Here is a 44,224-nt window from a genome sequence, read left to right as displayed (position 1 = left end):
GCCTCCACCAGCCCCGAGGCGACGTCCATCCCGAGGGCGCCGGCGATCCGGCCGGCGGTGGCGCTGTGCACCATCGTGGCTGCCAGCACGTCGCGGGCTTGCGGCAAGAGAGGTGCATTCGACAGCTCCTCCATGCCGAAGTCTTCGGCGCAGAGCTCCTCGTTCCAGCCGGACAGCGCCCAGCGGCGCAGCGGCGCGCCGCCAGAAAAGATCGAGCAGTACACCGAGCCCCCGTGCAACAGGGGAGTTCCCGTGCGCGCCAGCTCCTCTTCGAGATGGCGGGCGTCGTAGCCGCGGTCCATCCGGACCTCGCGGCCGCGCCGTTTGTCGAACCAGGTGTAGCCGGGAATGTCGTGATCGACGCCGTAGAGCAGCCCGGCCTGGAACGCGGGTGTGCTGGTCGGCGCACCCGACCGGCACGGCGACACGCGGTAAGGACCGCGCTCGACCAGGGTGCGCAGGGTGGGCGCGTAGCCGCGCTCCATCGCGTGCTCGAGCTGCCGGCGACCGACGCCGTCGAGATGGAGCAGCAACATGCGCCGTCCCGATGGCAGCGGCGGGCGCGCTTGGCGGCCGCGGCCAGCCACGGGACGGAGAAGGTGACGGACGAGTCCCTCGACGAGACGGGAGCGCGCCGTTTCCAACACTACGCCTCCCGTTGCCGGAGGGCGCGCAGGATCCCGAACGGCAGCAGGACCAGCTCGCGGGCGAGCCAGAGCCCCGCGCGCACGGGGATGAGCAGCACGGTCGCTGCCGCTTCCGCCACATGCAAGGCTTTCTGCGCGGGCTCGGGCAGCTTGTCCAGCCGCTCGCGCGCTTTCTCCCGCAGCAAGTCGGGGGCGTCGCGCACGATCTCCCGCGCTTCGCCGATGGAACGCGGGACCCGGAAGGGGAACTCGGGCCCGATCGCACCGTCGGCGCGCGTGACGCCGGCCGCGGCTTCCAGCTCCGACGCCATTTCACGCACGACCTCGCGCGTCTCCGCTGTCTCCACGCGCTCGTTCTTGCGGAACTCGGCCTCCGCGCGTTCCGCGTCCGCGTCGCCGATGAATTCGTGGTGCTGGGTGGCCTTGCGCTCGATCGCGGACGCGCGTCGCTGATGGCGGCTTCCCTTGCCTGTCTGCTTGGACACCGCTCCCTCCTCCTCTCAGGGAAAAGGTTAGGAACTGCCGACCTTTGGCGCAATGCGGCAGGGACGAGGAAAGCGTCTGGCGAGGGCCCCGGGGGGATCGGCTAGACTCGCGCCATGGCGCTCGAGTTCGCCGGCGCGACCGACGTCGGTCGCAAACGCGACCACAACGAGGACGCGCTATTGGTCCTGCCCGACCAGAACGTCGCCGTCGTCTGCGACGGAATGGGCGGGCACGAGGCGGGCGAAGTCGCCTCCGGCATCGGCGTGGAGACGATGAAGAGGTTCTTCGAGATCGCCGGCGACCCCGACGCGACCTGGCCCTTCCGATACGACCGCAGCAAGGACGAGGGCACCAATTTGTTGGTCGTCGCCGCGCAGTGGGCGAATCAGCGCATCCGCGAGGCCGGGAATCCGCCGAACAACGCGGCGGGCAAGCGGGGAATGGGAACGACGTTCGTCGGCTGCCTCGTCCGCGACAAGAAGGCCTGGTTCGGCTGGGTCGGCGACTCGCGCGGCTACATCTACCGGCGGGGCGAGCTGCATCCGACGACGAGCGACCATTCGCTCCTCAACGAGCTGATCAAGACGGGCCGACTCTCCGAAGAGGAGGTCGAGAACTTCCAGCACAAGAACGTGATTACCCGCGCGCTGGGGATGGCCGACCAGACCGAGGTGGACGTCTCGAGCTGGGAGCTGGAGCCAGGCGACGTCTGCCTCGTCTGCTGCGATGGCCTGACCGGCATGGTCGCCGACGAGAGAATCGCCGAGATCCTCGCCAGCGAGCCCGAGCTGGGCAAGGCGTGCCAGCGCCTCGTCGACGAAGCCAACGAGAACGGCGGCGTCGACAACATCACCGTCGCGCTCGTCCGGTACACGCCTCAGTAGGCTGCCCAGTCGCGCAGGATCTGCTCGTCGAGGTCCTGCACCGCGGTCGCCTGCGCGTCGACTACCTTGCCGCCGCTGTCGAGCACGGGCTCGAGGCGGGGCGGCAGTACCGCCACTCGCCGCGGCACGTCCGCGAGCCGTGCTCCGGCCTCGGTGCGCCAGCGAGGGTCGACCTGGCTGCCGTGCCGGTCGATGAGCTCCCGCCAGCGCGCGGCGTCGTTCGACGTCCGCACTTCGTTCAGCAGGGTGACCAGCTCCTGCGCCGCCGCGCGGAATCGGGCAATGTCCGGAACCGATAGGGAGCGACGGCCTCCGGCGTGCCGCTCGATCACCGCACCCTTTCCCGTGAACCACCAGAGTTGAAGCTGCACGGCGCGCTGCCGGTCGTCCTCGAGGCGCTCCGTTTCCGGCGCGGCCGCCGTCGACGCGAGCCATCCGGTCGCGACGAACTGCGGCCAGAGAACGCGGCAGGCCGGATCGGGAAGGATCTCGGGCGCCGGCTCCCGGGACAATTCGCGCAGGGCGAGCTGCGCGAAGCGGAGCGCTGGAGCGCAGCGAAGCAGCTCCGGGACGAGCTGCGGATCGGCCAGCGCGGCGATCGCAGGATCCGCGCGCACTTGCGCCGCGGCTTCGAGAGCGGAAGCGAACAGCGCGCTCTTGCCGTCGAGGGTCAGCGCGTACGTCTGCAGCGGGCGCAAGGCCCCGTTCGCGGAAAGCAGGAAGAGCGCCTCTCCGGAGTTGCGCAGTTGCAAGCGCTCCAGCGCCTCCGTCCGTTCGGGATCCGCAATGCCGACCATCGCGCCGAACAGCGCCTTTCGACCGCGGGGATCGGCGGTCCGGTCGAAGAAACCTGCCAGCGCATCCACCAGCCCGAATGCGTCTGTCCAGGCGCGCGCAGCGGCGTCGAACTGCGCCGGGTCGCCTGAGCGGAAGAAGGCGGAGAGCGGCTCGAATACCGCGCGCTGTGGAGGCGCAGACGAGGGCAGGACGCGCTCCAGCGCGTCCGCGGCGGCGGGCAGCCGATAGATCTGCTCGACCACCGTGGTGCCCTGCTTCACCAGCCGCGAATGCAGCGGCGCCTGTTCCGTGAACCCCTGGAGATCCCGGAGCGTGACCCCTTCGTAGAAGTTCACCGCGCTCGCGGTCAGGTCGGCGCCATGCACGGTCCGCTGCGCATCGACGCGCGAATCGAAGAGCGGACCCTCCAGGGCGCGCAACGCGTACTCGAGGCGGGCACCCCCCAGGCCCAGATCCGCTCCGGAGGCGGTGGCGGCGAGAGCGGCGATGCGCAGCTCCGCCGCGCTGAATCCCGGAACTTGCTTGCGCCCGGTCTCCGCGTCGTGAAGTCCGTGGTTCAGGTACACCACTCGGGCAAAGCCGCGGATGCGGGCGAGGAGCGGCGCGGGCACGACCTGCGGCCGCGAGAGGATGCCGCGCAGCAGGCGGATGACGGGCAGGTTGCGGCGGTAGCCCTGCTCGGCGGCAACCGCGTCCCCGACAGCGCCGGCCTGTGAGGCGTACCAGGCTACCAGCCGCTGATCGCGCGGCAGCGCCGAGAATTGCGGAGCGCCAAGCGCCACGACGGCGATTCCGCTCGTCTCGCCGAGACGCGTCGCAGGCTGTGCGGCGAAAGCGGGCAGGGGTGCGGCCGGCGCCGCCGGCGCGCTGGATTGCCGAGGCTGCGCCACCGGAGAACTGGTCCGTGCCGGCGCGGACTTGCAGGCGACTGCGGCCATCGCGAGACCGGCGCCCATGCCCGCCCACCCCGACCGAGCGCCGCGGCCCATGCGCGTTGCGTACCACATCCGGCAGCGGTGGACATCCGGACCGGCGCTTGGGAAACTGCGTGGAGGCGAGGATGCAATGACGGAACACATCCATTTCGGCGACTCCACCCGGCAGGCGGCCCTCTTCGAGACCATGATCCTCGCCGCGGCCGCCGATGGCTCCGTCGACAAGGTGGAGCTGCAGGAGATCTATCGGCGCGTCTTCGAGCGCCCGGAGTTCCACGGCATCCAGGCGGACGACCTGAGGGCCGCCATCGAGCACGCCGCCCGGCGGGTGGCGGAGGCGCACAGCCTCGAGCACATCCTGCCCTCGATCGTCGACCGCCTGCCGGACAAGGCTTCCCGCGAGCTGGCCTTCGGGTTGGCGGCGTCGGTCATCGTCGTCGACGGCCGGACCCCGATGCGGGAGCTGAACATCCTCAAGGCGCTCCAGGACATGTTCGACCTCTCGGAAGAGGAGGTCGCGCGGCTCTTCGAGACCGCGCAGTCCCACGGCGAGTTCCCTCCGACCAAGGGAAAGTAGTTGGCGCTGGAGATCCGGTTCTTCATGTCCGAAGAGGACGAGCGCGAGCTCTTGCGCAGGCTGGAGCCGCTGCGCCTCGAGCTCTGGCCCGTGTTCAGCGATGCCGGATTTTCCGCGCCCCTCGTCTCCGCCGAGACCGAGCTCGCCGACGCCGCCTACTACCTCGCCGCCGGCGACGTCACCGGATATCCGATCAAGAAGGGCAAGGAGCGGGGCAAGTGGAAGATCGACGAGGTGATCTCGCCGGTGATCTACTTCTTGCGCTCGGTTCGCGACGAGGACGGGGACCTGCGCTCCGGTTGCTTCTGGGCGGAGACGGAGGCGGCGGGGGACAACCCGCGCACCGGCGGCAAACCCGTCGCGTTCCTGCGCGCCGTGCGCGAGCTGCAGGAGCTGATCAAGTCGAGGTACCGCAGGAGCTCGCCGGTGCACGGGCTGACCTACTTCGTCGGACCCGCTTGCGCGCGCACGCGCACGCCTTTGCGTGAAGAGGGCCGCAAGGGCGAACCGGTGGTGGTCTATCGCTGAAGGTGCACGCGGAACACGGTCCTGCCGTCGCGCGTCTCCACTTGGACGTCGCCCCCGTGCGCGCGGGCGATCTGCTGGACGATGAAGAGGCCGAGCCCCAGCCCGCGCGAATCCTTCGACAAGGAACCACGCCGGAACGGATCGAACACCCGCGCGCGATCTTCCTCGGCGATGGGATTGCCGCCGTTGTCGACCTCGATCTCCACGCCGGTAACGGTGCGCACGACGCGAACGCCGACCTGATCGTCCGGCGAGGCGTAGGTCACCGCGTTCGCCACCAGGTTGGAGAGAAGCTGCGCTGCGCGGTCGGGATCGAAGGAGCCCGTCACGTCGCCTTCGATCCGCAGAGCGATGGGCCGCACGGGATTGGCGGCGGAGATCTCCTCGACCACGCCGCGAGCCACCTCTCCCATGTCGGTCTGCTTGCGATGGATGGCGATGCCGCCGCCGAGGCGCGCCTGGGTGAAGTCGAGCAGGTCCGAGATCATCCGCGCCATCCGCTCCCCGCTGGAGCTGATGCGGGTAGCGGCCGCAAGCAGGCGGTCCGGAGCTTCACGCTGGCGAAGGATCATCCCGGCGCCCGCCATGATCGCGCTGAGTGGGGAGCGGAGATCGTGGCCGAGGATGCCGATGAACCGCTCGCGAAAGTGCGCCGCCTGCTCCTGCTCGACGTCGTGGTGGACGCGCTCGGTTTCATCGCGGAAGGTGACGACGGCGCCGCGGAGCGAGCCGTCCGACCGGCGCAGCGGCACCGCCGCCGCGGTGAGCGCGCGCAACGACCCGTCGGGCGCGCGATGTTGCACGACCGCGCGCGCCGTCTCGCCCCGCAGCGCCCGCGATAGCGGCATCTCCTCGGCAGGGATCTTCCGGCCCTGCGCATCGCGCATCCCCGCTCGGGCCCAGGTTTCCATCGGGGTCCCGGCACGCACGCCCATCTGCTGGGCGGCGCGGTTGACGAGGCGCAGGGTTCCGTCCGCGTCGGTCATGATGATCCCTTCGCTGACCTGCTCGACGATGGCGGCGAGCAGCTCGCGCTCCTGTTCGAGCTGCTCCCGATGCACCATCCCCGCGGTCATGTCCCGGAAGACGATGACCACGTGCGTGACTTTCTCGTCGGCGTCCAGCAGCGGGAAGAAGGTGGCGCTGATCGCCGCGCGGTTGCCTTTCTCCACTTTCACCTGCGTGAGCTCGCGCGGATCGTACCAGATGGCCGGCATGTGAATGGTCTCACCCTGGAACGCGCGGCGGATGAGCTCGAGGACGCCTTGCTTCGCGGCGATCTCGTCGCGCAGGACGTTGTACTCGGGCGGCGGCTCGCTGCCGAAGAGGTCGATGAACGCCTGGTTCACCAGGATGGACCTGCCGCTCGCCTCGTAGATCTGGAACCCGACGGGGGCGAAGGCGAAGAGCCTTTCCAGGACCGCGAGGGGGTTCGGAATCCGCGCAAGTATCGCGCGGATATGATCCAGATCCGGCATGGGATTCCCGAGTAACCCACACCAGGAGTAGACCTGTCCAGCAAGCCGCGCCTTCGTGCGGCAGCGGCTATCCCGCGCGCACGAGCTCCGCGTAGAACCGAATCGCGGCGTGCGTAGCCTTGCTGAAATCTCCCAGGTGCAGGCTTTCATTCTCGGAATGCGCGTTGGTGTAGGGGTCTTCGACGCCGATGAGCAGCGCCGGGGCGCCGCCGAGCTCGCGGGAGAAGGGCTCGACGAACGGAATCGAACCGCCGCAGCCGATGCTCACCGGCTCTTTCCCGTAGCCATCCCGCAGCGCCTTGCGTGCCGCTTTGAATGCCGGCGCGTCTCCTTTCGTGTACCACCAGCCGCCGTCGGCCTCCGGCGTCACCTCCACGGTGACGCCCCAGGGCGGATCCCGCTTCACCGCCGCGATCAGCTTCTCGCGCACTTCCTTCACATCCATGTCGGGGACGGTGCGGATACCCACCCGAGCCCAGGCGCTGTCACAGATGATGTTGCGGGCGTCCTTCCGCGAGCTGGCCTGGATGGCGTTGACGGCCAGCGAGGGTTGTCGCCAGTTCATCTCCCACGGCGGTCTGCCGCCCAGGAGCTTCGTTCCGGGGAGCATGCCGGCCTGCCTGCGGAACAGATCGTCGCTGGTGGGCAGCGCCGCGAGCGACTTCTTCTCCTCGGCGGTGAGCGGGCGCACCTTCTCATAGATCCCCGGAAGGTTGATGCTGCCATCCTCGTTCACGAGGCGCGCGAGAATCTTGCACAGCGCCATGGTCGGATCGGGTACCGGCCCACCCCACATGCCGCTGTGCACCGGCTGCTTCAGCGCTTTCACCTCGACCTGCACGGTGACGATGCCGCGCAGCGCCGTCGTGATCGACGGCAGGCCCGTATCGAAGTTGGCGGTATCGGTCAGCACGATCGCGTCCGCCTGCAGCAGATCGCGGTGCTTCTTCAGGAACGCGGGCAAAGAGCCGGAACCGGCTTCCTCCTCACCCTCCACGATCATCTTCACGTTGACGGGCAGCGATCCGTGCGCCTGCAGCCAGGAATCGATCGCGGCGATGTGGACGAGGATGCCTGCCTTGTCGTCGGCGGCGCCGCGCGCGAAAAGGCGCCCGTCGCGCTCGACGGGCTCGAAGGGATCCGGCTGGTTCCACTTCTCCTTCTCGCCGGTGGGCTGTACGTCGTGATGCGCGTAGAGCAGCAGCGTCGGCCGGCCCTTCGCCTGCGTCCATTCGCCGTACGCGTATGGATGCGCGCCCGGCATCTCCAGCATCTGCACGTTCTGCAGGCCTTTGCGGCGCATCAGATCGCACGTGGCCTCGGCGCTCCGGCGCACCTCCTGGCGGTCGAACCCTTCGAAGCTCACGCTGGGAATCCGCACGAGCTTCTTGAGCTCCGCGAGATATTCGGCCTGGTGGGAGGCATGGTGGGCGAGGGCCTTCTCGATCGCCTTGTCGTCGACGGGAGCGGGCGTGGTCATGGCGGCGGACCCTAGATCACTCTGACGGACCGCGCTACCGTAGGCGGGTGTCGAAGGCGTTTACGAAAGAAGACGATCTGACGCCCGACGTCGTCGTGCCGCAGCGGCAGAGAGCCCCCCCTCCGGAGACTCCGCCCGTGGAAAGGCTGCGCGACGAAGGAAAGGTCCGGCTCGGCGCGCGCGTCAAGCTCGAGGACGAGGACCGCAACGAGACCGAGTACCGCCTGGTCACGCCGGACGGCGCAGATCCGGCGCGCGGCGCGGTCAGCGTCGAGTCGCCGCTCGGCCGGGCCCTGCTGGGCAAGTCCGCCGGCGACGAGGTCACGGTGGAGCGCCCCCGCGGTGCGGCGCAGTACACCATCGTCTCCGTCTATTTCTGAGTGTCCGCGCGAGCGAGGAAGTGCTCGCGCAGCGCGCGGACCGTCTCCTCCTCGCGCTCGAGCGGGAACACGTGGCCGGCTCCCTCGAGCACCCGCAGCCGCGCGCCGGGGATGCTGCGCGCGAGAATGACCGAATTGGCGGGCGGCACGAGTTTGTCCGCGCTGCCGGTGAGCACCAGCGTCGGAGCGCGGATTCCCGACAGCCGGTCGAGCGCATGGTGGCGCGCGACGGCCAGCACCTGCGCCGTAGCGAAGCGCAGCGCGGTCCGCTCCGCCCGACGGAGCCATTGCACGGTTCCGTCGGGGTGCGCGGCGTGCCATTCCGCGGAGACGAGCACGCGGGCAATCCGCGCCGGAGTGGCGAAGCCGAGGTTGAGGAGCAAGAGATCGAGTTTCGTCGACAGCGAGGGCGCGGTGCCCTTGCGCCAGGATGCGAACGTGCAGCCGAGGGCGAGGGACTGAACGCGCTCGCCATGCCGGATGGCAAGCTCCTGCGCGATCATCCCGCCCATCGAGATGCCGAAGACGTGCGCAGCCGCGACGCCGGCATGGTCGAGCACCGCCGCGGCGTCGTCGGCCAGATCGCGCATGCGGTAGGCGAACCCCCGCCGCGCCGACTTGCCAGTGCCGACGTTGTCGAATACCAGCACGCGGAAGTCGCGCGCGAGGAGGTCCGGCAGGCGGTCCCATGCGCGCGACGAGAGCGCGAGGCCCATGATCAGGAGCACCGGCGGCTTGGCGGCGTCGCCGATCGACTCGTAATGGAGCGCGTGCCGCCCGCGGTCAAACAGCGGCATGCAGCTCGTCCAGCGCCGTGTGCATCGCCTGCGCCAGCGCGGGAAGATCGCGGGCGGCATCCGCATCGCCGAGAAGGCCGGCCCCGACCTCTCCGTGATAGCTGAGCAGCGCGATGCCGACGGCCTGCTGCGCGGCCAGCGGCACCTGCGGGTAGCAGCGCAGCATCTGCCGCCCGAGCAGATAGAGGGGGAACTGCGGCCCGGGAACGTTCGTGACCACCAGGTTGAACATCCGCGTGACGGCCTGCAGCCGCGCCGCCTGCGCGATCAGCTGCGGAGGAGCGAAGTCGCCCAACCGCGAAAGCGCGTGGGCGCCGACGGCCGAGCCGCTCTTCTTCACGTTCATCATCGCCTCGTGCACCTTCCTCAGACGCTCGGTCGGGCTCGCCTCGGTCAGTGGCAACGGGCAAAAGACTGCGGATACCTGGTTGCCGTAGGTTCCGCGCTCCTTGCGGGAGCGCATGCTGACCGGGACCAGCACGCGCAGATCGGCCGCCGCCGCGGCGCCGCGCGCCGTCAGCCAGATGCGCAGCGCGCCGGCGACGGTGGCGAGGATGACGTCATTGACCGTTCCACCGCGCGCCGCGCGCACGGCTTTCACTTTGGCGAGCGGAATGTCCACCATCTCGAAGCGACGGTGGGGGCCGATGGCCACGTTCAGCGGCGACTCCGGCGCCCGGCCCATCGACACCACGTCGACGAAGGGCTTGAACCCACTGAAGAGCCGGGCGACCAGCTTCGCGGCCTCGCTGTTCGGTTCCAGCGCTTCTCTCGCCATGCGCAGCGGACTGGAGAGCTGCTCTTTCACCGAGCTGAAGAGCAGCGCCGCCGGCCTGGGAGCCTTTCTGGGTTGCCAGGACGGAGGCTTCGGAGGTGGAGCGCTTTCCGGCTTTCGATCCATCAGCACCGTGGCGAGGTCGACGCCGGAGATCCCGTCGAGCATGCAATGGTGCGTCTTGCTGACGATGGCGAAGCGCGATTCGCCCAGGCCCTCCACCAGCCACATCTCCCAGAGCGGCTTGTCCCGATCGAGCGCCTGCGAGAACAAGCGGCCGACCAGCTTCTTCAACTCGGCTTCTCCGCCCGGCGCCGGCAGAGCGGTGTGGCGCACGTGGTACTCGAGGTCGAACTGAGTCTCGTCGATCCAGACCGGCCGGCCCTGCTTGAGCGGAACGAACATCACGCGCTGCCGGTAGCGCGGGACCTTCTCCAGCCGCGCCTCGATCAGCGCGAGGAAGTCCCGATACGGCGGCGGTGGGCCCTCGAAAATGGCCACGGCGCCGACGTGCATATGGGCGCTGCGATCCTCGATTTCCAGGAACAGCGAATCGAGGGTGCTGAGGCGCTCGTACCAGGTATCCATGCCCTCGCTAGACTAATTGGTGAACGCACCTGTTGCAGAAGACCGCTGCCCGATGCATGTAGCAGCCCCTGATGATTTCCGCACCCGCGCCCCGTCCCATGACGCTCACGCAGAAGATCCTCGCGGCGCACGCGCGGAACCTGCCGCGGCCGTGGGTGCAGGCGGGCGACGTCCTCCAGGTATCGGTCGACTGGACCATTGCCAGCGAGCTCGCCTGGAACGGGATGGAGCGGACGTACTCCATGCTCGGGCGCCCGAAGCTGCACGACCGCGACCGGTTCTTCCTCGCCGTCGATCACACCGTCGACCCGGTGACGCTGGCGACCGACAAGCGGGCGCAGAAGCTCGTGCAACTGTCCCGCGACTTCGCCAGGGAGAGCGGAATTCGCCACTTCTACGACGCGAACCAGACCATCCTGCACACGCGGTTCTACCGGGACCTGGTGCGTCCGGGAGACGTCGTCCTGGGAGCGGACAGCCACACATCGTCGCACGGCGGACTCGGCGCGGTCGCCGTCGGGCTCGGCGGCGCCGACATCGTGGTGGCCATGGTGCTGGGAAGCTCGTGGATCCAGGTGCCGGAAGCAATCGCGGTCGAGTACTCGGGAGCGCTTCCCTTCGGCATCGCCGGCAAGGACGTCATCCTCCGCACGCTCGGGCTCCTCGGTCGGAACACCGTGGCCATGGAGCGGTCCGTCGAGTACCGCGGCGAGGGAGTGCGCCAGCTCTCGACGGACTCGCGGTTCGCCATCGCCAACATGACCGCCGAGTTCGGCGGCCTGAACGGAATCTTCGAGGCGGACGAAGTCACGGCGGCATGGCTAGCTGGCCGGGCCGACGCGGACGATCCCCAGGCGGCGCAGCCGATGCGGACGTTCCGGGCCGATGCCGGAGCGCCCTACGCGCAGACGTTCGAAGTGGACCTCGCGAACCTCGAGCCGCAGGTCGCGGTGCCGTTTTCGCCGGACAACGTCAAGGGCGTGACCGCGCTCGCGGGAACGGAGCTGCAGGGCCTGTTCATCGGCGCCTGCACGACCACTGAAGAGGAGCTGGTGCTCGCCGCGCTGGTGTTGGAGGCGGCGGGAGTTTCCCGGCCCGGCAACGACAAGCAGATCGTGGTGCCCGGCGATCTGACCATCCAGGAAAACCTGCGCCGTGCCGGCCTGTGGTCGATCTACGAGCGCGCGGGTTTCCGCGTCGATCCTCCGGGCTGCTCGATGTGCCTGGGCGTCGCATCCCGAAAGGCGGGGCGGGGCGAGAAATGGCTCTCCTCGCAGAACCGAAACTTCGAGAACCGGATGGGAGACGGTTCGCTCGCGCACCTGGGCAGCGCCGCGACGGTGGCGGCGAGCGCGCAGCAGATGAAGATCGCGGATCCCCGGCCGCTGCTCGCGCGGATCGACCAGGAGAGGTTCCGCCGCATCCTCGCCGAGCGCAAGCCGCGGCGGCAGCCGGAGATCCAGGTGGTGGACCCGCAGATCCACCTCGCCAAGCGGGGCGCGACCGCCGTGTCGGCCAGGCAGGGGCGGGCCGCGGACCGGCAGCGCGCCGGAACGGTGCGCTCTCGCGTCCAGCGCTTCGGCGACAATGTCGACACCGACGCGATCATTCCCGGCCAGTTCTGCCATCTCACCGCGCTTTCCGAGCTGGGCGCCAAGGCGTTCCACTTCGTGCGGCCCGACTTCGTGCAGAAGGCCCGCGACGGGGCGCGCGTGATCGTGGCGGGCGAAGGCTGGGGCTCGGGCTCGTCGCGGGAGCAAGCCGTGCTGGCCCTCAAAGGCGCGGGGATCGAGGCCATCGTGGCGAAGAGCTATGCCTTCATCCACAAGCGCAACCTGGTGAACGAGGCGCTGCCGTTCCTCGTCGTGCAGGATGCGCGCTTCCACGAGCTGGCCAGGGAAGGCGAGGAGATCGAGCTCGACCTCGCCCGCGGCGCGGTGCGGATCGGCGGCGAAGAGTTCGCTGCCGAGGAGCCCTCGCGCATCGTCCAGGCCCTGGTCGGGGAGGGCGGAATCGTTCCCGCCATCCAGCACCACGGCACGGCGGTCTTCGAAAAGCTCACTGCGTAGATTCGATCTCCACGCCGGTGGCGAGCAGGAAGCGCGAGACCATGTTGTAGCCGGCGATGGTGCCGACCAGTTCGATCACCTGTTGGTCGGGAAGCAGGGAGCGCACCTTGTCGATGGTGGCCTGCTTCACCTGCACGTCCCGGGTCATCTCTACCGTGAGCTGCAGCGCGGCCAGCTCGGCGGGATCGAAGAGCTTCGGGTCGGCTTTCATCGCCCTCAGCGCGGCGAGCTGCTCCTTCGTGCCGCCGGCCTTGAGGAACTCGGGCTCGTGCTGCGCCCACTCGTACTCCGCCTTGTTGAGCACGGCGATGGCCATGATGGGGATCTCGCGGAGCTTGCCCGGAAGCGCGAGCTGCCCGCGGATGGCGGCGAACATCGTGTTCCAGCCCTTGGTGAAATTCGGGCTGTGCAGGAGCATCCGGTCGAGGTTGAGCAGTTTGCCGCCGGGGCGCCGCGATTTGATCGCCTCGAGCAGGTCCGGCGGACCTGCCTTCGCTTCATCGATGTAGGGGATCCCGGTCTTCGACACGGTCTTTGCCTGGGAGGGAGAGGAGAGCAACGCCGCGAGCAGCAGGAGGGTCGTCATGTGCGCTACTGTCGCACAATCCGCACGATGCGATCCTTCTCGGGCCCGCATTCGCCGCGCCCGTCGCAGTTGCTGGTCGAGACCCACAGCTCGCCCGACGGAGTCATCGCGATCTCGCGGAGCCTCCCCAACTTCTGGCGGAAGTAGACCTCGTGCAGCTTGACGCTTCCGGCCTCCAGCACCACGCGGTGGAGGTGCTCAGCCGCGAGCGAGGCGACCAGCACGTTCCCGCGAAGCTCCGGGATGGCGGTGCCGCGGTAGACGGCGACGCCGCCGGGTGGCAAAGCGTGCGACGACCAGGCGATGACCGGCGTGACCATCCCCTGGCGCGTCTGGCATCCGTAGATGTCGGGCCAGCCGAGATTGTCGGCCTTGTGCGCGAGATTCACTTCGTCGTGCGCGTAGTGGCCGAGAATCTCGCCGCTCGGTCCGTGGTCGACGATCACCAGTGTGCCGTCATCCAGCCAGTCGAATCCTTCAGTGTTGCGGATTCCGAGAACCCAAGGCACTGCCTTGCCGTCCGCATCGACGCGCAGGAGTTTCCCGTTCGGGCTGTTCGGATCTTGCGAGCGCGAAGGATGGCGAGCATCTCCGGTGCCGACGTAGAGCGCGCCGTCGGGTCCAAAGCGGATCCGCCCGCCGTCGTGATAGCGCGCGGCGGCGATTCCGCCGATCACGACCGTCTCGAGGACCGCGCTGCGGTGATCCTTGGCGAGCTTCCACCGCTGCAGCTGGTTCTCGGGCCCTGGCGCGGTGAGGTACAGGAACAGCTGCGAGTCGTCCCGCGGGTTGACGGCGATGCCTAGCAGTCCTCCCTCGCTGCTCTCGGCCGTCTTCACCGTGAGCACCGGATCCGGCGCCAGCTTGCCGCCGTGAAGCAGGCGCACGCGCCCCGGTCGCTCGGAGACGAGGACGTCCCCTCCCGGCAGGAATGCGAAGCTCCACGGGACCTCCAGGCCGCTCACCACCGTTTCCGCGCGCAGCGGCAGCTTGCCGTCCGGCCCCCAGGTGTCGCTCTTCTCCAGGACGCAGGCGGCGATCACCGCAAGCAGGATCATCGGCGGAGCTTATGCCGCGCGCGCCGCTACCGGCGCCAGCGGTTCGGATGCAGCTTGTGGCATGGCCACTACAAGGCGACAGAAGGCGGCGGCGAGGCGCAACATCAAGAAGGCGGCTGGCGCCGCGCGCAGGAAGAGGACGATCAGCAGGCTGCCGAAGAGGACCCGCACCGCTCTCGGGAAGCAGGCGAACAAGGTGAAGCGGCAGAAGCGGCGTTAGGAGGCGCGCCGGATGGCTTCGCCGTCGAGAGCGGCGTCCACCACGTGATCGTTCTGCTCGAGCGCGAGGGGCGGCTCCGGCTGGAGCTCCCGCGGCTCGTCCACCAGGACCTCCCGCGCGACCCACGGCGTGGACTCGAACGAAGGACCATGCGCGGGCTGGGTCTGGGGTTGCCGCTCGCTCTGCCTCATAGGGGTGCGAATCACACCCGCAACCACCGCGGGAGTCAAGGCTTGCCGCGTCGCCCGCGCGCCCCTACTCTGCGCGCCCCATGACCCAGCGCATCGCCGTGATTCCAGGCGACGGAATCGGGCCGGAGGTCGCCCGCATCGGCGTGCGCGTCCTGGAGAGCCTCGGGCTGCCGCTGCAATTCGAGTGGTTCGACTTCGGCGCCGAGCGATATCTGCGCGACGGCACCACGCTGCCGCCGGGCTTCCTGGAGACCCTGCGCCGGGACTACGCGGCAGTGTACTTCGGCGCGGTGGGCGATCCGCGCGTGCCCGGCAATGAGCACGCCAAGGGGATCCTGCTCGCAATGCGCTTCGAGCTCGACCTGTACATCAACCTGCGCCCCTGCATCCTCATCGACGACCGCTTGAGCCCCCTGAAAGGCAAGGGGCGCGATCAGCTCAAGTTCGTCGTCTTCCGCGAGAACACCGAGGGCCTCTACACCGGCAGTGGCGGGGTGCTGAAACAGGGGACGCCGGACGAGGTGGCGCAGGAGATCGAGATCAACACGCGCAAGGGCGTCGAGCGCATCGTCGAGGCGGCGTTCGCCTACGCGAAGCAGCGCGGCCTGCGGCGCGTCTGCATGGCCGACAAGGCGAACGTCCTGCTCTTCGGGCACGGACTCTGGCGCCGGACGTTCGCGGAAGTGTCCCGGCGGTACCCGGGGATCGAGGCGAAGGCGATGTACGTGGACGCGCTGGCGATGGATCTCGTCCGGCAGCCGGAAGCGTACGACGTGATCGTGACCAACAACCTGTTCGGCGACATCCTCACCGATCTGGGCGCTGCGCTCACCGGCGGTCTCGGAATCGCCGCGAGCGGCAACATCCATCCCGGCCGCGTCTCGCTCTTCGAGCCGGTGCACGGCAGCGCCCCCGACATCGCCGGACAGGGCAAGGCGAACCCGCTGGCGATGGCGCTCTCGGGCGCGCTGATGCTGGAGCACCTCGGGCATCGCCGCGAGGCCGAGCGCGTCACGCGGGCGGTCGAGGATCAGATCCGCAATGGAGCGCGGACGCCGGACCTGGTGCCGTTCCTGGGCGGGCCGGCGTCGACGACCGATCAGGTCGGCAGCGAGCTCCTGGCGAGACTCAACGCAGCGCCTTGAAGAAGATCGACGTGGCAGCGGGCGCCCCATCCGCGATGCAATCGAGCAGGACATCCGCCAGCTTCCCCGCGCTCACGACCGTTTCGTCCGCTGAGAGCGCCCGGATCACTGCGGCGTCGGGAGCCCCTGACCGGTCTCCAGCAGCGACTTGAGGCTGGAGATCACCCACTGCCATCCGTTGGTGCTGACGTGGCTGGCCGTCTTCGGCGCATCGCTGACGTCGTGGGTGACCGACAGCTTGCACATCTCGCCGCGCTGATCGATCAGGTATGTCACGCGCGAGAGCTCCTTCGAGAGGTCGGGATTGTAGAGGACGCGCCAGGTGATCACCAGGCGCCGCAGCGGATCGCATTCCAGCACCTTGCCGTCGACGTCGCGCCTCCCCTCCGGGCTGCTGGAATACCACTCCGATCCCGGCTTCCAGTCGGAATGGATCTCCTCGCCGAAGAAGTACTTCTTCGTCACCTCGCCGTCGGTGAGAGCCTGCCAGAGCTTCTCCGGCGTGGTGCGGATGAACAGCTCGTACACCTGGATCTCCGCCATCTTGACCTCCAGTCGCGACTTCAGGTCGCTGAGCGCGGCCGCGAACGGCGCGCGGTACTTGCTCACCCAGCGGTCGTGGACCAGCCGGATGGGCATCGGGTTGAGGTAGTGCAGCTTCTCGCGCCCCTGCCGGCGCGAACTGATCAATCCCGCTTCCTCGAGGACGCGCAGGTGCTTCATCACCCCGAAGCGGGTCATGTCGACGCGCTCGCACAGCTCGCCCAGCGTCTGCCCGTCCCGCCGGAACAGTCGATCCAGCAGCTTGCGCCGGTTGGGGTCGGCGAGGGCCTTGAACACGTCGTCCATTGCCCCATTATGTGACTAAATAGTCACATGTCAACCCGCTGCGAAATGGTTATGCTCCGGCACCCGTCCTACGGAGCCAAACGATGAAGCCCATTCCCACCGAGCTCGTCTTCCTGTCCGCGCGGCGCACCCCCTTCGGCACCTACGGCGGTTCGTTGAAGGACATCTCCGCCACGGAGCTCGGCGTCCACGCGGCGAAGGCGGCCCTCGCGCAGTCCGGGGTGAAGCCGGAGGACATCGACAACGTGGTCTTCGGCAACGTGGTGCAGACCAGCCCGGACGCCATCTATCTCGCGCGCCACGTCGGGTTGCGCAGCGGCATCCCGCAGCTGGTGCCCGCCCTGACCGTCAACCGCCTCTGCGGATCGGGATTCCAGGCCGTCGTGGACGCGGCGTTGGAAATGCTCGCCGGTCACAGCGAGTGCGCGCTGGTCGGGGGAACGGAGAGCATGTCGCAGGCGCCGCACATCGCCCGCGGGATCCGTTTCGGGGTGGCCCTCGGGAAGTCGCCGAAGCTCGAGGACTCGCTGTGGGAGGCGCTGACCGACAGTTACACCGGGCTGCCGATGGCGATGACCGCGGAGAACCTGGCGACGAAGTACTCCATCTCCCAGAAGGACGTCGACGAGTACAGCGTGCAGAGCCAGAAGCGGTTCGCGGCGGCGCAGGAGGCGGGGCGGTTCGCGGACGAGATCGCGCCGATGGACCTGCCGGGAAAGAAGGGGACGACGATCCAGTTCGCCCGCGACGAGCACAATCGTCCGGACACGACCGTCGAGAGCCTCTCCCAAGGTGTTCAAGAAGGACGGCGTCATCCACGCCGGCGCGGCCAGCGGCATCTGCGACGGCGCCGCCGCGCTGGTTCTGGCGACCCGCCAGTTCGCCGAGCGCAAGGGGCTCAAGCCGCTGGGCCGGCTCACCGGCTGGGGCATCTCGGGATGCGACCCTTCGATCATGGGGATCGGTCCGGCCCCCGCCATCCGCCGCGCCCTGCAGCGGCACGAAGCGAAGCTCTCCGACTTCGACCTGTTCGAGGTGAACGAGGCGTTCGCTCCGCAGTACCTGGCGGTGGAGAAGGATCTGGGCTTGCCGCGCGACCGCACCAACGTCGACGGCGGCGCCATCGCCGTCGGGCACCCGCTCGCCGCCTCCGGTGCACGCATCACCGCCCACCTGCTCTACGAGATGCGGCGAAGGGGCGTGCGCCGCGGCATCGGCTCCGCCTGCATCGGAGGCGGGCAGGGGATCGCGCTGCTGCTCGAGACCGCATAGGATCGATCCGCATGCGCGAGCAGGACCTCTTCCACGACTGGAACGGCGCGGCGGAGCTGGGGCAACTCGCGCACGTGGAGGTGCTGGACGAGACCCTTCGCGACGGCATCCAGAGCCCTTCCGCCGTGGATCCGCCTCTCGAGGCGAAGATCGAGATTCTTCACCTGCTCGACGAGCTCGGAGTCGCGCAGCTCGACATCGGCCTTCCCGGCGCAGGCGCGCACCAGCGCTCGGCGGTGAAGCGGCTCGCGGAAGAGAAGCGCGATGCGCGGCTGAAGATCCGCGTCAACGTCGCTTGCAGGACGGTGGTCTCCGACATCGCGCCGGCCGCCGAGCTGCAGCAGGAGACCGGCGTTCCGCTCGAGGTCTACGCGTTCATCGGCAGCTCGCCGATCCGCCAGTACGCGGAGGAGTGGGACGTCTCGTTCATCGAGAAGCAGTCGGTGGAGGCGATCTCGTTCGCCGTGAAAGAGGGTCTCGCGGTCACCTACGTGACCGAGGACACGACCCGCAGCAAGCCGGACGATCTGCGGCGGCTGTTCCTCAGCGCCATCGAAGCTGGAGCGAAGCGGCTCTGCCTCTGCGATACGGTCGGCCACGCCACGCCGGAGGGTGCCCAGGCGCTGGTACGCTTCGCCCGCGAGGTGGCCGGGCCGCAGATCGGCCTCGACTGGCATGGGCACAACGATCGCGGGCTGGCGCTGGCCAACGCGCTGGCCGCGGGGGCCGCCGGCGCGACGCGGTTGCACGGTTGCGCGGCGGGCATCGGCGAGCGCGTGGGCAACACCGCCTGCGATCAGCTGCTGGTGAACCTCAAGCTGATGGGCCATCCCGTCTACGGGGCCCGCGACATGTCGAAGCTCGTGCGGTTCGTCCAGCTCGCGGCGCAGGCGACAGGGCACAAGCTTCCCGTCAACTACCCGGTCTCTGGAGCGGATGCGTTCCGCACCGCCACCGGCGTCCATGCCGCCGCCATCATCAAGGCGCAGCGCAAGGGCGATCGCTGGCTCGCCGACCGGGTCTACAGCGGGGTCCCGGCGGAGCAGTTCGGCAAGGAGCAGGAGATCGAGATCGGCCCCATGAGCGGCCTCTCCAACGTCAAGCACTGGCTGGCGCGGCACGAGATTCCCGCCGACGAGCCGCTGGCAAAGGCGGTGCTGGCCCGCGCCAAGGCGAGCAACCGCACCCTCACCGAATCCGAAGTGGCGCAGATCGTGCGCGAGGTCCGCTCATGAGCGTCGTGCCGTTCACGGGAATGAAGATCTTCTCCACCACGCTGGCCCGCGATCGCGAGCAGATGAGCGACAACATCACCCGCTGGCTGCACGACAACCCGCAGTTGGAGATCGTGGACAAGATCGTCACGCAGTCCTCGGACAAGGAATTCCATTGCCTGACGATCACGCTCTTCTACCGCGAGCGCGCGCGAACCTGAGCGCTTACACTCCCAAGGCAGATGAGCCCGCGCGGCCAGCAGGCGATGGGGTTCGGGGTCCCTCCACTCACGCGCGGCGTGAAGTGGCTCGGCGGCGCAACGCTGGCCATCTCCGTGCTCGCCGCGGTGCTCGGCGATACTGGCGAGAGATTGAAGATCATCGTCGCGTTCACTCCAGCCCGTTTCTGGCACGGCTGGGTGTGGCAGCCGCTGACGTACACTTTCCTCAACCTCGATCCGATCAGCCTGCTGTTCGCGCTGCTCGGCCTGTGGCTGCTCGGCGCGTCGCTCGAGCAGATGTGGGGGACGCGGCGGTTCATTACGTTCTACATGGTCACCGGCGCGACTGGAGCGCTGGTGACCGGATTGATCGGTTTCCTCCTCGGTCCCGTCTGGCTGAACCCGTACTTCGGCAATTGGTCTTCGCTGGAAGGCCTGATCGCCGCGTTCGCGGTGCTGATGCCGACCGCGCGGATCTTCCTCTACTTCATTCCTGTGCAGGCGCGCTGGATGTTGCCGATCTCTGCGGGGATCACGCTGCTCTTCATGCTGATGGGAAGCTGGGTTGCTTACCTGCCCCAGCTTTTCGGCCTCGGCGCCGGGGTGCTGTTCGCCGGCGGGGTGAGGCCGCAAAACCTGCTGCTGCGCACGAAGGTGTGGTGGATCGATCGCAAGCTCCGGCGGAGCAAGCTGCGCGTCGTGCGCGGGAAGGACGACGAGGGCGGCCCGTTCACCGGGACCGGTAGCGGCTCGGACAAGTATTTGCACTAGCCGCGGCCGCCCGAAGGCGGCTTAGCGGCTACGCTTTAGAATGTACACTACCCATCTTTGATGTCCGAGGTCGCCTCGCGGGCCACGTAGATCCGGTGCGTGTTCTTTCGCGCCGCGTCCAGGGGCACCAGGAAGAAGCCGTGCTTGGCGTCGGCGCCGTCGCGGATGCCCTCGATCACGCGCCCGTCCGCGAACGTCACCCGGACCTTGCCGCCGTCGCCCGCGTGCGCCGGCTCGCCCGGCGCGAGCATGAAGAAGATCGCCTTCACCTCGGCGCGGTAGATCGCTTCCGGCTCGCCTCCGCCTTGCGGCACGAGCGGGAACTGCGACTTGGAGAGATCGACGTCGCGCATGGTGCCGCGCAAGGTGCGGCCTCCGCGGGTGTGGACCGCAACGCGATGCTCGCCGTCGACTGCCATGGCGTTCACGGCGGCGGGGCGCCAGGCGGCGAGCGGCTGAGCACGAGTCTTGGCTGGCTCGCCTGTCGCTTGCGGAAGATCCGGATCGTCATCATCGATGGCCACGGGTCGCAGTACCTCCTCGGGCGCCGCCAGCTCTTCGGGCGGGCCCAGATCGTCGTCGTTGCTTCCGAGCGAGCCTCCGGCGGGAACGCTGCCGAACAGATCGTTCGCAGCGCCCGGCACGGCGGCCATCGGTTCCGAATCGAGCTGCTCGAGCGCGCTGGCCCCGACGGCGGGAGCGTTCCACGCCGCCCCGGTCCGGGGCGGCGGGGCAGCCGTCTGTGGCTGCGACGCCGGCTCGGCCTCGAAGATCGGGACTTCCCACTCCCCGGTCGTCGCTGGCGCGGGAGCTGCCCACTGTGCATCGGAGGGAGGCGGGGTCCACTCTGTTTCCGCGGCGCTGGAGGCTGGCGCGGACCAATGCGAGCTCTCTGGCGCAGGAGGAACAGCACCCCACCCGTCATTTGCGGCCTCCGCGGAAGGCACGGGCGCCGACCAGTCCGGTCCGCTGCGCAAGGAGCTCCAGTCGGTCAGGGGCGCTTCAGGCATCGCCGCAGGCTCGGGCTTGCGCACTTCTTCCCAACCCTCGGGCGCCGTTTCCGCCTGCCATTCCTGCGCAGGTTCCGCAGGCGCGGTGGTCCAGGTGTCGTCCGGCGCGGGAGCCTGGTTTTCTGGCGCGGCCGGCGCGCGCATGTCCCAGGCATTCGTCGCGCCCGAGGCACTGACAGGGGCCGCGAATGTCGCCGTGGTCTCCGGTACGGGCTCGCTCCACGGCGTCGGGGCAGATTCCGGAAGCGGTTCAGGAGGCGGGGACGACGCCGGCGCCGGCGGCGTCTCGTCTGGTTCGTGTGCCTTTGCGTCCGCCGAAATCCGCCGCGGCTGGGAAATGCGGTGCGCGCGCAGCGGACCGCGCATGCCTTCGGACCAGTCACCGGCCAGCGGATCCACCGCCGCGCGCGCGGGCAGAGCGTCGTCCGAGAACGACGGCGGAGCGGGCGCACGGGGCTCGGACATGTCCGCGGCAGGATACCAGACGCGTTCCAATGCCGCGCCAAAACGCTGCAAATTCCGGATCGGTGGAATTTACCTACACGGGCGGCGACGTTATAAACGACCGATGCAACGCCTCGTCCAGATCGCCACACGCGCAGAACGGCCCGCGCGGCCCGGCGCCGGGGCGTATCTGCCGGTGTCCCTCGACGACGCCCGGCGGCGCGGATGGGATCAGCTCGACATCGTCCTGGTCAACGGCGACGCGCACGTCGATCACCCTACCTTCGGGGTTCCGCTGATCGGCCGCCTGCTCGCCTCGCGCGGGTTCCGGGTCGGCATCGTGAGCCAGCCGCGCTGGGACGAAGCGAGCGGCCTCGCCGACTTCGCCGCCTGCGGCCGGCCACGTCTCTTCTTCGGCGTCTCCAGCGGCAACATGGACTCGATGGTGAACCACTACACCGCCGGGAGGAAGCGGCGGAGCTCGGACGCGTACACGCCCGACGCGGCGCCGGGCAAGCGTCCCGACTACGCGGCGGCCGTCTACACCAGGAAGCTGAAGAAGCTGTTCCCTGGCGTCCCCGTCGTGCTCGGAGGCGTGGAGGCTTCGCTGCGGCGGCTCGCGCACTACGACTACTGGAGCGATCGCGTCCGCCATTCCATCCTCGTCGACTGCCCGGCGGACATCGTCGTTTACGGGATGGCGGAGCGGCCCATTCTGGAGATCGCCGCGCGGCTCGCGGCCGGCGAGGACATCTGCGGGCTCACCGACGTGCGCGGCACCGCGGTGCGCTTCCGCGACGAGCCGGAGCAGGCCTGGAGGCATCTGGCCGGCGCGCGGGATCGCGAGGAAGTGTGGCTCCCTTCCTACGAGGAGATCGTCGCCGACAAGCGCGTCTACGCCGAGTTTTCGCGCCTCTACCATCTCGAGCACAATCCGGACAACGCGCGCATCCTCGTCCAGAAGCACGGCCGCGAGCTCGTCTACGTGAACCCGCCAGCGCCCCCGCCCTCGACGGAGTCGATCGATGCGGAGTACGAGCTGCCGTTCACGCGGTTGCCGCACCCGATGTACGGCGAGGCGAAGATTCCGGCGTGGGAGCAGATCCGGTTCAGCGTGACGATCATGCGCGGCTGCGCCGCGGGATGCAGCTTCTGCTGCATCACCGAGCACCAGGGCCGCGACGTGGTCTCGCGCAGCGAAGCGTCGGTGCTGCGCGAGATCGAGGGCTTGAAAAACGTGCCCGGCTGGACCGGTGTCGTCAGCGACATCGGCGGGGCGACCGCGAACATGTGGCACATGGTCTGTACCGACGAGGACTGGCATCTGCGTTGCCGGCGCGCTTCCTGCGTCTATCCCACGGTGTGCGAAAAATTCGGCACCGACCACGGCCCGCTCATCCAGCTGATGCGCAAGGCGCGAGCCCTCCCCGGCGTGAAGCGCGCGTTCGTCGCGAGCGGGGTGCGTTACGACGTCGCCTTCGCGGATTCAAGGAACGGTGACGAGTACATCCGCGAGCTGGTGGCGAACCATGTCGGCGGGCATCTCAAGATCGCGCCGGAGCACATCTCGCCTGGCGTCGTGAAGGTGATGAAGAAGCCTGGCAAGGAGATGTTCGTTCGCTTCAAGGAGCTGTTCGAGAGGTACTCGGGCGAAGCCGGAAAGGAGCAGTACCTCATCCCCTATTTCATCTCCGGGCATCCCGGCTGCGACGTGAAGGACATGGTGGAGCTCTCCGACTACCTCGCGGAGAACGGCTGGCGCCCGCAGCAAGTGCAGGACTTCACGCCGACGCCGATGACGCTGGCGACGGACATGTACTACTCGGGGTTCCATCCCAACACGGGCAAGCCGCTGCATATCCCGAAGGACGTGGACGAAAAGGCGATGCAGCGCGCGCTGCTCCAGCCGCATCTGCCTGCCTACCGCGAGCTTGCGCGGACGGCGCGCCGGATGGCCGGCGCGCCGCCGCAACCGAAGCGCAAGGCCCCGCGGTCAGGGCCGGCGCCGGCGCCCAGCGACAGCTTCGAGGGTTAGCGGCGCTTTCCGCCGCGGCGCGACATCTTGCGCCCGCCCTTGCCCCGTTTCGCTTTCGCTTTGCCCCGCCCACGCGAGCGGGCCGCGCCTCGGGCAGCGCCGCGCGCCTTTCCCTTGCGCTTCGCACCGCCTTTTGCGCGCGCCGTTCGTCCGGCGGCCTTCTTTCGCGTGCCGCCGGCCTTCTTCGCGCCGCCCTTCCGCCTCGCGGCGCTCTTCCGTCGCGGCCTGGGTTCCGCGGGCTCCTCTGCCTCGCGCCGCTCTCCGCCTTGCCCTTCCATGGGCCCCGGGATCGGTTCACCTGGCGCGACGGTCTCGTCGAGCTGCTCGCCTGCACCAGGTGTGGTGAACTGCGGTTCGCCGCTCTCCGCGCCGCCGTTGCCGCCGTTCTTGCGCTCCTCTTGCATTGCCCGTCCTCCGTGCCCGCGCACCTTCCCGCGCCGTGCCATCATCCACCGCGGACGCAACGGGTTCAACCCAGCGTCCAGGCGACTTGACGCACGCCGGCTTGCCGGCGCAGGCTGTCGCGCTACCGTTCGCGCCCGCTCAGGGGAAAAACATGCGCGCCTTCATGGCTCTTGGCCTGCTGCTCGCGGGAGTGCCGGCTTCCGCACGCACGCTCGTCGTACATCCTGGACAATCGATTCGTGCTGCTTTGACGCGTGCGTCGGCCGGCGACCGCATCGAAGTGCTGCCCGGTACGTACCGCGAAGGCGGGCGGCAGGAAGCCAGCGCGGTGACGATCACGCGCAACGGAATCGAGCTCGTCGGTCTGTCGAGGCCCGGGCATCCTGTCGTTCTCGAAAACGCAGGTGCGCAGTCCTATGGCGTGTGGGTCAGCCCGGCGAACTCACTGCCGGGGACCGATGACGAGCACCCGCCCTGCGGCGGGCCGCAGCCCGCTGTGCTGAAGGGCTTCGCGATCCGCGGCTTCACCATCCGCGGGTTCGCCGTCCACGGTGTGCATCTCGCTTGCGTGGAGGGGTTCTCCATTGCCGACAACCGATCGGAGAACAATTCCGTCTACGGCCTGTTTCCCGTTCGCTCCCGCCACGGACTGATGACCGGCAACGTCGTGACCGGGACTACCGACGACGCCGCGGTGTACGTAGGGCAGAGCGAGGACGTGCTCATCGCCGGCAACCGCGTATTCGGCAACCTGCTCGGGATCGAGATCGAGAACAGCGGGAACTGCGCCGCCGTCGCCAACGAAGTCCACGGCAACACCGCGGGCATCCTGGTGGACCTGCTCCCGGGGCTGCAGCGCAGCACGCAGGAGAATACGCTCCTGGCATTCAACTCCGTTCATGACAACAACCTGCCGAACAAGGCGGACGAAGGGATCCTCAGCGTGGTTCCCGCCGGAGTGGGGATCTTGGCCGTGGCAGGCAAGAACACCGTCGTCATCGGCAACGACGTGCGCCACAACGCGTTCACGGGCATCGCGGTCGCGAGTTTCTGCCTCGCGCTCGCCCTGCAGGAAAGCGACCTCGACTGCAACGCGCTCGGGATCGATCCGGACCCGAAGGACGATAGGGTCATCGGGAACCGCCTGAAGGACAATGGCCTGGGGGACTTCAGCTCCAATCCCTTCTTCGAATCCATCAAGGGAGACCTCATCTGGGACGGCAGCGGCAGCGGAAATTGCTGGAGCGGCAATACGTTCACGCCGACGGCCGCGTCCGCGCAATTGCCCGCCTGCAAATGATCCGCTTCAGGAAGCCCGCCCTCGTGGGTGGGAACCGATAAGCGGACGGTGATCGGGGATCGTCTGGCCTCGCCTCGAGGACGACGTCGGCCGGGCGGCCAAAGAAGGCAGCGTACTTTTCCCTGGACGTCATGCCCGGTTCCCTTTCAGGATGCCCTTCTCCTCCAGCTCCTCGATGGTGCGCGGCCAATCGGCGTGCAGGAGCCGCGCCAGCGAACGGTCGGAGAGCAGTCTCCCGGCTGTCTGACAGCGGGGGCAGTAGTTCGTCTCGTTGTCCGCATAGGCGATCCGCTGGATCGCCGTCCCGCACACGGGGCATGGCTGCCGGTATCTCCCGTGCACCGCGAAGTCGTGGCGGAACGCCGTCACCTTCTCGGGAAACTTCTGCCGCGCTTCCTCGCGGAGGCGCTCGGTCCATTGGGTCAGCACCGCCCGCGTCGATTCGAACAGCGCATGGACGTCCGCGGGCGACATCTTCTGCGTGAGCAGGGCGGGCGAGAGCTTCGCCCGGTGGAGGATCTCGTCGGAGTACGCGTTCCCGATTCCCGAGAAGAGCCGCGGATCGGTCAGCGCGCGCTTCAACGTATGGTTCTCGCGGCGAAGCGCCTGGCTGAACTGCTCTTCGCTGCACTCCAGCGGCTCGATGCCGCCGCGCTGGAACTCGTCGAGAGAGCGCGCCAGGTGGATCGACGCTCGCTTCCTGGTCGCAACCTCGGTGAGCAGCAGCGTCCCGGAGGAAAAATCGAGCGCCGCGAGGCCCACCTTGCCGGGGATCTTCGCGCCGTGCTCCAGCCACTTGAAGCGCCCGGCGATCATCAGGTGGATCACCAGGAACAGGCCGCCCTCCAGGACGAAGACGATCCGTTTCCCGAGGCGCCGCAGCTCGAGCACGCGCTTTCCGCTGGCGGCGCTGAGCGGTGGCTCGAAGGTTCGCACGACGAAGGGGCTCGCGACGCGGATTCCCTCGATGGGCTGCCCCGCGACGCGCGACGCGATCGATTCGACGTAGACGGTGACGTCCGGCAGCTCCGGCACGCCGCGTCAGCTCCGCAGCTCGACGAGCTCGAAGACGTAGCCGTCGGGATCCTCGAAATCGCGGGAGACGCCGCCGGGGATCTCCTGCGATCCGCCGAGCGCGCGCGCGCCGTGCCGAAGGACCAGGGCCGCCATCTCCTCGAGATTCACCACGCGGATGGCGAGCACCGGTCCGCCGCGATCGTAGCCCCGCTTGATCATCGCGTTCGGGTAGAAGACGGGATGGAGCGCAAGCAGAAGGCCTGGCCGCAACTCCATCTCCACCCATGAGGACGTATACGACTTCTCCGGCAGGCCGATGACGTCGCGCCAGAAAGCCCGCGACGCCTCCAAATTCGGGACCTGGAGGCTGATCCAGCAGAGCTCGTTCACGGCGCGGACAATAACGCAGGAATCGCCCGGATCGCTCGCGCATCGATCCGCACATGCGTGTGGTGGTGGCGGGAGCGAGCGGACTGATCGGCAGTGCGCTGACCCGGGCGCTCAGGGAGCGGGGTGACGCGGCCGCGGCGCTTCCGCGCTTCGCAAGCGCGCCGTGGACCGTGGAAGGCGCGGACGCGGTCGTCAACCTCGCCGGGGCGAGCGTCGCCGGCAAGCGGTGGTCGCCCGCGTACAAGAAGGAGATCGAGCAGAGCCGCGTGCTCACCACGCGCGCTGTGGTGGATGCGATCCGCGCCGCGCAGCGCAAGCCGCGGGTGCTGATCAACGCCAGCGCCGTCGGCTACTACGGCGGTCGAGGAGATGAGGTCCTCGATGAGAGCGCGGCGCCGGGGGCGGACTTTCTCGCCAATGTCGGCCGGCAGTGGGAGGCGGAGGCCCAGCGCGCTCCGGTGCGCTCGGTCCAGCTCCGGACGGGCATCGTTCTCAGCGCCCGCGGCGGCGCGCTGGAGAAGATGCTGCCGCCCTTCAAGGCCTTCGTTGGCGGTCCCGTGGGGAGCGGAAGGCAGTGGTTCCCGTGGATCCACCTCGCCGACGAGGTGGCTGCGATTCTCTGGTGCATCGACCGGGAGGTGACCGGACCGGTGAACCTCGCCGCGCCGGGGATCGTGACCATGAAGGAGTTCGCAAAGGCTCTGGGCCGGGCGCTGCACCGCCCGTCGTGGGCGCCGGTGCCCGCGGCGCCGCTCAGGATCCTGCTCGGCGAGTTCGCCTCGGCGCTGCTGGAAGGGCAGCGCGCGGTGCCGAAGAAGTTGCTTGACTCGGGCTTCCGCTTCCGCTTCGACAACGTGGACGCGGCGCTGCGCGATCTCTTCCCGGAGCGGTGACCTTTTTCCTGGCCGTCGTGTCAGGGAGGCGCGCTACACTCCGCGCCAATGCCCGCCGACTTCGCTCACCTGCACCTGCATACCCTCTACAGCCTCCTCGATGGCGCCATCCGTCTGCCGGATCTGATGCAATCCTGCTCCCAGAGCGGGATGAAGGCGGTGGCGGTCACCGACCACGGGAACATGTTCGGCGTGGTCAACTTCTACCAGGAGGCGAAAAAGCACGGCATCAAGCCCGTCATCGGCTTCGAGGCGTACGTCGCCGGCGAGAAGGGCATGGCAGACAAGACCCAGCGCATCGGAAACCACCTGGTGCTGCTGGCGCAGAACGACGTCGGCTACCGCAACCTGCGCTACCTGAGCAGCAAGGCGTTCACCGACGGGTTCTATTACGACCCACGCGTCGACAAGCCGCTCTTGAAAGCGCACGGCGAGGGACTGATCGCGCTCACCGCCTGCATGGCCGGCGCGGTGCCGCGGGCGGTTCGCCGCGGCGACATGGACGAGGCCCGGCGCGAGGTGCGCGATCTCAAGTCCATCTTCGGGGACAGGTTGTACCTGGAGATCCAGAGCAACGCTCTGAAGGAGCAGCTCCCGGTCAACCACGGCATCTGCGAGCTGGCGCGCGAAGAAGGCGTGCCGCTCGTCGCCACCGCTGACAGCCACTACGTGCGGCGCGAGGACGCCAAGGCGCACGAAGTCTTGATGGCCATCGCCTCGGGGCGGACGTTCGACGATCCCAAGCGGATGCGGCACGACACCGAAGAGCTGTACATCAAGTCGCCCCAGGAGATGTACGCGGCCCTGGAGGCGGTCACGGGCGTCGGCGACGAGTGGAAGGAGGCGGTGAACAACTCCTGGCTCATCGCCGAGCGCTGCAACGTCGATCTCAACCTGAAGGACAAGCACCTGCCGAAGTTCCAGGTGCCGGACGGCGAGACGCTCGACAGCTATCTGCAGAAGCGCGCGCGAGAGGGGCTCGACCAGCGGTTCGAGGAGATCGCGCGCACGGGCCGGCGCATCGATACGGACGCGTATCGCGAGAGGGTGGAGCGGGAGCTCGGCGTCATCATCACGATGGGATTCTCCGGGTACTTCCTCATCGTCCAGGACTTCATCAACTGGGCGAAGCGGAACGGCATCCCGGTGGGTCCGGGCCGCGGGTCGGGCGCGGGCTCGCTGGTCGCCTACTCGCTCCGGATCACCGACATCGATCCGCTTCCGTACAACCTCCTCTTCGAACGGTTCCTCAATCCCGAGCGCGTGTCGATGCCGGACTTCGACATCGACTTCTGCCAGGACAGGCGCGGCGAGGTGATCAGCTACGTCACCGAGAAGTACGGAAAGGAGAACGTCGCGCAGATCATCACCTACGGGGCCCTCTCGGCGAAGAGCGCCATCAAGGATGTCGCGCGGGTGATGGGCGTCCCCTTCGCCGAGGTGAACGAGCTGACGCGCAACATCCCCAACTTGATCGAAGGGCATCCCGCGACCATCGAGAAGGCGCTGGAGGTCGAGCCCAAGCTGACGCAGATCCAGGAGCAGAAGCCCGTCTTCAAGGCGATCATGGAGTACGCGCGCGCCCTGGAAGGGCTGACGCGTTCGACCGGCATGCACGCCGCCGGGGTCGTCATCGGCGAAAAGCCGCTCTGGGAGTACGTGCCGCTCTGCCGCGGCCAGAACGGCGAGCTGGTCACGCAGTTCGCGAAGGACGAGGTGGAGCTCGCGGGGCTGGTCAAGTTCGACTTCCTCGGGCTGACGACGCTCACCGTGATCAGCAACGCGGTCAAGCTGATCAACCGCGGCAAGAAGGCGGAGGAACACCTCGACATCGCGCTGTTGCCGCTCGACGACAGGAAGACCTACCAGCTGATCTCCAGCGGCGACACGGCCGGGATCTTCCAGATGGAGTCCTCGGGCTTCACCGAGATGGTGAAGAAGCTCAAGCCGTCGGTATTCGAGGACATCATCGCCGCGGGCGCGTTGTACCGGCCGGGACCGCTCGATTCCGGCATGGTGGACATCTTCATCAATCGCAAGCATGGCCGCGAGCGCGTCGCGTATCCGCACCCGAAGCTCGAAGCCATCCTGCGGGACACATACGGCGTCATCGTCTACCAGGAGCAGGTGATGCAGATCGCGCAGGTGCTGGGCGGCTATTCGCTCGGCCGCGCCGACCTGCTCCGCCGGGCGATGGGGAAGAAGAAGGCCGACCTCATGGCGAAGGAGCGCAGTGGCTTCGTCGAAGGCTGCGAAAAGAACGGCGTCGAGGTCAAGCTCGCGACCGACCTCTTCGATACGATGGAGCAATTCGCGGCCTATTCCTTCAACAAGAGCCATTCCACCGCTTATGGATTGATCACGTATCAAACGGCGTGGCTGAAAGCGCACTACCCGCTCGAGTTCATGGCTGCGCTTCTGTCGTCCGAGAAGGACAACACGGACAAGGTCGTGGCGCATATCGCAGAAGCGCGTACGCGCGGCATCACGGTTCTGCAGCCCGACGTGAACGAGTCGGACCTGGAATTCGGCGTCAGCCCCGATCCAAAGAAACCTGGCCAGCAGCTCATTCGATTCGGGCTCGGCGCGATCAAAGGCGTGGGCGAGAATGCCATCGAGGCCACCCTCGCGGCGCGCACCAAGCCCTTCGCCGGTCTCTTCGACTTCTGCGCCCGCATCGACACGCGCAAGATCAACAAGAAGGTGGTCGAAGCGCTGGTGACCGCCGGGGCGTTCGATTTCACCGGCAAGCCGCGCCGGGCGCTCTTCGACTGCATCGAGGCGGCGCTGCAGCAAGGGACGTCCGCGCAGAAGGATCGCGAGTCAGGACAGTTCGGCTTGTTCGGCGGCGGACCGAAGGCAGCGGACGAGGCGCCCGAGGAACGGGTTTTCGGCAAGGAAGAGTGGGGCGAGCGCGAGCGGCTCGCGCTGGAGAAGCAGGCCCTCGGGTTCTACATCACGGGCCATCCTCTTTCTCGATACGCCGAGGACGTGAAGCGCTTCGCCACGCACACCTGTGCGTCGCTCGGCACGGCGCGTGGCTTCGAGAAGGTTACGGTCGCCGGGATCGTGCAGGGTTGGCGGGAACGGCTCACCAAGACCGGCAAGAAGATCGCGTTCGCCGTACTGGAAGATCTGACGGGGGCGCGTGACCTCGTGATCTACGACGACATCATCCAGAAGTACGAAGCGCTGCTCAAGGGAGACGAGCCGGTGCTGGTGCGCGGCATGGTGCGCCTGGCCGAGAAGTTCGGCGCCGAAGCGCAGCAACAGGACGCGGAGCCGTCGCCGGAGATCAAGGTCGACGAAGTCTCACGACTCGCCGATGTGCGCGCGGCGAAGGCGACGCGCATCGAGCTCAAGCTGTCCGCGGAGCAGGCTACGTCCGACAAGCTTGTCGAGTTGAAAACCTTGTTCGGTAGATACCCCGGCTCCTGCAGCACTACGCTCAGCATCGTGGTGGCGGGCGCGTCGGAGACGAAGATCGCCTTGAAAGGGACCCGCGTCGCCCCAAGCGATGACCTGTTGGCCGCGGTGGACCGCCTCTTCGGGAGCAAGGTCGCGCAGATCCGCTGACGGGTCAGTGCGTGCGGTGCGGGAGGCCGCCGTCCTCGTCGAGGTTCTTCGGGTCCCCGGCGCGCAGCTTCACCGGCTCGTCCAGGCCGACGGTCGTGTACTCGTCCGACGAGATGTACTTCCACCGGATCGGGAACGGGCTCTCGCGCGCCGACTCGGCGCCGTCGAGCTGCACCTTGAAGAGCGCCAGATCGAGGATGAGTCCCGGCAGCGCGCGGCGGAACCGCTGCAGCAGCGCGCGGACCCGCGCGGGATCCGCTCCCGCAGCACGCAGCGCCGCCTCCTGGATCTCCACGCGGACGGGAAGCTGTGCCGCCGCGTCCTCCGCGGAGCGGCCGAGCTCGTTCAACGCCGCGCGCGCGACGGGTTCGTCGTCCCGCTTGCGCGCATCGGCCCAGGCGAGATCGAGGTACTTCGGCCACCGCCCCAGCGCGCGGAAGTCGTCCGGGACCAGACCCAGTCCCAGGTGCATGCGGATGCTCCGGAACACTTTCGCCAGCGTTCCGTTGGCGTCCTCCGGCACGAGCTCGATGGGATCCATGTCGTGCGGCACGCCGCGCGGGACCCGCTGCTCTCCGCGCGGTCCGCGGGCGACGCCGCCCACTCCACCCGAGAGCGCCTCGGCGAGCACGCAGACTGCCATCAGCAGCTTCGCGTCGACGTAATGGAAGATGTCGACCTGGCCGCGGATCTGGTCGATCTCGTCGACGTCGTATCCGGCCCACTCGAGCTGCGTCTCGATGAGTGGACACCCCAGGTCCACGGCGAGACGCGCCGCTTTCGCTCGCAGATCGTCGGCCGCCTCCTCGAAAGCGCGCACGCGGATCGCGGGCCGGAGTGCCGCCCAGCAGGGCATGAGCGCCTTCTCGGCCGCCAGCGCCTTGAACAAGAGCGGCACCCGGCCGACGCGCACCTTGCGTGTCACCAGCTCGTAGACCTCGATCGTCTGCCGATCGGCCTGCGTCTCGTCCACCACGGCCAGCCGGTCGACCGCCTTGCCGCTTGCCTTGCCTGCCATCCGTACCCCCAGCCGCCAAACTGAGTCGTTGCGCTGGTTTACACAACCCACGTCGCATGCGTCTTCATCCCACACGGCGAGTGTTGACCGGAGCGCGCGGGGCGTTCACCCTGCGCCGCGATGGTCACCCTGCAGGACGTACTCGCCGCGCGCGACCGCATCCGCGGCATCGTCGCCGTCACTCCATGCCCTCTCTCCGAGCCGTTCAGCGAGCTCTGCGCGGCGCAGATCCACTTCAAGCTCGAGAACCTGCACCGCACCGGCTCGTTCAAGGAGCGCGGTGCCGCGAACAAGTTCGCGCTGCTGACCGCCGAAGAGCGCAAGCGCGGAGTCGTCGCCGCAAGCGCAGGCAACCACGCGCAGGCGGTCGCCTTCAACGCCCAGCGGCTCGGCATGCACGCGACCATCGTAATGCCGGAGACCGCCCCGCTCAGCAAGGTGCAGGCGACGCGCAAGTTCGGCGCCGCCATCGTGCTCTGCGGGAACAACTACGACGACGCCTACGCAGAAGCGCGCCGGCTCCAGGAAGAGAAGGGCTACGTCTTCATTCACGCTTTCGACGACGAGGCGATCATCGCCGGCCAGGGGACGTGCGCGCTGGAGATCCTCGAGCAGGTGCCCGACGTCGAGGTGCTCGTGGCTTCCATCGGGGGCGGGGGTTGGCTCGGCGGGATGGCGCTGGCGATGAAATCGCTCAAGCCGTCGGTCCGCGTCATCGGCGTGGAGTCCTCGCACCTGCCGAAGATGCGGGCCGCGTTGGATGCCGGCGGTCCCATCCTGATCCCGAACGCGACCACCCTGGCCGACGGCATCGCCGTCAAGCGCGCCGGCGAGAAGACCATTCCGCTCTTCCGCAAGTACGTCGACGAGATCGTCGGCGTCGACGACGAAGAGGTTGCGAACGCCATCCTCGCCCTGATCGAGCGTGAGAAGACGGTCGCCGAGGGCGCCGGCGCAGCTCCGGCCGCTGCGCTACTGCAGCGGAAGATCGCCGGCCTCAAGGCTGCGACCAAGGTCGTCTGCGCGCTGTCGGGCGGCAACATCGATCCCAACATCATTGCCCGGATCATCGAGCGCGGCCTGGTAGTCGAGGGCCGCCGGGTGATGATCGCAGTCCGGGTGCCCGACCGTCCCGGCATGCTGGCGGGAGTGCTGGCCGCGGTGGCGGCGGAGCGCGCCAACGTGTTGGAAGTGCACCATAACAGGGCATTTTTACAGGGCGCCATCGGGGACACCGAGATTGACCTGACGCTCGAGACACGGGGACCCGAGCACATCGATGCCTTGACCGCCGCCCTCAAGGCCAAGGGCTACGCGGTCGTCCGGCGGTGAGCAATTCGGCATGCCGGAAGACGTTCCGCTGTTTAGACGATGGGGACCGGCTCGTTCCTTGTTGGTAGGGGGCGTGCTGGCTATTCTTTTCCCTAGCCCGCCTGCCGAAAGAGCCGCCGCCCATGCGCAAGCACGCTCGCCTCGCCCTGATCGCTCCCGCCGCCATCGCCGCCTCGCTGCTTGCGCTCTCCAGCGACCGCGGTCCGCTGCGCGCGCGCGAGGCGCACGCCGCCGTCGATCCGCAGAAGGACAAGAACTACGACCTTGCGAGCCTCGACGTCTTTCGCAAGACCATCGTCCAGATCAAGGACAACTACGTCGATCCGAGCCGGATCAATCCCAAGGAGATGTTCACCGCCTCGCTCGAAGCGGTGGAACGCCAGGTCGCCGAGGTGATGGTCGAGGTCGGCGGGCCGCCTTGCGACGACCGCCTCGCCAACCGCGAGCCGGGGACCTCCGTCGCGGGTCCCGCGAATGGCGCCCCGCAGGGCGGCATCCTGGAGGCGAACCGCGCGCAGTCGGCGGGCTGCGGACACGCCAACGCCAGCATCCCCGAGAACCGGGTGCGGGTGACCGTCGGCAATGCCAGCCGCGAGTTCGACTACAAGGACATCGATTCCATCTGGCAGATCCCGCTGAAGATGCACGAGGTCTTCAGCTTCGTGCGCGACAACCTGGTCACCCAGTCCGACCAGCGGGAGATCGAGTACGCCGCCATCAACGGCATGCTCTCCACCCTCGACCCTCACTCCTGGCTGCTCAAGCCCGACGTCTACAAGGAGATGAAGGTCCAGACCCGCGGCGAGTTCGGCGGACTCGGGTTCGTGATCTCGATGATCGAGGACAAGCTCACCGTCCGCAAGGTGCTCAAGAACACGCCGGCATACAAGGGCGGCGTGAAGAAGGGCGATGTCATCACCCAGATCGACAACGACTCCACCGTCAGCATGGAGCTGCAGGAAGCCGTCGATCGCATGCGCGGCAAGCCTGGCACCAAGGTCAGCATCTGGGTGGCGCACAAGGGCGCCGAGCCGCGGCGACTGGACCTGACGCGCGCGCTCGTCACGTATGAGACCGTCATCTCCAAGCTGCTCGACAACGGAATCGGGTACGTGCGCCTGAGCGGCTTCTCCGGCACCACCACCCGCGACATGATGGGCGCCATCCGCGCCATGAAGCAGCAGAACGGCGGCACCCTGCGGGGGCTGGTGCTCGACATGCGCGGGAATCCCGGCGGCCTGCTCGAGCAGGCCATCCAGGTCAGCGACGCGTTCGTCGAGGAAGGCACCATCGTCACCACCGTGGGCGTCAACGGCACGCTGCGCGAGCCGAAGCTGGCGCGCGCCGACGGCGCCGAGCGCGAGTTTCCCATGGCGGTGCTGATCAGCAGCGAGAGCGCTTCCGCCTCGGAGATCGTGGCGGGCGCGCTGAAGAACCTGAACCGCGCGGTCATCGTCGGACGGCAGAGCTTCGGAAAGGGCTCGGTCCAGGTCCTCTACGACTTCAAGGACCGCGACACCGGCGACGAGAGCGCGCTCAAGCTGACCATCGCGCAGTACCTGACTCCCGGAGACGTCTCCATCCAGGAAGTCGGAATCGTGCCGGACATCGAGCTGGTGCCGGCGCGCATCGTCAAGGATCGCATCGACCTCTTCGCTCCGCCCAAGACGTTCCGGGAGGCGGACTACGACAAGCACTTCTTCAACGGCTTCGCGCGCGACGAGGAGCAGGCCAAGGCGGGCCGCGAGCGGGTGCAGCAGAAGCCGGCGGAGACGCTGCGGTTCGTGAAGGATGAGACCGCCAAGGAGCGGAAGAACCGCGAGCTGATCGAGGCCGGACAGGCGCCGGAGGACGACGACGACGACCCGTCCGACGAGGACGGCGTGGTGGTGGACTACCAGATCGAGTTCTGCCGCGACATGCTCATGCACGCCAACGCGACCGACCGCCGGCAGCAGCTGCAGCAGGCGAAGCCGTTCGTCGAGCAGCGCCGTGCCGCCGAGCTGGAGAGGGTGCGCAAGTCGCTCGAGGCGATGGGGCTGAACTGGTCGCCCCTGGCGGCGAATGCGCCCAAGGGCCAGGCGCGGGTCCAGGCGGAGATTCGCGCGCCGCGCACGCAGGCCGGCGGCAGCATGGAAGTGGCGGTCACGGCGCACAACACCGGGACCACGCCGCTGGCGCGGCTGCGGGCGTACACGAAGAGCGACAATGCGGTGCTCGATCGGCGCGAGTTCGTCTTCGGCCAGCTGCTGCCGGGTGAGAAGCGCACCTGGACCGTGCCGATCAAGATCCCGCGCTACATGCCGTCGCGGCGCGACGACGTGACGCTCAAGTGGGAGGACGACGCGGGAGACCCGCTCGAAGACGCGCGCGCGGAGACGGACATCGCCGAGCTGCCGCGGCCTGCCTTCGCCTGGTCGTACCAGATCGTCGGCAACGACGGGCTTCTGCACAAGGGCGAGAAAGGCGATACCGCCGAGATCATCGTCGACGTGAAGAACGTCGGCGTCGGCACCGCATTCGACGCCTACGCCGCCCTGCGGAACCTCTCCGAGGACCGCATCAACGTGAAGAAGGGTCGCACCAAGCTCGGCCCCATCAAGCCAGGCGAGATGAAGAGCGCCACCTTCGTGGTGGAGGTGAAGAAGGCGCTGGAGGACGTCGTCCCGGTGCGGTTGGAGGTCGGCGACAAGGAGCTGTACGAGGCGCAGCGAGACAAGCTGCTGCTCCCCGCGGCGCCGGCGGTACCTCTCGCCGCGGCGACGCAGCCGGTGCGCGTCCAGGTCGATACCCTGATCCTCGCCACCGCGCAGGAGGCCGGCGCGAAGCTGGCCACGGTGAAGAAGGGCGCCGTGCTTTCCGTGCACGGCAAGGCGGGCCCCTTCTGGCGCGTCGAGTGGCAGAAGGGCCGGATGGGATTCTTGCCCATCGCCGCGGGCAAGGAGGCGCCGGGAGCGAAGCCGAATCTGAAGACGGTGAGCGAGCTGATGCAGAGCGAAGCGCCGGCGATCCGGCTCGCGAACCTCGACACCTCGCGCGGCGGAGTGGAGACGGATCAGGACCACCTCTCGCTCACCGGCAGCGCCGTGGACGTGAATGGCATGCGCGATCTGCAGATCTTCGTGCAGCACGAGAACGACTACCGGAAGGTCTTCTTCCGCACCTCGCGCAAGCCGGGGCAGCAGGCGATGGGAGCGCCGACGCAGCTCGACTTCCAGACGGATCTGCCGCTCAAGCCCGGAAACAGCACGGTGGTGATCATCGCGCGCGAGGACGACGATCTGCAGACCCAGCGGACCATCGTGGTGCACCGCAAGCAGCCGGTGGTCGCCCAGAAGCAGGGCGAGCGAGAGCGGGCGCAGCGCTAGCTTTCATGATGGATCCTCCCGGGGTCGCGTGGTAGGCGCCTCCTGCGAGGAGGCCCCATGAGAGGATTCCGCTCGGCGTTGATCATCGCAGCGATGGTGGGCTGCGGCGGCACCCAGGAAAATGCCAACCAGGCCGATCCGGGTACGATTGCGGGCACGATGCGCGACCCCGCGCCAGCAGCCTATTCCCAGGTCGGCGGGTCCATCATTCCGCTCTACAGCTGGCCCACCGACGCCAATGGAAACGTGGCGGCTGCGTGGAGCTTCGTTGCGAGCGAGCAGCAGAAGTGGTCGTCGATTGCCGTGATTCCCATCGTCAACAACCAGAATGGCCCGGGTCCCTCGTTCGATCCGGGCTGGTCGAAGGGAATCGGTGCGCTGATCGATGGGGGGTGCAAGGTAGCGGGATACGTCTACACGCAATACGGCAAGCGCTCCCTGACAAAGGTCGAACGCGACATCAGGAACTGGAGAACGTGGTACCCGCAGGTGACCGCCCTTTTCCTCGACGAGATGAGCAACACCGCGGGGAAGGAGAGCTACTATTCGACGCTGACTTCTTACGCCAAAAGCATCGGCTTCGACTTCGTCGTCGGCAATCCGGGCACGTCCACGATCCCGAGCTACATTGGGACCGTCGATACCTTGGTCATCTACGAAAACACCGCGGTGCCTACGTCGTTCCCGGCCTGGCAGGCGAGTTACAGCCGGTACAACTTCGCAACCTTGTCTTACGCGGTCTCGTCGTCCGAGTTTCCCGCCAGCCAGGTGACCGCGAATCGGGCATCGGTCGCGTATCAATACGTCACTGACGACGGAGCTCCTCCGGACAGGAATCCGTGGGACAGTGTGTCGACCTATCTGGACACCCTGCTCAGTCTCTTGAGCCCTTAGCTCCCGCGATCATTCGAGCTCGATCAGCGAGAACCGATCGTTTCGCGGCTCTTCCGGCTTCTTCTGCTGCTGCGTCGCCGGCTGCTGCGGCTGAGCCGGCGGCGGCGGGGTCTGCCCTGCGGGCTGCGGCCGCTGCTGCGCCGGTTGCGGCGCCCCACGCACGGGAGCCGGCGCGTCTGGCTGATACAGCGACCGGTTGTAGATGCTGCCCGCCGCACCCGGGACGCTTTCCCGGCGTGGCACCACCTGCACGGTGACGCCCGGCCCCGACGGCGGCGGACCGACCGGACGCCGGTACTCGGTGATCGGCAGCACTCCCTGGCCCTCGATGCGCACGGAGATGTTCTCGCCATCGATGATGAACCGCTCGAGGACGGAGTCCTTCTTCGCCGCCTTGAGGCGCTTGAGCATCTGCGCGAACGTCTCCTCGCCCACTACGTCCGGAGCAAGGTCGCTGCTCTCGCTGGCGCGGGAGAGAGGTAGGACGCCCTCTACCACGTACGTGGTGAGAAGCTGCGCGCAGAGCTCGATCACCTCGTCGGCGCCCAGTGAACGCAGCCGCGCGCGCAGCTCCGCCGCGACCTGCGCGGCGGGATCCATGTCCTGACGCTCACCGCTCATGTCCCGAGCTCCGCTGGAAGGTAGCAGCCGATGGTCGTCGCGCCGGAGAAGTCGGCGCCGGTCAGCGCCGCGTCGCGCAGGTCGACGCCGATCAAGGTCGCGCGGGCGAAGGAGGCTCCCATTAGATTCGCCCCGCGCATCGAGACGTCGATGAGTCGTGCATTGGAGAAGTCCGCTTTTTCCATCGAGGCCGCGCCGAGGCGCGCATCGGTGAAGATCGTGCGCAGGATGAGCGAGCCATCGAACTTCGCCCGGTACAGCTTGGTGTCCTCGAACCGCGCGACCGAGAGCTGCGCGCCGGAAAAGACCGCGTTCATGGCCTCGCAACCGTGCACCTTCAATCGGCGTCCGCTGAGCTGCGCCGCATCCATCTCGTTCAGGTCGCAGAAGTAGAGCTCCACCCGCTCCAGCCTGGCGCCCCGCAGCCGCGCCTTGCGCAAAGCGGTGTGCGCGAACGTCGTTTCGCGGATGCGCGTGCCGGCCAGGTTTCCTTCGGCAAGGTCGCTCTTCTCCACCACCGTGCGCAGCCAGTCCGAGCCGCTGGCGAAGACCGTAGGCATGGCGCACGATTCGATGCGGTCGCCGTTGAAGCCGCCCTGGTCCTTGAGCCGCTGCAGCGCCATCGGCGCCTGGTGCGCGGTGAAGTCCACGGCCGGACGGTAACGCCAAGGCCGCGCGCGCCGCAACCGCCGCGAAATTCCACGTGTTCGCCGCGGCGGCCGAGGTCCGCGCTGGTTTGCCCGCCCTCGACGGCGCGTGCTAGCCTTTTTCACCCCATGACTCCCCTCGAGGCCGATCCGTTCGGCGCGCCGAAAAAGGCTGCTGCGGCCCCAGCAATGGCGCTCTCGAGCCAGCCCAAAGAGGTGGCGGAGGACGTCCAGCGCCAGGCGCAGCTCCGCCGGGTGGACAAGGACATCGAGCACCTCATGCGGGCCCGGTACCCGCTGATCTACATCCTCTCCAGCGAGGAGAAGCGGGTCGAGAAGAGCATCGCCGACGTGTTGCACGCGCGCGAGCGGGAGAAGAATTACAAGACCAAGATCTATACCTGGAGCGTGACCGAGGGCATGCGACTCGGCAAGGAACCCCAGGGCGATTCGAAGGACCCCTTGAAGGCTCTGCGCTTCGTCGTGGAGGCGAAGGCGGACGAGCGCGCCGTCTTCATCCTCCGCGACCTGCACGCTTATCTCAAGAACCCCGAGGTGGTGCGACTGCTCCGCGACATCGGGCGCAAGCTGAAGGAGGAGCTGAAGACCGTCTTTCTCATCTCGCCACTCCTCGCCATTCCTCCCGAGCTCGACAAGGAAGTGGCGGTGGTCGAGTACCCGCTGCCCGAGCTGCTGGAGATCGACGCCATCTTCGACCGCGTCTCGCGGAACACCGGAGCGAAGATCCCTTCCGGGCAGGAGCGGGAGCACGTGGTGGAGGCAGCGCTCGGGTTGACCGCCGACGAGGCAGAAGGAGTCTTCGCCAAGTCGCTGGAGCAGACCGGCGGCAGCTTCGACATCGACGTCATCCTTTCCGAGAAAGAGCGCATCGTCCGCAAGAGCGGGGTGCTGGAATTCTTCCGCACCCAGGAGAAGATGGACAACATCGGCGGGCTCGACGTGCTGAAGGGCTGGCTGCGCAAGCGCCAGAGCGCATTCAGCGAGGAAGCCCGGCAGTTCGGCCTGCCCAGGCCCAAAGGCATCCTGATGATCGGGATCCCCGGCGGCGGGAAGTCGCTCACCGCCAAGGCGGTGGGCGCAGCCTGGCGGCTGCCGCTCCTGCGCCTCGACGTCGGCAAGATCTTCGCCGGGATCGTCGGGAGCTCGGAAGAGAACATGCGCCGCGCCATCCAGATGGCCGAAGCCGTGGCGCCCTCGATCCTCTGGGTCGACGAGCTGGAGAAGGGCTTCTCGGGGACCGGCAGCTCCAACAACAGCGATGCCGGCACCGCCGCGCGGGTCTTCGGCAGCTTCATCACCTGGCTGCAGGAGAAGACCAGCCCGGTCTTCGTCATCGCCACCGCGAACAACGTCGACGAGCTGCCGCCGGAGATGATGCGCAAGGGGCGTTTCGACGAGATCTTCTTCGTCGATTTGCCCACGCTGCCGGAGCGGAAGGAGATCGTCGCCATCCACATCAAGCGACGCGGCCGCGATCCGGAGCAGTTCAACCTCGAGCTCATCTCCGAGAAGAGCGAGGGAATGACGGGGGCGGAGATCGAGCAGGCCATCGTCTCCGCGCTCTTCGACGAGTACGACCGCAACGGCAAGACCGGCGTGCTCACCTCCGAGGGCGTGCTGCACTCCCTTCAGGAAACGGTGCCGCTCTCGCGGACGATGAAGGAGAAGATCGCGGCGCTGCGCAACTGGTGCAAGACGCGCGCGCGCCCGGCCTCTTCCAGCTGGCAGGGCGACGGCGGTGCCGAGGCCGGCCGCAAGATCGAGATCGACGTGGGAGGCAAGTCGGCGTGAGCCACTTCACGCAGGTGGAGACGAAGATCAACGATCTCGTCGCGCTCAAGGCCGCGCTCGAGGAGCTGGGGCTCGCCTTCGAGCAGGCCACCGAGAACCAGCTGGTGAAGGTGCGCGGGTGGAAAGGCTCGACGCTCACCGCCGAGGCGAAGATCAAGGCGACGAAGAGCTACGACATCGGGCTGCAGCTCACGGAAGAGAGCACCTACAAGCTGGTCGCGGACTGGTGGGGAATCGAGGAGGAGACCAACGAAGAGGCCGCGAAGATCCAGCAGCGCATCGTCCAGTGCTACGCGAAGCACAAGGTGAAGGCCGAGGTGGCCAAGCAGGGCTTCACGCTCGACGAGGAACAGGTCGAGGCGGACGGCACCATCCGGCTCGCCGTTTCCCGCTGGTAGCCCGAGGGGGGCGACCGCAATGGCCGACAAGCAGAAGATGGAGATCACCATCCTTCCCAACGGGGAGGTGTCGATCAAGGTGCTGTGCGTTCCGGGCCCCTCCTGCGAGCAGGTCTCGGCCGCGCTCGAGGAGTCGCTGGGGACGGTGAAATCGAAGGAGAAGACGGCCGAGTACTACCAGGAAGAGCTCGAGACGACCGAGATCACGCAGAAGAGCGGGACTTGATTCGACTCACCCATCTCACCGGCAGCCTGCAGGGGACCGCGTCGATGTCGCCGAAGGCGGTGATCCGCATCGGCCGCGGCGAGGACTGCGACGTGCGCTTCGATTCGCACCGGGACACGCGCGTCTCGAGTCATCACGCGGAGATCCGCTTCGAGGGCGGGCGCTACGTGGTGGTGGACGTGGGCTCGACGAACGGTACATTCGTGAACGGCAAGCTGGTGCGCACGCACGCGCTGCGCTCCGGCGACAAGATCGTCTTCGGCGCCCAGGGCGGCCCGGAAGTGCGCTTCGACGTCGAGGACACCTTCCGCACGACGCCGCGGATCAACGGTGCTCCGGCGTTCGAGGTGCCGGTCGCGCGCAGGCCTCCGCCCGATCTGTTCCCTCCGTCGCAGGATGCCGCGATGCTGGCCCGCGATGCGCAGGTCAAGATCTCGCAGGCCCGCGCGCTCTCCGGAGGAAAGTCGTCCGGTCAGACCATGTTCATCATGGCCGACACCCTCAAGCGGGTGGAGGCCGTCACCCATCGCAAGGACCGGAAGAAGACCGCGAAGATCGTGATGGCCATCGTGCTCCTCTCGCTGGCCGGCTTCGGGGCGCTCGGATTCGTGATCTGGCAGCAGAAGAAGCAGATCGAGGAAATCCTCCACAAGAAGGACGGCCTCGACAAACAGATCTCGAAGATCCAGGTCGCGATGCAGATCGAAACCGACCCCGACAAACTGGTTTCGCTGGAAGAGCAGCTCACCGCGCTGACCGGAAAGGCCCAGGCCGCCATCGGCGAGCTGCAGAAGAAGGACAAGAGCGAGGCGGAGAAGATCGAGCAGTCCGGCGACGAGCTGGATCGCGAGATCCGCCGCCTCCTCGCCAAGTTCAACGCCCAGACGTACGTGGTGCCACCCATCTTCAAGCAGCGGCTCAAGCACCACATCGACGCGACTTTGCGCAGGTCCAACACGAAGCAGGTCTACGCCCGCAAGCAGAAGTACTGGCCGATGATCATCAAGGAGTTCTCCGCCCGGGGGCTGCCGGAGGAGATGGCGTACGTGGCCTGGACGGAGTCGCAGTTCGACCCGCTGGCGGAGAGCAGCGCCGGAGCGCGCGGGATGTGGCAGTTCATCGAGTCCCGCGCCCGCGAGTTCGAGCTCCGGATCGAGCGGAAGCGCGGCATCGACGAGCGCACCGACGTTCTCAAGAGCACGCACGCCGCCGCGCGCTATCTGGCGAATCTGCTCGCCGAGTTCGGCGAGGACTCCTTCATGCTCGCCCTCGCCTCCTACAACAAGGGCGAGAACGGGATGCGGCGCGTGCTGCACAAGATCGCGCAGGAGCCGGGCGGGTTCCGCAAGGACAAGCGCGATTTCTGGCACCTCTACCGGTTGAAGAAGCTGCCCGAGGAGACGCTGGAGTATGTCCCGCAGATCCTCGCCGCGGCCATCGTCGGGAACAATCCGAAGAAATACGGCCTCGAGTAGGCATCACGAAAAGGACATCCATGCAGAGATATCTTCGTTCCGTCCTTCCACTCGGCGCCCTCGCCATCATCGCCTGCCACGCGGGCTGGAACCCAATCGCCTGGCCAGAGAAGTTCTCGATCTCGAAGGAGTCGCAGGAGGGCACCCTCGGGAAGAAACAGGAAGCGACGCTGTCGAACGAAGGCAATCAGTACATCGCGGCCTTCCGATATGAGCTGCCCGCGCCGGGAGCGCTGATTGCCAGCGCCAAGCCGGTGAATCCGCAGGCGCAGATTTCCCTGGCGGTCTACTCGGAGGGCAGCGGGAGCGAGCCGATCGCGAAAGGCGAACCGGGGAAGAAGGTGGAAGCCAAGGAGCTCCAGCCGGGGACCTACTACGTGGCCGTGATGGAGCCGTGGAAGGACGTGATCCGCACCCGCGTCGAGGTGCGAACAGTCTACAAGCCGGACGATCCGGACGCTGCCCAGCAAGCGTGCAAGACGCAGGGCACTGCGCGCGAGCTCAAGGCCGATGGCGCGGTGGAGGATTCCGTCGACTACTCGGCGCAGAAGCGGACCTGCTGGTGGAAGGTGCCGCTGACGGCGGAAGGCGCGCTGGCGATGAAGTTCGACAGCCGCGGCGCGAATCTCTCGGCGGAGTTCATCCCGCCGCAGGGCGCTCCGGAGAAGATCGACCCGGTGGCCGGCCTGGCGAAGAACGATCTTGCGGCGGGCGACTACTACATCAAGGTCTTCGCGAACGACGCCGGCGACGCGGGCCGCTACCGGCTGGCGACCAGCTTCAAGCAAGGCGATACCTGCAAGAACGGCGGTCCGGCGTGCTCGCTGGAAGGCGCGGAAGAGCTCAAGCTACCTTCGGATTCCAAGACGTCCGACGTCGATTACGGGAAGAGCAAGCAGTTCCATTTCTACAAGGCGAGCTTCAAGGAGCGCGGCAAGCTGACCATCACCTTCAAGGTGCTCCAGCCGCAGCGCGGATCGAAGGTCGCCGCGTACTTCATGAAGAACCCGGACGACGAGGGAGACCGGATCAGTGGCACCTCCGTGACCAAGGACATCGAGCAGCCCGGAGAGTTCTACATCCGCGTGCAGGCGCCCGAGTCCGGCGACTACGCGAAGTACGCCATCTCCACCATCTTCCAGCCCTCGAACTTCATCGCGGCGGACGTGGTGGAGATCGGCCGGAGCCCGTGTCTGCTCACCGTCAGTGCCGGGACCAACCAGGGCGTGCGCTCGGGATTCGGTTGCACCGTGGTGAGCGCGTCGGGGCAGGCGATGGACTCCTGCGTGGTCGATCAGACGTTTCCGAATCTGTCCAAGGTCAAGCCGGCAAACTCGCGCTGCAACGTCGCGCCCAACGCGAAGGTGCAGATCAACGCGCAGTAGGTGTGGTGTGTAGTACCCCGGCGGGCGCC

The 44,224-nt window shown here is 67.7% G+C and carries 38 protein-coding genes and 1 pseudogene; 22 read left to right on the top strand and 17 right to left on the bottom strand.

Features of this window, described 5'->3' with window-relative positions; translation table 11 throughout:
* Nucleotides 1–646 precede the first annotated feature (646 nt).
* Entirely contained in the window at nt 647–1,132 is a 486-nt protein-coding gene (locus E6J58_11580; protein TMB37257.1) for a hypothetical protein, read from the bottom strand.
* A 114-nt stretch (nt 1,133–1,246) separates the two neighbouring features.
* Between E6J58_11580 and E6J58_11575 the strand changes: the two genes are divergently transcribed.
* Entirely contained in the window at nt 1,247–2,017 is a 771-nt protein-coding gene (locus E6J58_11575; GenBank protein ID TMB37256.1) for a Stp1/IreP family PP2C-type Ser/Thr phosphatase, read from the top strand.
* Here E6J58_11575 and E6J58_11570 read toward each other — a convergent pair.
* Nucleotides 2,011–3,939: a hypothetical protein gene (locus tag E6J58_11570; GenBank protein ID TMB37255.1), complete on the bottom strand. Its 1,929-nt coding sequence runs from the start codon at nt 3,937–3,939 to the stop codon at nt 2,011–2,013. The genes E6J58_11575 and E6J58_11570 overlap by 7 nt on opposite strands.
* Between E6J58_11570 and E6J58_11565 the strand changes: the two genes are divergently transcribed.
* Nucleotides 3,770–4,327: a hypothetical protein gene (locus E6J58_11565; GenBank protein TMB37254.1), complete on the top strand. Its 558-nt coding sequence runs from the start codon at nt 3,770–3,772 to the stop codon at nt 4,325–4,327. The genes E6J58_11570 and E6J58_11565 overlap by 170 nt on opposite strands.
* Nucleotides 4,328–4,855 (top strand): hypothetical protein, encoded by a 528-nt coding sequence (locus E6J58_11560; protein TMB37253.1) that lies wholly within the window; start codon nt 4,328–4,330, stop codon nt 4,853–4,855. It abuts the gene before it with no gap.
* Here E6J58_11560 and E6J58_11555 read toward each other — a convergent pair.
* Nucleotides 4,846–6,483: a PAS domain-containing protein gene (locus E6J58_11555; GenBank protein TMB37252.1), complete on the bottom strand. Its 1,638-nt coding sequence runs from the start codon at nt 6,481–6,483 to the stop codon at nt 4,846–4,848. The genes E6J58_11560 and E6J58_11555 overlap by 10 nt on opposite strands.
* Complete coding sequence (locus tag E6J58_11550) at nt 6,401–7,813, bottom strand: M20/M25/M40 family metallo-hydrolase (GenBank protein TMB37251.1); 1,413 nt, start codon at nt 7,811–7,813, stop codon at nt 6,401–6,403. Before E6J58_11550 ends, E6J58_11555 begins: the two co-directional genes overlap by 83 nt.
* 47 nt (nt 7,814–7,860) lie before the next feature.
* Here E6J58_11550 and E6J58_11545 point away from each other — a divergent pair, with 47 nt between their 5' ends.
* Nucleotides 7,861–8,193, top strand: a complete 333-nt coding sequence (locus E6J58_11545) for a GreA/GreB family elongation factor (protein TMB37250.1) — start codon at nt 7,861–7,863, stop codon at nt 8,191–8,193.
* On the opposite strand, the gene E6J58_11540 is transcribed toward E6J58_11545, so the two are convergent.
* Together E6J58_11540 and E6J58_11535 are read right to left on the bottom strand one after the other, a co-directional pair.
* Nucleotides 8,184–9,056 carry an alpha/beta fold hydrolase gene (locus tag E6J58_11540; protein TMB37249.1) on the bottom strand — a complete coding sequence of 291 codons (873 nt, stop codon included), beginning with the start codon at nt 9,054–9,056 and terminating at the stop codon, nt 8,184–8,186. The genes E6J58_11545 and E6J58_11540 overlap by 10 nt on opposite strands.
* Nucleotides 8,977–10,353, bottom strand: coding sequence for a wax ester/triacylglycerol synthase family O-acyltransferase (locus tag E6J58_11535; GenBank protein ID TMB37248.1), 1,377 nt, complete (start codon nt 10,351–10,353; stop codon nt 8,977–8,979). The genes E6J58_11540 and E6J58_11535 overlap by 80 nt, the downstream gene beginning before the upstream one ends.
* A gap of 98 nt (nt 10,354–10,451) precedes the next feature.
* Between E6J58_11535 and E6J58_11530 the strand changes: the two genes are divergently transcribed.
* Nucleotides 10,452–12,422 carry a 3-isopropylmalate dehydratase gene (locus E6J58_11530; protein TMB37405.1) on the top strand — a complete coding sequence of 657 codons (1,971 nt, stop codon included), beginning with the start codon at nt 10,452–10,454 and terminating at the stop codon, nt 12,420–12,422.
* On the opposite strand, the gene E6J58_11525 is transcribed toward E6J58_11530, so the two are convergent.
* The 3 genes from E6J58_11525 to E6J58_11515 form a co-directional block, all read right to left on the bottom strand.
* Nucleotides 12,412–13,008: a carboxymuconolactone decarboxylase family protein gene (locus E6J58_11525; protein TMB37247.1), complete on the bottom strand. Its 597-nt coding sequence runs from the start codon at nt 13,006–13,008 to the stop codon at nt 12,412–12,414. The genes E6J58_11530 and E6J58_11525 overlap by 11 nt on opposite strands.
* Before the next feature lie 5 nt (nt 13,009–13,013).
* Nucleotides 13,014–14,066: a PQQ-dependent sugar dehydrogenase gene (locus E6J58_11520; GenBank protein ID TMB37246.1), complete on the bottom strand. Its 1,053-nt coding sequence runs from the start codon at nt 14,064–14,066 to the stop codon at nt 13,014–13,016.
* Between the two features lie 216 nt (nt 14,067–14,282).
* A complete protein-coding gene (locus tag E6J58_11515; protein TMB37245.1) occupies nt 14,283–14,477 on the bottom strand; it encodes a hypothetical protein in 195 nt (64 codons plus the stop codon).
* A gap of 80 nt (nt 14,478–14,557) precedes the next feature.
* Between E6J58_11515 and E6J58_11510 the strand changes: the two genes are divergently transcribed.
* Nucleotides 14,558–15,622 carry a 3-isopropylmalate dehydrogenase gene (locus tag E6J58_11510; protein ID TMB37244.1) on the top strand — a complete coding sequence of 355 codons (1,065 nt, stop codon included), beginning with the start codon at nt 14,558–14,560 and terminating at the stop codon, nt 15,620–15,622.
* Nucleotides 15,623–15,727: 105 nt separating this feature from the next.
* On the opposite strand, the gene E6J58_11505 is transcribed toward E6J58_11510, so the two are convergent.
* The gene (locus E6J58_11505) at nt 15,728–16,471 is read right to left on the bottom strand and encodes a metalloregulator ArsR/SmtB family transcription factor (GenBank protein TMB37243.1); all 744 of its coding nucleotides are present in this window, start codon (nt 16,469–16,471) and stop codon (nt 15,728–15,730) included.
* 83 nt (nt 16,472–16,554) lie between these two features.
* Here E6J58_11505 and E6J58_11500 point away from each other — a divergent pair.
* The 4 genes and pseudogenes from E6J58_11500 (at nt 16,555) to E6J58_11485 (ending at nt 19,949) form a co-directional block, all read left to right on the top strand.
* A pseudogene (locus E6J58_11500) lies at nt 16,555–17,743 on the top strand (acetyl-CoA C-acetyltransferase).
* An 11-nt stretch (nt 17,744–17,754) separates the two neighbouring features.
* Nucleotides 17,755–18,978, top strand: a complete 1,224-nt coding sequence (locus tag E6J58_11495) for a 2-isopropylmalate synthase (protein ID TMB37242.1) — start codon at nt 17,755–17,757, stop codon at nt 18,976–18,978.
* Nucleotides 18,975–19,178, top strand: coding sequence for a hypothetical protein (locus E6J58_11490; protein ID TMB37241.1), 204 nt, complete (start codon nt 18,975–18,977; stop codon nt 19,176–19,178). Before E6J58_11495 ends, E6J58_11490 begins: the two co-directional genes overlap by 4 nt.
* A 21-nt stretch (nt 19,179–19,199) precedes the next feature.
* Nucleotides 19,200–19,949, top strand: coding sequence for a rhomboid family intramembrane serine protease (locus E6J58_11485; protein ID TMB37240.1), 750 nt, complete (start codon nt 19,200–19,202; stop codon nt 19,947–19,949).
* 47 nt (nt 19,950–19,996) lie between these two features.
* On the opposite strand, the gene E6J58_11480 is transcribed toward E6J58_11485, so the two are convergent.
* Nucleotides 19,997–21,424, bottom strand: coding sequence for a hypothetical protein (locus E6J58_11480; protein TMB37239.1), 1,428 nt, complete (start codon nt 21,422–21,424; stop codon nt 19,997–19,999).
* A 103-nt stretch (nt 21,425–21,527) separates the two neighbouring features.
* Between E6J58_11480 and E6J58_11475 the strand changes: the two genes are divergently transcribed.
* Nucleotides 21,528–23,438, top strand: coding sequence for a YgiQ family radical SAM protein (locus E6J58_11475; GenBank protein TMB37238.1), 1,911 nt, complete (start codon nt 21,528–21,530; stop codon nt 23,436–23,438).
* Here the strand turns inward: E6J58_11475 and E6J58_11470 are convergent.
* On the bottom strand, nt 23,435–23,842 hold the full coding sequence (locus E6J58_11470; protein TMB37237.1) for a hypothetical protein: 408 nt from the start codon (nt 23,840–23,842) through the stop codon (nt 23,435–23,437). The genes E6J58_11475 and E6J58_11470 overlap by 4 nt on opposite strands.
* A 152-nt stretch (nt 23,843–23,994) precedes the next feature.
* Here E6J58_11470 and E6J58_11465 point away from each other — a divergent pair, with 152 nt between their 5' ends.
* Complete coding sequence (locus E6J58_11465) at nt 23,995–25,143, top strand: hypothetical protein (protein ID TMB37236.1); 1,149 nt, start codon at nt 23,995–23,997, stop codon at nt 25,141–25,143.
* A gap of 129 nt (nt 25,144–25,272) precedes the next feature.
* Here E6J58_11465 and E6J58_11460 read toward each other — a convergent pair whose 3' ends face one another.
* Nucleotides 25,273–26,178, bottom strand: coding sequence for a formamidopyrimidine-DNA glycosylase (locus E6J58_11460; GenBank protein ID TMB37235.1), 906 nt, complete (start codon nt 26,176–26,178; stop codon nt 25,273–25,275).
* A 6-nt stretch (nt 26,179–26,184) separates the two neighbouring features.
* Nucleotides 26,185–26,550, bottom strand: coding sequence for a VOC family protein (locus tag E6J58_11455; protein ID TMB37234.1), 366 nt, complete (start codon nt 26,548–26,550; stop codon nt 26,185–26,187).
* Between the two features lie 53 nt (nt 26,551–26,603).
* On the opposite strand from E6J58_11455, the gene E6J58_11450 reads away from it, so the two are divergent.
* Both E6J58_11450 and dnaE read left to right on the top strand, forming a co-directional pair.
* Complete coding sequence (locus tag E6J58_11450) at nt 26,604–27,443, top strand: TIGR01777 family protein (protein ID TMB37233.1); 840 nt, start codon at nt 26,604–26,606, stop codon at nt 27,441–27,443.
* Between the two features lie 48 nt (nt 27,444–27,491).
* On the top strand, nt 27,492–31,019 hold the full coding sequence (gene dnaE, locus E6J58_11445; GenBank protein TMB37232.1) for a DNA polymerase III subunit alpha: 3,528 nt from the start codon (nt 27,492–27,494) through the stop codon (nt 31,017–31,019).
* A gap of 4 nt (nt 31,020–31,023) precedes the next feature.
* Here dnaE and E6J58_11440 read toward each other — a convergent pair whose 3' ends face one another.
* Complete coding sequence (locus E6J58_11440; protein TMB37231.1) at nt 31,024–32,037, bottom strand: hypothetical protein; 1,014 nt, start codon at nt 32,035–32,037, stop codon at nt 31,024–31,026.
* A 120-nt stretch (nt 32,038–32,157) separates the two neighbouring features.
* Here E6J58_11440 and E6J58_11435 point away from each other — a divergent pair, with 120 nt between their 5' ends.
* The 3 genes from E6J58_11435 (at nt 32,158) to E6J58_11425 (ending at nt 37,631) form a co-directional block, all read left to right on the top strand.
* Complete coding sequence (locus E6J58_11435) at nt 32,158–33,369, top strand: threonine ammonia-lyase (protein ID TMB37230.1); 1,212 nt, start codon at nt 32,158–32,160, stop codon at nt 33,367–33,369.
* A 122-nt stretch (nt 33,370–33,491) separates the two neighbouring features.
* Nucleotides 33,492–36,737, top strand: a complete 3,246-nt coding sequence (locus tag E6J58_11430) for a PDZ domain-containing protein (protein ID TMB37229.1) — start codon at nt 33,492–33,494, stop codon at nt 36,735–36,737.
* A gap of 57 nt (nt 36,738–36,794) precedes the next feature.
* On the top strand, nt 36,795–37,631 hold the full coding sequence (locus E6J58_11425; GenBank protein TMB37228.1) for a hypothetical protein: 837 nt from the start codon (nt 36,795–36,797) through the stop codon (nt 37,629–37,631).
* A 9-nt stretch (nt 37,632–37,640) separates the two neighbouring features.
* Here the strand turns inward: E6J58_11425 and E6J58_11420 are convergent, their stop codons facing one another.
* Nucleotides 37,641–38,252: a hypothetical protein gene (locus E6J58_11420; GenBank protein ID TMB37227.1), complete on the bottom strand. Its 612-nt coding sequence runs from the start codon at nt 38,250–38,252 to the stop codon at nt 37,641–37,643.
* Nucleotides 38,249–38,902 (bottom strand): pentapeptide repeat-containing protein, encoded by a 654-nt coding sequence (locus E6J58_11415; GenBank protein TMB37226.1) that lies wholly within the window; start codon nt 38,900–38,902, stop codon nt 38,249–38,251. Before E6J58_11415 ends, E6J58_11420 begins: the two co-directional genes overlap by 4 nt.
* A 186-nt stretch (nt 38,903–39,088) precedes the next feature.
* Here E6J58_11415 and E6J58_11410 point away from each other — a divergent pair, with 186 nt between their 5' ends.
* From E6J58_11410 to E6J58_11390, 5 genes are read left to right on the top strand one after another with little or no spacing between them, the layout of a single operon-like run.
* Nucleotides 39,089–40,711, top strand: a complete 1,623-nt coding sequence (locus E6J58_11410; protein ID TMB37404.1) for an AAA family ATPase — start codon at nt 39,089–39,091, stop codon at nt 40,709–40,711.
* Nucleotides 40,606–41,109 (top strand): DUF1257 domain-containing protein, encoded by a 504-nt coding sequence (locus E6J58_11405; protein TMB37225.1) that lies wholly within the window; start codon nt 40,606–40,608, stop codon nt 41,107–41,109. The genes E6J58_11410 and E6J58_11405 overlap by 106 nt, the downstream gene beginning before the upstream one ends.
* Nucleotides 41,110–41,128: 19 nt before the next feature.
* A complete protein-coding gene (locus E6J58_11400; GenBank protein TMB37224.1) occupies nt 41,129–41,335 on the top strand; it encodes a DUF2997 domain-containing protein in 207 nt (68 codons plus the stop codon).
* Nucleotides 41,332–42,810 carry an FHA domain-containing protein gene (locus E6J58_11395; protein TMB37223.1) on the top strand — a complete coding sequence of 493 codons (1,479 nt, stop codon included), beginning with the start codon at nt 41,332–41,334 and terminating at the stop codon, nt 42,808–42,810. Before E6J58_11400 ends, E6J58_11395 begins: the two co-directional genes overlap by 4 nt.
* Before the next feature lie 20 nt (nt 42,811–42,830).
* Nucleotides 42,831–44,195, top strand: a complete 1,365-nt coding sequence (locus E6J58_11390) for a hypothetical protein (GenBank protein ID TMB37222.1) — start codon at nt 42,831–42,833, stop codon at nt 44,193–44,195.
* The last annotated feature ends 29 nt before the right edge of the window (nt 44,196–44,224 follow it).

Source organism: Deltaproteobacteria bacterium (genome assembly GCA_005879535.1).
Classification (GTDB): domain Bacteria; phylum Myxococcota; class Myxococcia; order Myxococcales; family 40CM-4-68-19; genus 40CM-4-68-19.
This window is presented reverse-complemented; position numbering and strand designations above follow the sequence as displayed.

Coding starts and splice junctions, on each gene's coding strand:
- E6J58_11470 (TMB37237.1), bottom strand. CDS start 23,842: ATGCAAGAGGAGCGCAAGAACGGCGGCAACGGCGGCGCGGAGAGCGGC.
- E6J58_11480 (TMB37239.1), bottom strand. CDS start 21,424: ATGTCCGAGCCCCGTGCGCCCGCTCCGCCGTCGTTCTCGGACGACGCT.
- E6J58_11505 (TMB37243.1), bottom strand. CDS start 16,471: ATGGACGACGTGTTCAAGGCCCTCGCCGACCCCAACCGGCGCAAGCTG.
- E6J58_11565 (TMB37254.1), top strand. CDS start 3,770: ATGCCCGCCCACCCCGACCGAGCGCCGCGGCCCATGCGCGTTGCGTAC.
- E6J58_11485 (TMB37240.1), top strand. CDS start 19,200: ATGAGCCCGCGCGGCCAGCAGGCGATGGGGTTCGGGGTCCCTCCACTC.
- E6J58_11525 (TMB37247.1), bottom strand. CDS start 13,008: ATGACGACCCTCCTGCTGCTCGCGGCGTTGCTCTCCTCTCCCTCCCAG.
- E6J58_11420 (TMB37227.1), bottom strand. CDS start 38,252: ATGAGCGGTGAGCGTCAGGACATGGATCCCGCCGCGCAGGTCGCGGCG.
- E6J58_11490 (TMB37241.1), top strand. CDS start 18,975: ATGAGCGTCGTGCCGTTCACGGGAATGAAGATCTTCTCCACCACGCTG.
- E6J58_11510 (TMB37244.1), top strand. CDS start 14,558: ATGACCCAGCGCATCGCCGTGATTCCAGGCGACGGAATCGGGCCGGAG.
- E6J58_11475 (TMB37238.1), top strand. CDS start 21,528: ATGCAACGCCTCGTCCAGATCGCCACACGCGCAGAACGGCCCGCGCGG.
- E6J58_11575 (TMB37256.1), top strand. CDS start 1,247: ATGGCGCTCGAGTTCGCCGGCGCGACCGACGTCGGTCGCAAACGCGAC.
- E6J58_11515 (TMB37245.1), bottom strand. CDS start 14,477: ATGAGGCAGAGCGAGCGGCAACCCCAGACCCAGCCCGCGCATGGTCCT.
- E6J58_11520 (TMB37246.1), bottom strand. CDS start 14,066: ATGATCCTGCTTGCGGTGATCGCCGCCTGCGTCCTGGAGAAGAGCGAC.
- E6J58_11390 (TMB37222.1), top strand. CDS start 42,831: ATGCAGAGATATCTTCGTTCCGTCCTTCCACTCGGCGCCCTCGCCATC.
- E6J58_11535 (TMB37248.1), bottom strand. CDS start 10,353: ATGGATACCTGGTACGAGCGCCTCAGCACCCTCGATTCGCTGTTCCTG.
- E6J58_11495 (TMB37242.1), top strand. CDS start 17,755: ATGCGCGAGCAGGACCTCTTCCACGACTGGAACGGCGCGGCGGAGCTG.
- E6J58_11425 (TMB37228.1), top strand. CDS start 36,795: ATGAGAGGATTCCGCTCGGCGTTGATCATCGCAGCGATGGTGGGCTGC.
- E6J58_11550 (TMB37251.1), bottom strand. CDS start 7,813: ATGACCACGCCCGCTCCCGTCGACGACAAGGCGATCGAGAAGGCCCTC.
- E6J58_11430 (TMB37229.1), top strand. CDS start 33,492: ATGCGCAAGCACGCTCGCCTCGCCCTGATCGCTCCCGCCGCCATCGCC.
- E6J58_11440 (TMB37231.1), bottom strand. CDS start 32,037: ATGGCAGGCAAGGCAAGCGGCAAGGCGGTCGACCGGCTGGCCGTGGTG.
- E6J58_11400 (TMB37224.1), top strand. CDS start 41,129: ATGGCCGACAAGCAGAAGATGGAGATCACCATCCTTCCCAACGGGGAG.
- dnaE (TMB37232.1), top strand. CDS start 27,492: ATGCCCGCCGACTTCGCTCACCTGCACCTGCATACCCTCTACAGCCTC.
- E6J58_11435 (TMB37230.1), top strand. CDS start 32,158: ATGGTCACCCTGCAGGACGTACTCGCCGCGCGCGACCGCATCCGCGGC.
- E6J58_11570 (TMB37255.1), bottom strand. CDS start 3,939: ATGGTCTCGAAGAGGGCCGCCTGCCGGGTGGAGTCGCCGAAATGGATG.
- E6J58_11410 (TMB37404.1), top strand. CDS start 39,089: ATGGCGCTCTCGAGCCAGCCCAAAGAGGTGGCGGAGGACGTCCAGCGC.
- E6J58_11540 (TMB37249.1), bottom strand. CDS start 9,056: ATGCGGATGCCGCCCGCGATCTTCCCGCGCTGGCGCAGGCGATGCACA.
- E6J58_11555 (TMB37252.1), bottom strand. CDS start 6,483: ATGAAAGCCTGCACCTGGGAGATTTCAGCAAGGCTACGCACGCCGCGA.
- E6J58_11530 (TMB37405.1), top strand. CDS start 10,452: ATGACGCTCACGCAGAAGATCCTCGCGGCGCACGCGCGGAACCTGCCG.
- E6J58_11450 (TMB37233.1), top strand. CDS start 26,604: ATGCGTGTGGTGGTGGCGGGAGCGAGCGGACTGATCGGCAGTGCGCTG.
- E6J58_11465 (TMB37236.1), top strand. CDS start 23,995: ATGCGCGCCTTCATGGCTCTTGGCCTGCTGCTCGCGGGAGTGCCGGCT.